Origin of the sequence: Bifidobacterium callitrichos DSM 23973 (genome assembly GCF_000741175.1) — a bacterium.
GTDB classification, from domain to species: domain Bacteria; phylum Actinomycetota; class Actinomycetes; order Actinomycetales; family Bifidobacteriaceae; genus Bifidobacterium; species Bifidobacterium callitrichos.
Window position 1 is genome coordinate 1 of record NZ_JGYS01000018.1, and the last position, 57,671, is coordinate 57,671.

The following is a 57,671-nucleotide window of genomic DNA, read 5'->3' on the forward strand; positions in this document are numbered from 1 at the left end:
GCGGGCGTCGTGCCCTCGGCCCCGGCCGCGGCCTTCGCCGCCTCAGCCTCGGCCTTCTCGTACGCGGACGCGGTCGGACGCGGCGGTACGAGTCCCGTCTTCTCACTCATCGACTTCGCGTAGCGTTCCAGCTCGACGGCCGCGATCGCGCCGTCGGCCGTCGCGGTGACGACCTGACGCAGGTTCTTGACGCGCAGATCGCCCGCCGCGTACACGCCCGGCACGGACGTCTCGAGATAGTCGTGCGTGATGACGTACCCCTGCGGATCGAGATCGACGACACCGCGCACGAGCGAGGTCGCGGGCACGTATCCGGCGAACACGAACACGCCGAACGTGCCGCCGTCGGCCGGCTTCCACGTCTCGGTCTCGCCGGACGCGCGATCGAGAATCGTCGCCTCGCGCAGCCCGCCCTGACCGGCGGTGACGCCCTTCAACTCGACGCCGTATCGCACCTCGATCTTCGGGTTGTTCTTGGCTTCCGCGGCGACGGATGCGTCGCAGGTGAAGTCGTCCTCGCGCACGAGCACGGTGACCTTGCTCGCGTACTTGGTCAGGAACACGCTCTCCTCGGCCGCCGCGAATCCGCCGCCGATGACGAGCACCTCCTTGCCGGTGAAGAACTCGCCGTCGCAGGTGGCGCAGTAGGCGACGCCGCGGCCGGCGTACTCGGCCTCGCCTTCGAAGCCGAGCTTGCGCGGGGAGGCGCCGGTGGCGATGAGGATGCCGAACGTCTTCAGGTCGCCGCGCGAGGTGTGCACGGTCTTGACGTCGCCGTCGACGTCAAGACCGGTGGCCTCGGCGGAGAGGAATTCGGCGCCGAAGTCACGCGCCTGTTCGCGCATGGTCTGCGTGAGGGCACGACCGGTGGTGCGGCCGACGCCGGGGTAGTTGACGACTTCGTTGGTGATGGTGATCTGTCCGCCGAAATCGTCCTTTTCGAGCACGAGCACGCGATAGCGGGCGCGGGCGAGGTACAGGCCGGCGGTGAGTCCCGCGGGGCCGCCGCCGATGACGACGACGTCGTACAGATCGCTGTTGTTCTCAGTCATGCAAACTCCTTCAAGTAGTAAATAGGCCTCTAACAAGTAGACCCCCTCTGACGAGACGTCGCCTACAAACAGCCCTGCTGTTCGCTTAACGGCAATGTCTCATCAGAGGGGGCCAATGGATGCGACTGTTTGCGTCAGAGCAGGCCGACGAGGTCGAGGCTCGGCTCGATGGTGTCCTCGCCCGGCTGCCACTTGGCGGGGCAGACCTGATCGCCGTGCTCGTAGACGAACTGGGAGGCCTGGACGCGGCGCAGCAGCTCGTCGGCGTTGCGGCCGACGTTGGAGGAGATGACCTCGTAGGCCACGACCTTGCCCTCCGGGTTCACGATGAAGTCGCCACGCTCGGCCATGCCGTCGACCTCGTTGTAGGTGTCGAGGTCACGGGCGAGCAGGGCGGTCGGATCGGCCAGCATCGGGTACTGGATCTTCGCGATCTTCTCGTTGGCGTCGTGCCACGCCTTGTGCACGAAGTGGGTGTCGGTGGACACGGAGTAGATCTCGCAGCCGATCTTCTTGAAGTCCTCGTACTTGGCGGCGAGGTCCTCGAGCTCGGTCGGGCAGACGAAGGTGAAATCGGCCGGGTAGAAGAAGAACACGGACCAGTGACCGAGCACGTCGGCCTTGGTCACCTCGTGGAAGTCGTTGTTCTGGAAGGCCTGAACCTTGAAGTCGGTGAGTTCGTGCTGCAGAAGAGTCATCATTGTTCCTTTCCGTGAGAGTCTTCGTGGGGAATCGGCCGCTGTCATCAGACTGTCATCAGACCGATTCCGCCCGGCCGACAGCCGGGTCGTTTCCCCATGCCCTCCCATCCTATCCCGAGCGAACCGCCGGCGGAACGGGCGGCGCGCGAAAGGCCGTATGAGGAACATCACAGGCGCAAATCGGACGATGTAAATCGGACGACAATGGACACGAATCAGGGAAAACCAATCGCCGAAACGGGTGCGCAGATGGGGCACGATCCCGCCCATTCCCCGAACAGCGCCCGGGATGATCCGGGGGAGGACGGGCGATACAACGTGGATGATCTACTATGGGCCATAGCAATCATCCACAATCATCCGGCGACGATACGCCGGAACAGCGGGATGCGGCCGACAAGGAGACGATGATGACGACTGACGAGCAGTTCGAGCAGATGCAGGGTCCCACCGATCCCGAGCAGTCCACGGCGAACGCGACGTGGAGCCGCATGCTGGCGGGTAATCGGCGGTTCGCCGAGGGCAAGCCGGAGCATCCGTGGCAGGATACGCAGACGCGAGAATCGTTGATCGACCGCCAGAACCCGGACGCGGCCGTGCTCTCCTGCTCGGATTCGCGCGTGCCCCCGGAGATCGTCTTCGATCAGGGATTGGGCGATCTGTTCACCGTGCGCACCGCCGGTCAGGTGGTCGACGACGGCGTGCTCGCCTCGCTCGAATACGCGGTGAGCGAACTGAACGTGAGCCTGCTGGTAGTGCTCGGCCATCAGGGTTGCGGCGCGGTGCACATGGCGATGGACGGATTGGACGCGATGCTGCACGAGGCCACGGCCGACGCCGACGATTCACTGGCCGCCGCCGAGCTCATGGACTCGCTCGACGAGCGCATCGCCGAATCCGAGTCGATCATCATGCGCTTGGTCGGCATGTCCGTCTGGCAGGCGCGCGAGGCCGAACTCGAGGCGCAGGACGACATCGAGCGCGTGCATGTGGCGAGCACGATCGAGAATCTGGTCTCCCGTAGCGAGGTCATCCAGACCGCGCTGGCCGAGGACCGTCTGATGCTCGTCGGCGCCCGCTACCAGCTCGACACCGGCCTCGTTGAGGTGCTGAGCTTCTGACACATCCGCACTGGACGTGCCGCTTGACGTGCCGCTCCCCTAGAGTGGAGACATGTCACTTGGCTTAAACATCCTGCTGATCTTCGTATTCCTGCTGCTCGGCTCCGTCTTCGCCGGCACCGAACTTGCACTGGTGAGCCTGAGAGGCTCGCAGATCGACCAGATGGAACAGGAGGATGCCCGCGGCGCCCGCGTGGCCAAAATCGCCCGCGATCCGAACACCTTCCTGTCGACCGTGCAGATCGGCGTGACCCTGTGCGGCTTCCTGTCCGCGTCGTTCGGTGAATCGTCGATCTCGCCGTTCATCGTGCCGTGGGTCGTGGCGCTCGGCGTCCCGCAGCACATCGCCGCGCCGCTGACGACGATCGTGTTGACGCTCGTCATCTCCTACTGCTCGATCGTGATCTCCGAGATGGTGCCGAAGCGCATCGCGATGCAGAAGACCGAGCAGATCGCGCGCGCGGTCGTCCCGGCGATCGACGTGTTCGCGAAGATCTGCCGTCCGATCATCTGGCTGATCGGCAAGAACACGAACGGCATCGTCCGACTGCTCGGCTTCGACCCGAACGAGACCGAATCCGAGGTGTCCGACGACGAGCTGCGCGTGCTCGTCAACACGAACACGAACCTGAGCAAGGACGAGCGCACGATCCTCGACGACGTGTTCGACGCCTCCGAGACGATCGTCGCCGAGGTGATGCGCCCGCGCGCCGACGTCGTGTTCCTCGACGGATCGATGACGATCCCCGACGCGGCCAAGTACGTGCGCGAGATGCCGTACTCCCGCTACCCCGTCACAGGCAAGGACTTCGACGACGTGCTCGGCTTCGTGCACGTGCGCGACCTGCTCGACGTGCGCGATCCGAACGCGAAGACCGTCGCCGACATCACGCGCGAGGGCATCTCGCTGCCGGGCACGTCGAAGCTGTTGCCGAGCCTTGAGCTATTGCGCAAGCGCGGCATCCATCTGGCCGTCGTCATCGACGAATACGGCGGCACCGACGGCATCGTCACGCTGGAGGACATGACCGAGGAGCTGGTTGGCGACATCCACGACGAATACGACCTGCCCGAGGAGAAGGGCGGTCCGCGCAACCGTCGCAGCGTGTTCGTCAACGGCGTCGCCACGATCGAGGGCGGCACCACATTGGAGGATTTCGAGGACCTGACCGGCATCGAACTGGAGGACGGCCCGTACGAGACGGTCGCCGGATACTTCCTCGCACACACCGGCAAGATGGGCGAGGTCGGCGACGTGCTCCACTCCGACGACGGCTACGACATGATCGTCAAGCAGGTCGACGGACGCCGTATTGAGACCATCGAGGTGAAGAGGGCCGGCGCGCCGGACCACTACGAGCCGACTAGTGGGGCCACCGGGGCCACCAACTGACACCAACTGACACCGACGTACGCCGGCACGTCGCCTCGGCCCTGATTGAAGCCGAAACCTCTAGACTGGTAATACAATGTTCCTTACGGGAGACTCCCACAAGGAAGGAAAGGAACAATCATGGCACTCGCATTCATCGTCCCCGGCCTCGACGAGGCCGTCTCCGAGAAGGCCATCGCGATTCTGCAGAACCGCCTGAGCCAGGAGCAGGAGGCCGCTCTGGTCCTCAAGCACGCGCACTGGAACGTGACCGGCCCGAACTTCATCGCCGTGCACGAGATGCTTGACCCGCAGGTCGAGGTCGTCCTCGCCCAGGCCGATGAGACCGCCGAGCGCATCGCCACATTGGGCGGCACGCCGGACGGCCGCGCCGACGCGATCACCCGCAACCGCACGTGGAAGGCATTCGATGTGGAAGGCCGCGCGGGCACCGAGGAGTACCTCAAGGCGCTCATCGAGTACTACGACGCGTTCATCGCCGACGACCGCAAGGCCATCGCCGAGCTCGACGACCTCGACGTGATCAGCTCCAACATCATCCAGGACCACGTCCAGGAGCTCGAGAAGTTCCAGTGGTTCATGCGCTCTCACCTCGCGTGAGTAGGCGTTTTCTCTATTGACTGACACTGACTTATGAGGAATGTGGTTCTCCTTGTCTCAGGGGAACCGCATTTCTCATTGTCGCGCGAAACACGTGTCATGACACGTTATACATGGTCAGATGGAGACGTGGTATCCGGCGCTATGTGGGGTTGGGGGACGTATCGGATCCCGTAGGATCCGATACGTCCGATCGGGGCGGATCAGGGATGGATGCGTGATGAGTCTGCCACTCAGCGCATGTCAATCGTTTGATGTTCGTTGAGTGGCAGAAAACCGTGCCGTTCAATGCGATTTCGGTGCTTTTTCACGTTGAGCGGCAGACGAATCGGCGGCAAGGACAGCCCTCGGGATACCGGCTATTGCAGAATCGTTGGAAAATAGCCATTTTGACAACATGTCAAAAAGGTGATGGGGCGACAATGACGTATCGCCGTGCCGCTCAATGCGATTTCGGTGCTTTTTCACGTTGAGCGGCACAGCTGGGAGGCGCGCAGACGGCATAGCTAAGCAAGAACCGGTCCCGGCCACCATCCGGGCCCACACCGCAACACGACGCCGGATCACGGCGCTACAACACAATGCGGCGGTTGAGTTCGCGGCGCAGATCGCGCCAACGCGGCAGATAGGCGTCCATGCGCGCGCGGAACCGCTCGCCGTGACCGCGCTCCCACAGGTGGGTGAGCTCGTGGACGAGCACATATTCGAGGAACTCGGGCTCCATGAGCCCCAGTTGCAGGTTGAGTCTGATGCGCCCGGTCTTCGGCGTGCACGACCCCCATCGTGAGGTCATCAGACGCAGGGTGATGTGCGTGGGCGATTTGCCGACGATCGGCGTCCACTTGTCGAGGAGACCAGGCAAAGCCGCATTGATCGCGGCTTCGGCATGCTTGCGGCGATCGTCAGTCCACACATGGGTGCGATCGAAATCGGCATCGCCGCCGTCGTTCGAGGCGGGGGAGTCCGACGAAGGAGACGCCAGAGGGACAGGATCAACGGAACGCGTATCGCCATCGAACGGATCCAGTCCGCTGGCGGAGAACAGGTCGTCGCCGGCTTCCTCGACACCACCGACACCACCGACACTCGACGGATCGAACTCGCCCTCGTCGAATCCCGCCATCGCCTCGTGACGCGCCTTGGCCATGCGTTCGCGCTGCCGATCGATCCACTCACGTCGGCCGCGCACGAAATCGACGATCATACGTTCGGACATCCGCGCCGGCGCCGACACCACGACTTCCCCGGACGGCGGCTTGATGCGCAGATACATGTTTCTGATGCGTTTGCGCGTCACCTCGACCGGCATCCCGTCGACGTCGATCACACGCGTGGAGATGACGGCGGGAAAGGGACTGACGCGGGAGGGACGACGACGATATGGCATATCCGCCATTGTGTCTGCCGAGAGGACATCGCGATTTCTTCATCCTGTGACTACCCGGTGTACACCATGAAATCGCCACTCACCCTTACTCCCATAAGGCGACACGCCGTAACGCACGTATTCTTTGACAAACATCGAATGACCTGTATTATAACTGCTTGTGCTTTGAAGTGCACGGACGGGCCCGTAGCTCAGGTGGTTAGAGCGCATCCCTGATAAGGATGAGGTCGGAGGTTCAAGTCCTCCCGGGCCCACAGGAAAAAACAGCGGCCGTTTGAGCCGCTATTTTTTTCTATCTGCAACTGAAGAGGCGCCTTTCGAACTAGGGACACTGGGGCATTGGCGCAGCTGGTAGCGCATCTGCTTTGCAAGCAGAGGGTCGCCGGTTCGAACCCGGCATGCTCCACTAGTGGCGACACTTCAGGGACAGGATGAGGGCCGTGGGATCAACCGATTCCACGGCCCTCATCTCGTTTGCAGGCCCTAGCAGCGTTCCAGCGTTCTCGGGTTCCCAGGGTTCCCATCACGCCCTCTCGCGCCCCATTACGCGACGACATCCCCATGAAGTGGTGTTGCGCCCATCACGCGGTGATGCAAAACGGCGGTATTCCGCCAAATCGGAAAATCGTCTCACCGCGCGATGGAAATATCACAACGCGATGGGATCCGACACCGCTCGATGAAGCCGATCAATCATCCACTGACAGAGCGTGGACAGACCCTTGCCGGATCGAACGGCACGTGCATACAATCGGAAACGTCTATTGATAGCCCAAACCCAAGGGGGAGTCCATATGCTCACGGACGAGTACGTCAAGCGCGTCTACGCGCAGGTCGAGAAGCGCGACGGCGATCAGCCGGAGTTCCTGCAGGCCGTGCAGGAGGTCTTCGAGAGCCTGCAGCCGGTCGTCGAGAAGCACCCGGAATACGAGAAGGCGGGCGTGCTCGAGCGCCTCGTCGAGCCCGAGCGCGTGATCAAGTTCCGCGTTGCGTGGACCGACGATGAGGGCAAGGTTCAGGTCAACCGCGGCTACCGCATCCAGTTCAACTCCGCGATCGGCCCGTACAAGGGCGGCCTGCGCTTCCACCCGACCGTCACCGAGAGCGTCATCAAGTTCCTCGGCTTCGAGCAGATCCTCAAGAACAGCCTGACCACGCTGCCGATGGGCGGCGCCAAGGGCGGCTCCGACTTCAACCCGAAGGGCAAGTCGGACGCCGAGGTCATGCGCTTCTGCCAGGCCTTCATGACCGAGCTGTCCCGTCACATCGGCCAGTTCACCGACGTTCCGGCCGGTGACATCAACGTCGGCGGCCGCGAGATCGGCTACCTGTTCGGCCAGTACAAGCGCATCCGCGACGAGTACTCCGGCGTTCTGACCGGCAAGGGTCTCGAGTTCGGCGGATCACTGGCCCGCACCGAGGCCACCGGCTACGGCCTGTGCTACTACACCGCCGAAGCGCTTCGCGTCCTGCGCAACGACTCCTTCGAAGGCAAGACCGTGATCATCTCCGGTTCCGGCAACGTGGCCACCTACGCCGCGCAGAAGGCCGAGCAGCTGGGTGCGAAGGTCGTCACCGTGTCCGATTCCAACGGCTACATCTACGATCCGAACGGCATCAACGTCGACGTGGTCAAGCAGATCAAGGAGGTCGAGCGCGGCCGCATCAAGGAGTACGCCGAGCGTGTGCCGGGCTCCGAGTACCACGAGGGCAGCAAGGGCGTGTGGAGCGTCAAGGGCGACATCGCCCTGCCGTGCGCGACCCAGAACGAGATCGACGGCGAGTCCGCGCAGCAGCTCGTCGACAACGGCGTGACCGTCGTGTGCGAGGGCGCGAACATGCCGTCCACTCCGGAGGCGATCGCCGTCTACCAGAAGAACGGCGTGCTCTACGGCCCGGCCAAGGCCGCGAACGCGGGTGGCGTGGCCGTCTCCGGTCTGGAGATGAGCCAGAACTCCTACCGTCTCTCCTGGACCTTCGAGGAGACCGACGCCAAGCTCAAGTCGATCATGGAGACCATCGTCGCCAACTCGCTGGCCGCTGCCAAGGAGTACGGCCACGAGGGTGATCTGATGCTCGGCGCGAACGCCGCCGGCTTCGTCAAGGTCGCCAACGCGATGGTCGCCCAGGGCGTGCTGTGAGCATATAGAACCTGTGGGTGAACACACGGCATTGGGAATTCACCCACATTGACCGTCCCCTCGTCGTCAGGGGAGTCATGATTCAGTCGTCCGGCGCGTGGAACGAATCCTCTCTGTTCCATGCGCCGGATTTTTTGTCAGATCTATCGATTCGCCGGGTTATTCGCCGGATTCGCAGTATTCCCCGCAATGAGATCCCACGGCGCGCGGCGGGCGAGCAGTTCGAAGACGAACACGATCAGGAAGCCGAGAATCGCATACTCGAGCAGCGAGCGGGACGATCCGTAGCCTGCGCCGATGAACCCGATGATCGCCATTTCGGTGAACAGGCCCAGCACCAGCGTGCGCACGGCGTAGAACGCCACTCGGCTCCATCCGCGTCGCGAGACCGTCTCGATCGTCATGTGCGTGAACATGCCGCCCAGGGTCTGTCCGCGATGCGTCGCCGGAATCGCCAGCTCAAACACGAGGAACGCGAGCGCCGCGGCCGATGGCGCGACGCCGTTTAACCAGCCGTTGCCAAGCGTGATCAACCCTCCGAACAGCGTGTAGTCGCCGTTCGGCAGCGGGGTCGACAGCCAGTGGAACGCGAAGACCATCGCCAGCGTCACGGGGAAGTAGACGAGCACGACGAAGATCATGTCGATCACGTAGGCGACCACACGATGCACGGCACCCGGACGCATGTTCACGTCATCTCGCCCGGGCAGGGCCGATTGCGGCACCCAGCGGGTGAATAGTTTCGCGATGACGAATCCGACGAGTGCGCCAAGCGTGTTCGTCATCAGATCGTTGACGTCGAACTGGCGGTAGGCGCACGGGTAGAGTCCCCAGAATCCGGTGAGCTGCGACGTCTCGATGAACAGCGATGCGACAAGGCCGGAGGACAGCACCGCCCACCATGTCCAGCGCAGCCAGCGGGTGAATACGAAACCGAGGGGGATGAAGAACACGACGTTCATCAGCAGTTGCAACAGCCCGTACAGACCTCCCGTCTGGATGTCCTCGAGGAATCGCAGAGGATTGAGCTGCGGGGTGTAGTCGCCGGCGTGCACCGTGCAGAACCGGTCCGGGTCGTCGGGCATCGGGTAAAGCGTCAGTGCGATGAGTCCGGTGAAGTACAGCGTGCTCAGGTAGGAGGCGAGCACGGACATCGCGCGTAGCCGGTGATGCCGGTGATACAGTCCCGCGAGGATCGGTAGGGTGAGCACGGCCGAGACGACCGGCCACAGGATCATCGCGATGATGAACGATGTGGAGAAGTAACTCAGGTATCCCAACATTGGCACCACTATACGACCCGTACCTCATACGTCCCTATACGATCACATACGTCCTCATACATTACGGCCCCATACGACCCCGTGCAGTTCTTCCGTACGTTCCCGGGGACTATCACAGGGCGATTCCCGATCACCGTACGCTGAGTCGGCCGCAGTGTACGTCGTCCGGGGCTTGAACGACGAAATCCCCCGATTTCGTATGCTGCGGACTGGTCAGCGTACGAATGCGGGGGATTGCGGAGTGATACTCCCACGGAACGTACGCTGGCGATTGCTCAGCGTACGGTCCGTGGGGTCGAGCGACGGTTACCCCCGTTGGGAGGACGGAGGATGTCCGAAGTGGCCGAGGTCAGACATCCGAGGCAACCGGGATGTGGTTAACCGGGGGGTATCCGGGGGGGCGACCGGAATGTCCGGGGACGTATCCGGATGTATCCGGATGACTCAGATGAGCTGGAGGGTCACGTCGAGGGTCAGCGGCTTGTCGGCGGGCAGCTGGAACTCGTCGTGGACCGGGGCGCCCCACGTGTCGTCGCCGCCGACGCCCATCTGGGCGGCGAGCAGGCGCAGGAACGTGTGACGGACCGGCGGCAGTTCGTTCTGGTGGGTGGCCTCCTCGAGCATCAGCGAGCTGTACGGCAGCAGGCTCACGGCGAACGGCGAAGCGCCCGGAGCCGCAGCGACGCGCATGCCGTGGCCGTCCACGTCGGTGATCTCGGCCCAGCGCACGCCCTCATGGTTGCCGGTCTCCTGGGGCATCAGGTACGGCGCGCAGTCCTCGGCGGCGGTACGCGAGTAGATGCCCAGCTTCGCGCCGTGCAGGCGGTCGGCGTACGTCTCCTCGGGGCCGAGTCCGTAGAACTTCAGGTGATCGTACTGCGCCGGCAGCGTCCATTCGAGGCCAAACGCCGGCAGGGTCGGCGCGTCCTCCTCACCCGCGTACTTGACGGTCAGGTGCACGTGCAGGGCCGCGTCGACCTCGTAGCGCACGGTGACCGGCGTGCGCTTGGCGTCGGCGAGCTCGTAGTCGTAGCGTGCGACGAGTCCGGTGCCGTCGGCGGTCTTCTCGATCGACGTGCCGGTGACGCGGGCGTAGCGTCCGGCGGCGAACCACTGGGCGCGATCGAAGCCGGATCCGTTGCCGCGATCGTTGTCGACGAGAGCGCGGAATGTCGTCAGGTTCGGGCGACGGATGACCTTCTCGCGGTCGCCGTAGCGGAACGACACCATGCCGCCGGCCGTCTTGGACAGGAGGACTTCGGCGACATCGTTGTGGATGCCGGAGTTGAAGCCGTCCTCGGCGATGACCGCCTTGGATGCAGCGGACTGAGCGGAATCGCCCTCGCCGTCGCCATCGAACGACACGATCGCCGTGTGCTGACCGAACGTCAGTTCGTAGCCGGCGGGCGCCCAGTCGGTCGCCTCGGCGAGACGCTGGTCGACCTCGTACGTGACCTCGGCGCGGCCGGACAGCGGCACCAGATCGGTGACGTGCGGGAATGCGATCGGCTCGCGGACCTTCGCGCCGGCGGGCACGTCGAAACGGTAGTCGGCGTGCCAGCGCTCGACGCCGTCGACGAGGACGCGCGCGGTGAACACGTAGTCGGCCGTCGACACGAACAGGTTGTCGTTCGTGATCGTGACGCCGGACTCGTCCGGAACCAGCTTCACGTTGGCGTACAGCTGCTTGACCTCCTGCGCCTTGGGGGAGACGGTGCGGTCGGCGAAGACGATGCCGTCGCCGGCGAACTCGTAGTCGTTCGGGCGATCGTCGAAGTCGCCGCCGTAGGCGAGGCGCTCGGTGCCGTCGCCGAGGCGCTGGAACAGGGCCTGATCGACGTAGTCCCAGATGAAGCCGCCCTGGTACTTCGGGTACTTCTCGAGTTCGGTGTACAGGTGCAGGCCGCCGGAGGAGTTGCCCATCGAGTGGCAGTATTCGCAGGAGATGTACGGCTTGACGGCGTCGGGTCCGACGTATTTCTCCTCGATTTCGGCCGGCTTGGCGTACATGCGGCTCATGATGTCCGTGGCGGCGGAGAACTCGGGGTCGTTGACCACGCCCTCGTAGTGGACAGGGCGGAACGGATCGTTGGCGTGGAAGAAGTCGCGCATCGAGTAGAACACGTCGCCGCCGAACGACTCGTTGCCGAGCGACCAGATCACGACGCTCGCATGGTTGTAGTCGCGGCGCAGCATGCTCTCCGCGCGGTCGACGCACGCGGCGCGCCACTCGTCCTTGCTGCCCGGGATGGCGCGCGCGGGCTGGAACACGTCGCCCGGATCGGTCCAGCTGCCGTGGGTCTCGAGGTTGGTCTCGTCGAGCACGTAGATGCCGTACTCGTCGCACAGCTCGTACCAGCGAATCTGGTTCGGGTAGTGGCAGGTGCGCACGGCGTTGATGTTGAATCGCTTGAACTCGCGGATGTCCTGGACCATGACTTCCTCGGACACCGCGCGGCCCTCGCGCGCATCGAACTCATGGCGATTGACGCCCTTGAAGATCACGCGCTTGCCGTTGATCTTCATGATGCCGTCCTCGATGGCGAAATGACGGAAGCCGATGCGCTGCGTCGCGACCTCGATCACGTGACGGTCGGCGGCGAGCGCGGTGACGGCGAGCGTGTACAGGTTCGGCTCCTCGGCGCTCCACGGGGCGACCTTGGCAAGCTTCGTGCGCCATTCCATCGTCGTCGCGTCGGCGGAGTCCTTGACCTCCTGCCAGACGACCGCTCCGTCGGCGTCGAGCAGCGCGGCCTCGATCGATGCGGCCTTGCCGGAGGCGACGCCCGCGACCGTCGCCGCGACGTCGAGCGTGCCCGCGCCGGTCGTGTGGTCGTAGTCGGCGTCGACCTTGAGGTTGCCGACGTGGACGGCCGGATGCGCGGCGAGCTCGACCGAGCGGAAGATGCCATGCATGCGCCAGAAGTCCTGATCCTCGAGCCAGCTGGCGGAGGAGTACTCGAAGACGGCCACGTCGAGCCTGTTCGCGCCCTCGCGCAGGGCGGGGGTCACGTCGAATTCGCTCGGGGTGAAGGAGTCCTCGGAGTAGCCGATGAACGCGCCGTTGAGCCACACGGCGATCGCGGTCGAGGCGCCGTGGAAGGTCAGGGTGACGGTCTGTCCGGCGGCGAGCGCGGCGGCGACCTTCGGGGAGGCGGTGAACTCGCGGCGGTAGAGGGCCACGTGGTTGTGCTCGGGGATGGCAGGCGCGGGAGGCGCCTCGTGGCCGGACCACGGGTACTGCTGGTTGACGTACTTGTGGTTCAGGAATCCGCGGGTCTCCAGGGTGGAGGGCACGTCGATCGGCTGGAAGCCGGCGTCGACGAACGCGGCGAGCGGATCGGCGCCGAATGCGTCCTTGCCGTAGTCGGCGAGATCAACGACCTTGACGCTCCACGCGCCGTCGAGGCTCTGCCTGAGGTCCGAGGTTTCGCCCGCGCCGGGAATGTGGTCGTAGTAGCGATGGCTGGAGTGCGCGTCGAGGCGATTGACCTCGAATGTGCGCGGGTCGTCGAGCCATGCCGGATCAAAGCGATCGGCGTGATTGTCTGGCTGAGTACTGGTCATAGTATGCGTGCCCTTTCTGTCCGTTATTGCGTACTGCTCCGTCAGCGCAACTCTGGAGTAAATCTTTTACTAAAAATAGTCTTCACGCGCCTGCAGTGCAAGTTCATCGACATGGCACTCGATGTCACTAGCCCCCCTCTGACGAAGGGGCTGTCAGCGAAACTGACTGGGGGAAAGACAGGGCTATATCTGCCACGGGTTCCAATCATCACACAAGCACACCACCACATCTCGCCATACCTCATCGATACGTATTATTTAGATAAGCATTTACCAAAATGAAGGTAGGGAGCTGTCCTCCCATTCAGTATGGTCCGGCCATCACCACCGACTCGCACGAGCGCGGCATCCACACCAGCCTCGATACACCGCTCGGCAACATCGACTATAACGCCCTAGCATCGTCGTGATGATCTTCTCCTCTTTCATCTCCGGCGTGTCAGATAGAACCAGTCCGGCTGACACACAGCGAATCGACACCGCGAGCGCACCCATGCGCTAGGATGGACGTTAGTAAACGCATTACCAGTCAGCTTGAGGGCGGCATCAAACGCACGAGCCGCCCTGCGAAGGAGCAGCAACAGCATATGGTCACAATCAAGGAAATCGCGAAACAGGCGGGATTCTCACCGGCGACCGTCTCGCGCCTGCTCAACGGCGACCCGACCTTCTCGGTCAAGGAGGAGACGCGCCGCAAGATCCTCGAAGTCAGCGAGCGCCTCGGCTACGAACCGCAGGATCGCCAGTTCGTCGCGATGCGCGATGTGGCGGTGCTCGACGGCATCACCGATGACGAGGAACTCAACAACGCGTACTACCGCGAACTACGCTCGACCCTGCTCGACACCGCGCAGCAGCTGCATGTGACGTTGTCGTTCCACACCGAAATCGCCCATCTAATCGACAACGCGAACCAGTTCGACGGGTTCATCGCGATCGGCTCGCAGCTGTATCCGTACCCCGAGCTGAAGCGCCTGCACGACGCCCTGCCGCACGGCGTCTTCATCGACGTCAATCCCGCGCCGAACCTGTTCGACTCGGTCCAGCCGGACCTGCCGCAGACAATCCTTGACGCGCTCGACTTCGCGATGGCGCGCGGCATGCGCCGCATCGGCCTGATCGGCGGCACCGGGCGCATGATGGGCGGACACGAATACCCGGAGGACATCCGCACGATGGCCTGGCGCAACTGGTGCGAGCGGCTCGGACTGCCGACCGAAGGGCTTCTGTTCGTAGGCGGCCCGGTGAGCGTCGACAACGGGCGCGAGCTAGGGGAGAGGGTTGTCGAGGCGTTCACCGGCGACGCGGCCGATAACACGGCCGAAGGCTCGCACAATGGCGCGCACGGCAGCCTGCCGGACTGCTTCATCGTGACCACCGACTCGCTGGCCGTGGGCGTGCTGCAGTCGTTCACCAAGGCGGGCATCGTCGTACCGCGCGATGTGGAACTGATCAGCATCAACAACCAGTCGATCGCACAGTACACCTCGCCGACGCTCACCACGTTCGACATCGACCAGCAGGCGCTGGCCCGCACCGCGCTGCACACGCTGTCCGACTCGCTGAGCTACGACACCGACATCAAACAGCACACGCTCCTGTCCACGAAGCTGGTGGTGCGTGACAGCTTCACGCCGGCCGCGCAATAGGAAAAGCCGGGGTCCGCGTGAAGCGGAACCCCGGCCGGATGAGAGGAGATTCATGCGAAGTATGAGAGGGATTCGGGGAAGGTGATCGGCCTTCCCCGGATTAGCCACGACCCTCCCGAGCCCCCTCTGACGAGGGGCTGTCAGCACAGCTGACTGGGGGAGAGCAGAGGCTCAGGATCAGCCTTCCTTGACGGTGAAGCCCTGATCGTTGCCGTACTTGACCAGCGCGTCCTGGAAGGCGGACAGGCCCTTCATGAGCGTGGTGGACTTGTCGGTGTAGGCCTTGCCGACGTAATCGCCGTAGATGGTGTTGGCCTGGCCGGCGTAGGGCAGGAACTGGAAGGAGGAGGTGACCTGGTTGGCGGCCTCGGCGAGGACCTGGTTGTAGTCCTGATCACCGAAGTAGGCACGAACCTCGTCGGAGCCCTTGAGGAAGTCGGCGTCCTTCAGGGTGTCCTTGTCGGCCGGGAACGCACCGCCGTCGGTACGAATCTTGATGCCTTCCTTGCTGTGGTTCGCGAACTCGATGAATTTGTAGGCGGCGTCCTGGTTCTTGGAGGCGGCGGTCACGGCCAGCGCGGAACCACCGTTCTCACCGTTGGACGGCTTGCTGGCGTCCCAGTTCGGCTGCAGGGCGACGCGCATGTTGCCCTTCGCGGCGGCGGAGTTGGAGACCAGGTTGGCCGGCATCCAAGCGCCCTCGAAGATGGAGGCGATGGTGCCGTCGCCGATGCCGCGGTTCCACTCGTCGGCCCAGGTGGCGACCTTCGTGTTGATGAGGTCCTCATCGATCAGCTTCTGCCAGTACTCGGCGACGGTCTTGACCTCGGGGTCGGACTTGAAGTTGATGGTAACGTTCTCGCCCTTGGACTCGTACGGCTTGGCGCCGGCCTGCCACAGGAACGCGGTCATCACCTTGATGTCGCCGGTGTCGGCGGTGATGTAGTAGTTCGGGCCGAGGGCATGGATCTTCTTGGCGGCCTCGTAGTACTCGTCCCAGGTCTTCGGAACCTCAGTGATGCCGGCCTTGTCAAAGGTGGCTTTGTTGTAGAACATGGCCTGCGGGCCGGAATCCATCGGCAGCGCGTACACGCCGTCGTTGATGTTCACGGAGTTCCACGTTCCCGGGGTGTAGAAGCTGTCAAAGCCGGAGGTCTTGTCCTTGATGTTGGCCAGCTGGCTCTGCTCGCCGATGACGAACTGCGGGATGGTCATGTACTCGAGCTGGACGACGTCCGGGATGCCGCTGCCGGCCTGGATCGCGTTGTTCAGTGAGGTGACGGTGGTGTCGGCCTTACCGGTGTTGTTGAAGTCGATCTTGATGTTCGGGTACTTCTTCTGGAACGCTTCGATGACCGGCTTGAGGGTGGGCTCCCATGCCCACAGGTTCAGCGTGACGTCGCCGCTGGCGTCGCCGGCGCTGCCCTGGCTGGAGGACGACGATGATTCGCCGCACGCGGCAACGGAAACCAGCATGGCTGCGGCGCCAATCAGTGCCACCGACTTCTTCATCGAGAAGCTCATGTTACTTGCCTTTCTCTTCCTTGAGGCTTTGTTCTCCCGGCCTCACAACACTCCGTGTGACCGGTTACAGCAATGAGTATACACTGGTATGTAACCGGTCACAATCCGCGTGTCGCTTCGACGAAGAACAAGGAGCGTGATGACGCCTGCTTGCAGTGGCACACGGCAACGAAGCACGGCATCAGACAGAGAGCAGAGAGGTGAATACGATGACGTATATGAAAACGACAAGGAAGAAGGTTACGATACGTGACGTGGCGCAGCATGCGGGTGTCTCCTACGGCACCGTATCCCGATACCTGAACGGCAACGACCACGTCTCCAAGGATGCAGCGGAACGCGTCGCGGCGGCTATCAAGGAACTTGAGTACACACCGAACAGAGCGGCGCAGTCGCTGGCGCAGCAGCGCACGTTCACCATCGCACTGATCATTCAGGTCGAATCGAACGAGACGATCGTGCAGACCAGCGTCAGCGAGGCGATGACCGGCGCGAATCAGACGCTCGGCGACGCCGGCTACCAGATGGTCACGCTCATCGCCAATTCGGACGAGTCGACCGAGCGCATCGCCAAGCTGGTGCGCAGCGACTTCGCCGACGGCTACCTGCTGTTCTCGCTGAGCAACGACAACTCACTTGCCAACACGTTCCTCAACATCAGCCGTCCGGTGGTGCGTTCGGAGGCCGGGGACCGAGGTGACCTGCCGTATCCGGCAGTCGACTTCACGAACCGGGACGGACAGTTCAACATCACCCGGTATCTTCTCGACAAGGGACGCACGAATCTTGCGTATGTGTGCGGACCGGGCTATTCGCCATCCGCGGTGAACCGCCTCGAGGGGTTCAAGCGGGCGATGGGAGAGCGGTTCGACGAACGCCAGGTCTACTACGCCGACGACTGGGAGATCACCAGCGGCGAGATGGCCGCGGTCGAGTTCCAGCCGATGCTCGACCACATCAACGGGTTCGTGTGCGCAAACGATAATATCGCGGTCGGCGTGATCAACCAGCTCACGCGCTTCGGATACCATGTGCCGGACGACATCGCCGTGACCGGTTTCGACGATTCCCCGATGGCGATCCTCGCCAATCCGAAACTCACCACGGTCCGACAGGACTCGATCCTGCACGGCCAGACGATGGCCGAACTGTTGCTGAAGATGATGCGCGGCGAGCAGGTGGAGGATCACTACATCAAGCTCCTACCCACCTCGATCATCGAGCGCCAGTCGGCGTGAAACATCGAGGAGCCCTGTGAGCGTTTCACGTGAAACACCCATCACCGCTGAACCAGCCCGTCCAAACCGATGTGCATACGTCCATGTTGCATCTCTCTTCTCTGATTTATAGAATCGTGATTTAGTAAATTACGATTCTATAAATCGGAGAAGGGGCCGGGACTATGTTCATAGGCAGACATCGCGAACTCGCCACCCTGCAACGCCGCTGGAGTACCAACGCCTTTGAATGCGTCGTCGTGTACGGCAGAAGACGCGTCGGCAAAACCACGCTGATCAATGAGTTCCTCAACGGCAGACCGACCATTTTCTTCTCCGCCATCGAGTCCAGCGAGTCACGGAATCTCGAAGCACTCAGCCGCAGTATCGCCCTGTTCGAGAAGGGTGATGCCGCGATGGAATCGGCACCCATATTCCGTAATTTCGAGGAGGCTTTGCATGCCGTCTTCGAACTTGCACGCACGCAACGTATCGCATTCGTCATCGACGAGTATCCATATCTCGCCAAAGCCGATCGGTCGGCCAATTCGGTGCTGCAGCACGCAATCGACCGCCATAAAGACGACAGCCGACTCATGCTTATCCTGTGCGGTTCATCCATGTCGTTCATGGAACGTCAGGTGCTCGGCTATGAAAGCCCGCTGTATGGCCGTCGTACTGCACAGATCAAGGTGGAACCATTCGGATACACGGATGTCCGACGGTTCCTGCCACGGTTCAGCGCGGAGGATGCGGCGATTGCCTATGGGCTGACGGACGGCATCCCGCAGTACCTGAATCAGATCGATGACTCCATGACCATTCGCGATAACATACGTTGGAACATCATCGACCCCGATTGCTATCTATTCGAGGAACCGGATAACCTGCTCAAGCAGGAGCTTCGCAATCCAGCTGAATACAACGCCATCATCCAGGCGATCGCCTCGGGCGCCTCACGCTCGAACACCATAGCAACGGCCTGCCATATGGAAACGTCCAACTGTTCCACATACTTGCGCAATCTGATCGATTTGGGCATCGTGCGCAAGGAGACACCGTTCCAGCAGGATTCGCCGCGCAAAACCATCTACAGGATCGAAGACTCGTTCTTCCGGTTCTGGTATCGCTTCGTACCGATGAATATGTCACTGATTCAATCAGGTCGATCCGATCTTGCGGCCGACCGTATCATGCGTTCGATCACCGATTTCATGGGCCAGGTGTTCGAGGACATCTGTACGCAATGGCTGTGGATGAGGAACGGGACCGACGACCTCCCGTTCCTGCTGTTGCAAACCGGTCGATGGTGGGGAGCCGATCCCCGCACCCGTAGTCAGGAGGAGATCGATATCGTAGGAGCGGGGGACGATCCGAAACGGATGCTGTTCTGTGAATGCAAGTGGCGTAGCATCCCCAGCGGTATGAGAGAGCTTGAGACGTTGCAGCACCGCGCTGACTTGTTGCACGCCGACGACAGCCACTACATGCTCTTCTCCAAGTCCGGCTTCGATGAACCGGTATGCAACGCTGCCCGCAACGACACCGCCGTCACGCTCGTCTCCTTCGACGACATGTGACAACCGGCTCCGCACTGCATGGACCCGTACCAACGCATCGCCTTGTCCCATCTAGCCAACCTGCACACGCAACCATGCATACGCAACGGAACAGCGAAACGAGGGGCGTGGGCGGATGCGTCGTGTCCGACCGTAAAGACTTGGCCAGAGCGGCCCGGAGCGTGTCGAACATGACGCATCCGCCCACGCCCCGGCCACCGGAACACCGGAACAATGAAAACGTCGGCCGGGCATGAGGACAATCCCCGTGCCCGGCCGACGTGATACCTAATGAAGCCGAGGCGAACTGATCATTCCTTGACTGCGCCGGCGGCGAGGCCGGACTGCCAGTACTTCTGCAAAGCGAGGAACGCGATCACCAAGGGGATGATCGTGATCAGCGAGCCCGTGATCACCAGATTCTGGATCGCCTGACCACCAGCCGTGGACGCCTGGTCCTTCCACTGGTTCAGACCGATCGTCAACGGATACCAGTCAGCATCCTTCAACATGATCAACGGCAGGAAGTAGTTGTTCCACGTCGCCACGATCGTGAACAACGACGTCGTCACGATACCCGGCGCCAACAAGGGCAGACTGATCTGCCAGAACGTACGAAACTCCGACGCACCATCCACACGCGCAGCCTCCAGCAGCTCCGTCGGCACCGCCTGATCCGAGAAGATCCACATCAGGTACAGGCCGAACGGGCTGATCAGGCTCGGGATGATCATGGCCCACGGCGTGTTCGTCAACCCCAATTTCGCGAACAGGAGGAACTGCGGGACCGCCAGCGCGATACCCGGCACCGAAATACTGCCGATGATGACCGCGAACACGGCCTTCCTGCCCGGGAAACGGAACTTCGCGAGGGCGTAGCCGCCCATGATCGCCAGCAGGGTCGCGCCGCCCGCACCCACCACGACATACAGGAGGGTGTTGATCAGCCAGCGGCCGAAGATCCCATCCTGGTAGGTGAACACCGTGACGATGTTGTCCCACAGGGCGAAGCTCTTGCCGAACCCGAGGCCGAACGTGCTCGTGAAGTCCGCCTGCGTCTTCGTCGCGTTGATCAGCAGGTACACGAACGGGAACAGGCAGTACACCGCGAAGATCGCGCACACCACCGTCATCCACACACTACGACGCGGATTGTTCACATTCGCGAAACCGCTCTTCTGCGCACGCTTGCGCTCCGCGGCCTCATCCCTCGCGACACGCCTCTGACGCTCGCGCTCCGCCTGCCTGGCGGCCTTCTCCTGGGCCTTGAACTCGGCCGCGCTCATACGACCGGGGGTAGCCGACACCGCACTCATCACGCACGCTCCTTCACCATCACCACGGACACCATCATCGAAACCATGCCACGCATCACTTCATCTGCTCCTTCATGCTGTTGAGCTGCACCGCGTACGCGATCGCCATCGTGATCACCGCCATCGTGATCGCCAACGCCGCCGCATAATTCGACTGGTTACCGCTGAAGCTCAGGTTGTACGCGTACATGTTCGGCGTGTAATACGTCGTGATCGCATTACCCGGCACCATGTTCTGCAAAATCGAAGGCTCGTTGAACAACTGGAACGAACCAATGATCGAGAAGATCACCGTGATCGCCAGACTGCCCTTCAACTCCGGCAGCTTGATGCTCTTGACGATCTGCCACTCCGACGCGCCGTCAATCGACGCCGCCTCATACAGGGAATGAGGGATCGTCGACAGCGAGCTGTAGAAGATCAGCATGTTATAGCCCGTGAACTCCCACGTCACGATGTTGCCGATCGACGCCAGCAACACGCTCGGCGCGAACATATCCAGATTCGTGCCCAGCACATCGTTCAGGGAACCCACCAGACCGTACTTCGCGCCATACACGAAACCCCAGATCAGGGTCGACACCACCGCGGGCACCGCATACGGCAGGAACGTCGAGATACGGAAGAACTTCGTGCCATGCAGCTTCATCGAATCCAACGCCAACGCCATCAACGCCGACAGGAACAGCATGATCGGCACCTGCACACACGTGAACAGGGCCACACGACCAACCGAACTCCAGAACTGCGCGTCACCGAACAGGCGCAGGTAGTTCTCCACACCAACGAACTTCGTGCCGCCGATCATCTGCTTCTTGAAGAAACTGATATAGATCGCGTACACGATCGGAATGATGAACACGAACACGAACACCACCGCAAACGGCGCCATGAACTTCCAACCACGCCAATCCGGCTTATGCCTATTCTCCCGCGCCACGGACGACCCAGTGGGCACCGCAGCGGCCAAAGCCTGTGCTGAAGCCATTATCGACTCCTCTCCTTTGAAAGAGCTGTTCCTCGACATCGAACAACCGGCACTGCAACCGGTCACACGATTAACTATAGCACTCTTGTGACCGGTTACACACCGCATTCATATCATTTTGGTAACGAATTTACTTTATCAATTTACTGGTTGGGGATGGTGATTTACCAATCATCGTCCCCAGAAGTGTGGATGCACAGCTTGCGATACGAATCGCAGGTGCGCATGCGACGCCCTGTTCTGCGTGACCGACACCACCCGACGGGGAGTTCAAGCCCGATCCCATTGGAAGTACACTGACGACGGATCAACGTACGTCCAACGGGAGCTTTTCATCCCCTACCCGCAAAAACGTACGTCTACCACGACTCAGCATACGTCCGGCGGGGTTTTCTCGGAGTCCATCCGGCAGAACGTACTCTTACCGAGAGTGAGCGTACGTTCTGCCGGATGGCACGAATAATGACCCGAACAAACGTACGCTGACGATGGGGGAACGTACGTTCTCGGTGACACCGAGGGTTATGCCCACGGGGAACGTACACGGCACCCCACCACCGGCACCGTAGGCACCCACAGGGAACGTACGACACCGGCCGCCATAGGTACTCCAGAGGAAACCTACATCAGGGGACCAGGGTGTATCCCACGGGGAAACTACACAGACAACCACACCACCGGCCCGCCAGCACCACATCACCGGTCACCACCATGGGTATTCCGGGGAATAATACATACACCGGCACCGGTCACCACGAGTCATCCACAAGCCACCCCGGATACGAAAAAGGCTCCCGTGGGGGAGCCTTTCGAAGGATGATGGGGATGGGCCCGGACCGGAAACCAGCCACCTAGACCACCGCCAGTACTACCGGACGGTCAGCAAACGGAAACCAACCGGAAACCGTCCGCCCAAACCACTGCCAGTACCACCGACCGGCCAGCAGCCCGGGCCACCGTCCGGGTACCGGTCAGTATCAACTGGCCAGTACCATCAACTGGCCCGTACTGGCCCGGGATCAGTCGTCGCCGAGGGTGACGTGGATGCCGCCGACCAGGGAGCTGACCACGTTGTAGATCGCGGCGAGGATCGTGCACAGCAGGGTCCACAGGACGATGCCGACGATCGCGAGGATCGTCACCACCGACAGCACGGTGGGCAGCGAGAACACGCTGGTCAGGTCGACACCGCCGGTGTCGAGACCGGTGGAGGCCACGATGTTGGTGATCTGGCCGAACACGCCGACCGCGCTCAGCAGCAGCCACACGAGCGTGGCGGCCACGATCTGGATGATCGCCCCGGCAACGCCCATCATGAACGACACCTTGGCCACGCTCCACACGTTGAGGCGCGTGAGCGACAGGTTCATGCGACGGGCACGTGGGGTGCCGCGGCGAACGCCCGGACGTACCGGCGCACCGGAGGCCGACTCGGCACCGCGACCGGCCTCGCCGATCACCGGCTTGTTGGACGCGGAACGCGCCACGCGCGGCGAATGCTCCTCGACGGGCACGGACGCGGGCTGCTCAGCCGACGCCTCGGTGAACGACGCGGGCTGCTCGGCCGGCTGTTCGCCGGTCGGGATCGCGGTCGTCGCTCCGGACTCGGGACGCTCCGGCAGCGCCACTTCGGGCACGGCGCCCTCCCGCTGCTCTTCTCGGTTGTCGCTCATATTGCTCCTTCACGATTCCGCTGGTCTGTAGGCGTGAGATGAAATCTGTAGCCGAGACTAGCAACGTTTACAGACGATTACTCGCCATCCGTAAGGTTGTTCACATTCTCCGTCGTCTGGACATCCGACTGGACATCCGACTGGACGCCGGTCTCAGCCGACGGGACCTCAGCCGGCTGATTCACGGCCTCGTCATCGCCCGAGGCGGCATCGTCGTCCTTCTCCGCGTTCAGCGCGATCGAGATGATCTCGTCGCCCTTGTCGGGCTTGGCGAGCGTGACGCCCTGGGTGTTGCGGCCGGTGCGCTTGACCTCGGCCACGTCGGAGCGGATCACCTTGCCGGACTTCATGATGGCCATCACCTGATCGTCCTCGGACACGACGAGCGCGCCGACGAGCGATCCACGGCCCTCAGCCAGCTGCACGGCCTTGATGCCGAGGCCGTTGCGCCCCTGGAGACGGTACTCGCTGATCGCGGAGCGCTTGGCGAAGCCCTCGTTCGTGACGACGAGGAGGTCCTTGTCGGTGTCGCCCCACACGACGTCCATCGCGAGCAGCTCGTCGCCCTCGCGGAACTTCATGCCCTGCACGCCGGCGGTCTGGCGGCCCATAGGACGCAGCTGGTCGTCGTTCGCCTCGAACTTCAGGCTCATGCCCTGCCTAGAGACGAGGATGATGTCGTCCTCGGCGTTGCACAGCGCGGCTCCGATGACCTCGTCGGCGTTCTCGCCGTTCTCGTCGGCCATCAGTCGGATGGCGATGAGTCCGCCCTGACGCGGCGAATCGTACTCGGAGAGCGCGGTCTTCTTGACCTTGCCGGAGCGGGTGGCGAGCACCAGGTACTTGGTCACCTCGTAGTTCGGAATGGACAGCACGGCCTGGATGGTCTCGTCCGGACCGAACTGCAGCAGGTTCGCCACGTGCTGGCCCTTGGAGTCGCGCGATCCCTCGGGCAGCTCGTACGCCTTGATGCGGTACACGCGGCCCTTGTTGGTGAAGAACAGCAGCCAGTTGTGCGTCGAGGTGAGGAAGAAGTGGTCGACCACGTCGTCCTCGCGCAGCTTGGCGCCCTTGATGCCCTTGCCGCCGCGGTGCTGCGCGCGGTATTCGTCGGCCTTGGTGCGCTTGATGAAGCCGGAGTGCGTGACCGTGACAACCACGTTCTCCTCGGGGATCAGGTCCTCGTCGGTCATCTCTCCGGAGAACGGCAGGATGCGCGTGCGACGGTCGTCGCCGTACTTGGCGACGATCTCGTCGAGCTCCTCGCCGACGATCGTGCGCTGGCGTTCCGGCTTGGCGAGGATGTCGGCGTAGTCGGCGATACGACGCTGCAGCTCGTTGTGCTCGTCGATGATCTTCTGCGCCTCCATGTTGGCCAGTCGCACCAGCTGCATGGACAGGATCGCGTCGGCCTGCACCTGATCGATGTCGAGGAACTCCATGAGCTTGGGGCGGGCGTCCTCGCGTCCCTGGCTGGAACGGATGAGGCGGATGACCTCCTCGATGGCGTCGAGCGCCTTGAGCAGGCCCTGCAGGATGTGGTCGCGCTCCTCGGCCTCGCGCTTCAAGTACGCGGTGCGGCGGGCGATCACGTCGAGCTGGTGGGACACCCAGTGGCGCACGAACGCGTCGAGCGAGAGGGTGCGCGGCACGCCGTCGACGAGGGCGAGCATGTTCGCGCCGAACGTCTGCTGGAGCTGCGAGTGCTTGTACAGGTTGTTGAGCACGACCTTCGGCACGGCGTCGCGCTTGAGGACGAGCACGAGGCGCTGGCCGGTGCGGCCGGAGGTCTCGTCGCGCATGTCGGCGATGCCTTGGATCTTGCCATCGCGCACGGCCTCGCGAATCGAGACGACGAGACGGTCCGGGTTGACCTGGTACGGCAGCTCGGTGACCACGAGGCACATGCGCCCCTTGATCTCCTCGGTGTTGACCACGGCGCGCATCGTGATCAGTCCGCGGCCGGTGCGGTACGCCTGCTCGATGCCCTTGTGGCCGAGGATCGTGGCTCCGGTGGGGAAGTCCGGGCCTTTGATGCGGGCGATCAGGGCCTCGAGCAGCTCCTCGCGGCTCGCCTCGGGGTGCTCGAGCGCCCAGTGGACGCCGTCGGCGACCTCGCGCAGGTTGTGCGGCGGGATGTTGGTGGCCATGCCGACGGCGATGCCGGACGAGCCGTTGACCAGCAGGTTCGGGAAGCGCGAGGGGAGCACGGTCGGCTCCTCGGTCTTGCCGTCGTAGTTGGGCACGAAGTCGACGGTGTCCTTGTCGATGTCGCGCACCATCTCCATCGACAGCGGCGCCATGCGGCACTCGGTGTAACGCATGGCGGCGGCCGGATCGTCGCCGGGGGAGCCGAAGTTGCCCTGTCCGTCGACGAGCATGTAGCGCATCGACCACGACTGGGCCATGCGCACGAGGGTGTCGTAGATCGCGAAGTCGCCGTGCGGGTGGTACTTGCCCATCACGTCGCCGACGACGCGGGAGCACTTGTTGTAGCCGCGGTCGGGACGGTAGCCGCCGTCGTACATCGCGTAGATCACGCGGCGATGCACGGGCTTCAGGCCGTCTCGCACGTCCGGCAGGGCGCGGTCGACGATGACGCTCATCGCGTAGGCGAGGTAGGACTCGCGCATCTCGGCGCGCAGATCCTTGCGCTGGATACGTTCGCCGGTCATCAGGCCGTAGTCGGTGTTGTCGGCCTCCTGCGGGCTCAACGGCTCCATCGAGCCCTCGCCCGGATTCAGCTCCGGGTTCCCGGCGTTGTCGTCCGGGTTGATCGTGTTATTGGTTTCGTCTGCCACTTCTTAACATTCCTTTGTGACTGTGACTTCGAGCTTCGACTTCGCTGGATTCGTCAGATGTCTGACGGATCAGGCGTCGATCCAGGCGGCGTTGCGCGCGTTGCGCTGGATGAACAGACGACGCGGCTCGACCTCGTCGCCCATGAGCATCGAGAACGTCTCGTCGGCCGCAGCCGCGTCCTCGATCTGCACCTGCTTCAACACGCGATGCTCCGGATCCATGGTCGTCTCCCACAGCTCCTGATAGCTCATCTCACCCAGACCCTTGTAGCGCTGGATGCCTTCGCCCTTGGGCAGCTGGCGGCCCTTCTGCCTGCCTTCGGCGAGCACGCGGTCGCGCTCGGAGTCGGTGTACACGAAGTCGTGCGCGCCCTTGGTCCACTTGATGCGGTACAGCGGCGGCATGGCCACGTACACGTATCCGGCGGTGATCATCGGGCGCATGTAGCGGAAGAACAGCGTCAGGTTCAGCGTGGCGATATGCGCGCCGTCGACATCGGCATCGGCCATGATGATGACCTTGTGGTAGCGCACCTTCGACAGGTCGAAGTCCTCGCCGTAGCCGCCGCCGACCGCGGTGATCAGCGATTCGATGGTGTCGGACTTCATCATGCGGTCGAGGCTGGCGCGCTCGGTGTTGAGGATCTTGCCTCGAAGCGGCAGGATCGCCTGCGTGATCGGGTTGCGGCCCTGGATGGCGGAGCCGCCTGCCGAATCGCCCTCGACGATGAACAGCTCGCACTCCTCCGGATTGCTGGACTGGCAGTCCTTGAGCTTGTCCGGCATGCCGGCCGACTCGAAGATCGACTTGCGGCGCGTGTTCTCGCGCGCCTTCTTCGCGGCGATGCGCGCGCGGGACGCCTCGATCGCCTTCTGGATGATGTTCTTCGCCTCGCTCGGGTGGGCGTCGAGCCAGTCGCCGAGCTTGTCGGTCATCACACGCTGCACGAAGGTCTTCGCCTCGGAGTTGCCGAGCTTGGTCTTCGTCTGGCCTTCGAACTGCGGGTTGGTGAGCTTGACGGACACCACGGCCGTCAGGCCCTCGCGCACGTCGTCGCCAGAGAGGTTCTCGTCCTTGTCCTTGAGGATGCTCTTCTCACGCGCGTAGCGGTTGACGAGACCCGTCAGCGCCGCGCGGAAGCCCTCCTCGTGGGTGCCGCCCTCGGTGGTGGAGATCGTGTTGGCGAACGTGTGCACCGACTCGGAGTAGGCGGTGGTCCACTGCATCGCGATCTCGGCGGAGATGCCGAGCTTCAGATCCTCGGCGTCGAAGTTGATGACCTCGTCCTCGACCGGCGTCGACTTGCGCGACCTGACGAGGTAGGCGACGTAGTCCTGGATGCCGTTCGCGTACTGGTAGGTGACGGTCTCGTGGCGCACGCCGTCGGACTCGCCGTCACCGTCCTCGCCGGTGATCTCGTCGCCGGCCTGATCGGGCTGACGCAGATCCGTCAGGGTGATCCTGAGTCCCTTGTTGAGGAACGCCATCTGCTGGAAGCGGGCGCGCAGGGTCTCGAAGTCGTAGACCGTGGTCTCGAAGATCGCCGGATCCGCCCAGAACGTGACGGACGTGCCGGTCGACTCGTCCTCGCCCATCGGCTCGCCCTTGGCCAGGCGCGCGGTCGGGTGCTGGTTGATGTAGGTCTGCGTCCAGTGGAATCCCTGGCGACGCACCTCGATGTCGACGCGCGTGGACAGGGCGTTGACCACGGAGATGCCGACGCCGTGCAGACCGCCGGAGACCGCGTATCCGCCGCCGCCGAACTTGCCGCCGGCGTGCAGCTTGGTCATGACCGTCTCGACGCCGGAGATGCCTTCGCCGGGCACCTCGTCGACCGGGATGCCTCGACCGTCGTCGACGACGCGGATGCCGTTGTCCGGCAGGATCGACACCTCGATGTGGCTGGCGTAGCCGGCGAGCGCCTCGTCGACGGAGTTGTCGACGATCTCGTAGACGAGGTGGTGCAGGCCGCGCGGACCCGTAGAACCGATGTACATGCCCGGGCGGATGCGTACCGCCTCGAGGCCTTCGAGCACCTTGAGATCGGAGGCGTCGTAGTGCTCGGGGGTCATCGACTCGTCAAGCTCGCCTTCCTGCAATTCGGTGTTGTTGATATGTTCGTCCGCGGCCTTGAGCTGTTCTTCCTTGCTCTCGGCTTTGTCCAACGAATCCGCCACAGGGCTTCCTCCTGCAATTTCACTTCACGCGAAGGGTTGTTTCGCGGGTCCTTGCCCCAAAATCGCATTCTAAGGGGTCTTGGAGCGTTTTGACCATACTGCATGTGATTCTACTCGTCTTTACCGACGAACGCCATATATGAGGCATATGGACTTCGCACGCAGCGAGGGCGACCACCGCTACTTCCGGTTGCGCACCCAGCGCCGGTTGTATCCGGCGGTCGGCCCGACCACGCGGATGTCGCGGATGTCGAGTCCCTCGAGGCTGCCGCGGATCTTCTCGTTGAGCTGCGGGATGAGGTAGGTCAGCTGCGTGGCCCATACGGGCGATTCGGTGCCGATGGTGAGCACGCCGTCCCTGAACGCGACGACGTGCGAATGCTGCGCAACGAGCGGGCCGACGACCTGGTCCCAGTGGTTGTTGAGCTGGGAGATCTTGAGGTGGGGGATCCACTTGCCGTCTCTGGCGATCAGGTTCGCGACGCCGCCGAGCCTCGCCGGGTCGCGTCCGGGCTTGCCGAAGCTCTCCCAGGCCTTTTCGGCCTCCTCGGCCCAGTGCCGGCGCGCGTCCTCGCGTGACGCGTAGCCTTCGAAGACCTTTGCGGGCAGTTCGCGCGGGTCGAGTTTGAGGGTCAGGGCGATCGGCGGCTTCATCGCGCGTCCTTCCGCGCCAGCAGGGCGGCGACGTCGATGATGTTCGCCTTCGCGCCGTCGCCGTCGATGCCGCCGGGGATGTCGCCCGCCGCGGCCGCGGTGATGAGCACCTGGTCCTGTTGGGACGCGAAGTCGAGGATCTGCGTCCTGCGTGACTCGTCCAGCTGCGCGAACACATCGTCGAGGATGACGATCGGTCTGACGCCGCGATCGGCGGTGACGGCCTCGAACAGCGCCATCCTCAGGGCCAGCGCCATCGTCCACATCTCGCCGTTGGAGGCGAAGTCGCGCGCGGGCATGCCGTCGAGCGTGATGGCGAGGTCGTCGCGCTGCGGTCCGATCAGGTTGATGCCGCGGGCGATCTCCCCGGCGTACAGGCGCTGGAAGTGCGTCGAGATCGCGGGTCTCGGATCGCCCTGACCGGCGTCGGCCACCTCCGTGAACGACGGCGCGTAGGCGAGTCCCGCCGCGCCTCTGCCGGACGCCAGTCGCGCGTAGATCGAGGCGAACGGCGCGGCGAGACGCTCCATGATCCGCATGCGCACGCGGGTCAGGGCGACGCCGGCCTCGATGAACTGGCCGGTCCACACCTCCAGCCCGCTCAGTGCCGCGTCGGGCGAACCCGCGTGGGCGCCGAGCTGCTTCAGCAGGGCGGCGCGCTGGCGGGCGATGCGCGTGAACTGCTGGATCATGTCGGCGTAGCGGGGCACGAGCAGCGCGCCGGCCTGGTCGAGGAACGTGCGGCGGGTTGCGGGCTCGCCCGAGACGAGCCGCTGGTCGTCCGGGGTGAACGAGACCGAGGGGACGAGTCCGACGATGTCGCGCAGGTAGCGCGAGGCGCCGGAGTTGATGCGGGCGCGGTTCGCGCCGCGGGTCGCGATCGTCGCCTCATACGTGGTGACGCGCGGTTCGGGCCGATCGTCGCCGGTGACACCCGGATCCGCGTCACCGGCATTCTCGACGACGTTGGCGCGGATCGTGGCCTTGGATTCGCCGCGTTCGACGAGCGGCAGGGAGGAGGAGGTGCGGTGGCTGGAGCCGGTGGAGAGCACCTCGATGGCCTCGACGATGTTGGTCTTGCCGAGGCCGTTCTCGCCGTGCAGCACGTTCACGCCGGGTTCGAGATCGACTACGAGCGACTCCCAGGAGCGGTAGTGGTCGAGTGCGAGGCGGGAGATGTACACGGGAAAATCCTTGGTTCCTTGGTTAAAAAGTTTTCCCCGACTTTCGCATTTTGCGAAAATCTGCGAAATAAGTGCGAAAGTCAGGCGTCGGATGCAGTTTCAGCTGTTGAAGCGCATCGGCACGAGCAGGTAGCGGTAGTCCATCGACTCGTCGGAGTCCGACTCCTGCTGGCCGTTGAACTCGACCGGCTTGACCGGGGTCGTCATCTTCATGCGCACGAACGGCTCGGTGATCGCGGACAGGCCCTCGATCAGGTAGCTCGGGTTGAACGCGACGGTGATCTCATCGCCATCCATATCGATGTCAAGCGTTTCGATGGCCTGCGCCTCGTCGACCGCGCCGGCGGACAGCGTCAGCTCCTGGCCGGAGAAGGCCATGCGGATCGGCGCGTTGCGCTCGGCGACCAGTGCGACTCGCTTGATCGCATCGATCAGCAACGTCCTGTTGATGATCGCCTGGATCGGGTACTCGTCGGCGAACAGGCGATCGACCGCCGGGAACTCGCCGTCGATCAGCTGCGAGGTCGAAGTGCGGCCGGCGTTTTCAAAACCAAGCAACGACGGGCTTTCCGTGTCGAAATCGAGGACCACGTTCTGGTGTTCGTCGAGGGAGCGGGCCACATCGCGCAGCAGGGAGCCGCGCACCAGAGTCGTGGTGTTCACGTTCTCGTCCTGCGGGGTCCAGGTGAAGCTGGCACGCGACAGGCGGAAGCGGTCGGTCGAGGTCATGATCACCTTGTCGCCGTCGAACTGCATGCGCACGCCGGTGAGAACCGGGCGATTCTCCTCGCGGGAGACCGCGACGCACGCCTGGGCGACCGCCTGCACGAAGGTCGGCGCGTCGACCTGGCCCAGTTTCGGCGGAATTCCGGGCAGATCGGGGTATTCGGCGGCCGGCATCAGCTGCAGGGTGAACGTCGACTTGCCCGACGTGATCGTCATCGTCGACTCGTTCGTCGCGAGGTAGGTCTTCTCCGCGGGCAGCGATTTGGTGATGTCGGCGAGCAGCTTGCCCAGAACGAGCACCGCACCGGACTCGTCGACGCCGGCCTCGATGTGGTGACGGGCCGAGATCTCGTAGTTGAACGCCGAGAGCTGCAGCGTTCCGTCGATCGCTTCGAGCTTGATGCCTGCCAGAATCGGATTGGAGGGACGCGTGTCGATGACGCGAGTGGTCCAGGCCACTGCGTCCGCAAGCGCGGCGGAGTTGATTTCTACCTTCATGGGTGCCTCTTTCGTCTGATGCTTGGGTTGCTGTACGCATGCGTACCGTCGCGTGCGCATCGGTTTGTCAACTGCGATTCATTCTAGCCGCGGGTTTCGTGCCCCACTTTCGGGCGCTCGCTTCGCTCGCTCAAAAGTGGGGCAGAGGATTACGATCAGAAAAAGAGAACGTAAGTAATCGTCGTAATAAGGGCTGTGGATAGTGTGGAAAAGTGGGGCGACGCGTTCCGGCGCTTGGTGTCCCACTATGGCGCCGATTGTGGATAACTGGTGCCAGGTGCTGTGGATAACTTATCGACTTATCCACAGCCACCGGCTCGAGAGTGGGTCATCCACATTCGAGGCCTTGTTTCCCACAGGTTATCCACATCGAAATGAGGACTAATCCACGGGTTCTCCACCGATGTTACCCACATTTGTGAATAACTATGTGGATAACTTTTCTTCGATTCTACGCGATCATCGGAGTGTTGCGACGCATTTTCGACTGGGAGAATCGTTCCTGACGATCATTTTTCGCGTTTTTCGCAGGTTTCGACGTTGAAGCGCGAAAAACGTTCGCCACAAACGCTTCAGATGGACGAGGCGCGAACCGGCCGGACCGTCCCGAAGCACGATTTCGGCATACGATCCCCCGATTTGTGGGGACTCCGGCGACTGGGGGGAGAGGGAATACAGAGCCCCCACTGCCGCGCAGGCTAGGCTGGCCCCCTCTGACGAGGGGGCTGTCGGCGAAGCCGACTGGGGGAGAGACCACCCGCGAAGGCGGGCTATCCCCTTACTGTCGCAGGTCGGAATTGCCCTGCTTGAGGCGCACGGTCAGCTGCATCACGTAGTTGTAGACCTCCTGACGCTCCTGCATCTCGTTGCTGATGCGGTCGCAGGCGTGCATCACCGTGGTATGGTCCTTGCCGCCGAACACCTTGCCGATGTCGACGAGGCTCAGACTGGTCATCTCGCGCGTCAGGTACATCGCCACCTGGCGTGCGATCGCGATGTTCTTCATGCGCGACTTGCCGGTGATGTCCTCGAACGTCAGATGGAAGTAGCGCGCCACCTGACTGATGATGTCGGTGGGCTTGACCTCCACGTCGGTGGTGAAGAAGTCCTGCAGCGTCTGCTCGGCCATCGCGCGCGTGACCGGCTGATTGCTCAGCGCGGCGACCGCGGTGACTCGGGTCAGCGCGCCCTCAAGCTCGCGGATGTTCTCGGTGAATCGCTCGGCGATCAGATCGAGCACATCGTTGGGGATGTTGCTGTGGTTCGTCGAGGCCATCATGCGCAGGATCGCGATGCGGGTCTCCAAGTCCGGCGGCTTGACGTCGACGGTGAGACCGGAGTCGAAGCGCGAGATCAGACGAGCCTCGAAGCCCTTCAGGTTCTTCGGCGCGACATCGGAGGCGATGACGATGCGCTTGTTCGCCTGATGCAGCGCGTTGAACGTGTGGAAGAACTGCTCTAGGGTGGCCTCCTTGCCGCCGAGGAACTGGATGTCGTCGATGAGCAGGACGTCGACCTCGCGGTAGCGCCGGTTGAACTCGGCGATCTGACCCTGCGACTGGTTCGGATTCTGCAGCGCCTCGATGAACTCGTTGGTGAACTCCTCCGAGTTGACGTAGCGGACCTTCAGGGTTGGGTCCTTGACGAGCGCGTAGTTGCCGATCGCGTTGAGCAGGTGGGTCTTGCCCAGACCGGATCCGCCGTAGATACACAGCGGGTTGAAGTCGCGGCCGGATCCCTCGGCCACGGCGAGGGCCACCGTACGGGCGAAACGGTTGGAATCGCCGGGCACGAACGTATCGAACGTCGCGTTCTTGTTGAGATGCGTCTGCGGATCCTGCGCCACGCGGTTGCTGCTGATCGGATACTCGGGACGGGTCGGGGCCGTGTTCTGCGTGGCGATCGGTCCGGGCATGTTCGCCGGCATGTCGGCGGGCACGTGGGGGACCGGACCTCCCGCGCCGAACGGTTCGTGCGACAGTTCCGACACGGTCTGCGGTCGCTGCGGGATCGTCGCGGTGGCGGATCGGCCGGATCGCGCGGTCTTCGCGATCTTGACGGTCGAACCGTGCGATTTCGCGGACTTGCGCTTGACGATCTTGAACGCCGGCGTCATCTCCTCGCCGGTGACCATGTGCAGCGCGTCGAGCAGCGGCTGGTTGAGCTCGTTCTCCAACGCCTGGCGCGTGCCGGTGTTCTCCACGCACAGCACGATCGTCGTGCCGAAGATCGCCTCCGGGTACACGCCCTCGAACCAGCCTCGGTCGCGGGCGGACAGCGTCTTGTTGTGCTTGAGCAGCGACAGCGTGTCGGACCAGATGCGATTGGCGTGTGCGACGGGGTCGTTCGACTGCGCGGCCATACCTGTTCCTCCTGTCCCGCTCGAAACGAATAAAGTGCGGACCCTATTGTTACTCATATGCCGGGAGTTATCCACAGGCTTGCGTGTTGCAATCACTGGATTGTGAATAACATCCGTGTAATTTGTGGATAACTTTTCTCCGTCGATCGGCGTCATTGCAACGTTTCGCCATGAATGAACGGCGGAAGGCCGCCGGACGAATTGTGAATGAAATGCCTCCGTGTTGACGTTGGGGGAGGGGTGAGGGTAGTTTGGTATAGCTTGACTCACGTGAGAGCCGCGCGTCAGCGCGGCCGAAAGACCTAGGAGCAATTATGAAGAGGACCTTCCAGCCTAACAACCGTCGTCGTCACATGAAGCACGGCTTCCGTACGCGCATGCGCACCCGTTCCGGCCGCGCTCTGATCAACCGTCGCCGCGCCAAGGGCCGCAAGACCCTGTCCGCCTGATTTCCGATTCGACGGCAGTAACGCAAGTGGAACGGCTGAAAAGCCACAGCGAATTCGTCGCGGTGCTCAAACGCCGCCACAAGGTATCCCGTAACGACATCGTCGTGCACTATCTGGTGCGCGACGATTCGTATACGAAGGGGGTTGTGGCTCCGGAGGACCGCAGGCTGGGGCTTGCCGTATCCAAATCGGTCGGACACGCCGTCACCCGTAATACGGTCAAACGTCGTTTCCGAGTGTTGGCCGCGAAATACGAGGATCGCCTCCCCGTTGGGGTCGATGTCGTGGTTCGCGCGAAACCATCGGCCGCGCAGGCGTCGTTCCAGTCGTTGGACGGACAGATGGCGGCATGCTTCGCGTCGATCGCGAATCGAATCGACGGAGCCGGTGGGGCTGACCGCGCCGGACAGGGGCGATGAGCCGGTGATGTGCCGGTGATGGCCGTCGGTGAGTTGATGGTGCGCGCGGTGCGCTGGTACCAGCGTCATTTCTCCGCGCATCGTGCCGTGCCATGTTGTCGGTACTATCCGAGTTGCTCGAACTATGCCATTGAGGCGATCGAGCGATTCGGTGCATGCCGTGGGGGACTCCTCGCCGTGCTGCGCCTGTTGCGCTGCCGGCCGTGGAGCAGGGGTGGCATCGACGACGTACCGCAACGGTTTTCCGTGTTCTATCGGTTCTCGTGGTCGAAGGCCCACGAGGAACCGCGGTTGACGCCGCTGCCGGATGACGAAGTTAAGGATTCCGTACGATGATTAATCAAGATCAATTCCTTCTGGACTCGGGCTTCTGGGGTTGGATGTATAAGATTCTGACTCCGATCGAGTGGCTCATGACGCAGATCATGAACATCTTCCACGAGTTCCTGTCGCTGTTCATGCCGCGTATCGGCGTGTCATGGGTGCTGTCGATCATCTTCCTGGTGCTTGTCGTGCATGCGTGCATCTTCCCCATCTACTACAAGCAGATGAAGTCGATGCGCAAGATGCAGGCGATCCAGCCGAAGATGATGCGCATCCAGAACAAGTACAAGGGCAAGACGGATCAGGCCAGCAAGGAGGCCATGAGCCGTGAGATGATGAAGCTCTACCAGGACAACGACGCGAACCCCGCCGGTTCGTGCCTGCCGTTGCTGGTGCAGGGCCCCGTGTTCATGTGCATGTTCTATACGCTGTCCGCCATTCCGTTCATCGCCCGTGGCAAGCGCGCCGCGCTGGGTGCATTCGACGTGGCCACCGCCAAGGAGTTCGCGCAGTCCAAGGTGTTCGGTCTGGTGAGCGTCACCGACGTCTTCGGCACAGCCGACATCACCGGCAAGGTGATCATCGGCGTCTTCGTCGTGCTGATGATCGCCTGCATGGTCTTCATGCAGTGGATCAACATGAAGAAGAACATGAACCCGGCTACGATGACCGGCCAGGCTGCCACCATGCAGAAGACGATGCTGTGGATCTTCCCGCTCATGTACGTCTTCTCCGGTGCGACCATGCCGTTCGCCGTGCTGGTCTACTGGCTGACGAACAACGTCTGCAACCTGCTGCGCACGTTCTGGCAGATGTACGCGTTCCCGACTCCAGGCTCGCCCGCCGCGGACGCCAAGGAGATCCGTGACCACAAGCGTGAGAACGAGCGTCGCGCCAAGGCCGGGCAGATGTCCCTCGAGGAGGAGGAGCTGCAGAAGGCCAAGGAGGATGCCGAGCGCAAGGTGAACGAGGGATACCAGCGTCAGCAGCCGCAGCGCAAGCGCAAGAAGAAGTAGCGGTACGCCGAAGCGGTGTGCTTGCATAACTGAATAACTGAGTAAGTGAGGCCCGGTGGTTCGCGTGGAACACTGGCATGATGCATGGCATATGCATGCGTTGTGTTTCACGTGAAACGCCATACGGTGTTCGGATCGGTTTCACGTGAAACCATCGGGCCGCACGAGCGCCGTTTCACAACGTAGGAAATGGTGCCGTGGGATTAGACTTGAAACCAATACCCCTGTAAGAAGGAGAACACTATGGCCTTGGATGACGATAAGACGGTGGACCAGCTCAACGATGAGGCCGACATCGCCGCCGATTACCTTGAAGGTCTGCTGGACATCGCCGACTATGAAGGCGATATCGAGATGGGCGTGCGCAACGGTCGGCCGATGGTGCAGATCGTCGCTGACGATGACACCGACATCAAGCACCTCATCGGGCGCAATGGTGAAGTGGTCGATGCGCTGCAGCAGCTCACTCGTCTCGCCGTGCAGCAGAAGACCGGCGAGCGTTCGCGTCTGATCGTGGACGTCGACGGATTCCTCAAGCGCAAGCGTCAGCGTCTGCACGACATCGCCCTCGACGCGATCGACGAGGTGAAGGAGACCGGCGAGCCGGTCGATCTGAAGCCGATGAACTCCTTCGAACGCAAGGTCATCCACGATGTGGTTCGGGAGGAGGGACTGCGTTCCCGTTCGCATGGCGAGGAGCCGCGCCGTTACGTCACCGTCTATCTGCGCGCCAACGCAAGTGCGGATGATGTCGATGACGACGATGTCGAGGAGACGGGCGAGGAGTGACGCGGCGAGGACTTGGCTATGAGTAGAGGAGCATGATGGCTGATCAACTTGACGGTTCGCCGATCCTTGAGGAGGTGCTCGGCGACGCCTTGGAGCCTCTCAAGGTGTTTCACGTGAAACTTGCCGAGGAGGGGGAGCCGCGCGGTCTGATCGGTCCGCGCGATGTCGACATCATCTGGGAGCGGCACATCCTCAACTCCGCGGCCATCGTGCCGTATGTGCGTGAAGCGACGGAGGGTATGCGATTCAAGAGCGTGGCCGACGTCGGCAGTGGCGGTGGATTCCCCGGTCTGGTCGCCGCCGCATGCCTTCCCGATCACGAGTTCACGCTGATCGAGCCGATGGAACGTCGTGTGGCCTGGCTTGCCGAATGCGTCGACGAGATGAAGCTTGAGAACGTGCGGATCGAGCGTGCGCGTTCTGAGGAGGTCATCGCCGCAATGCGCAAGCGCCGCGACATGCGTCCGTTCGCCGTGGTCACCTGCCGTGCAGTCGCTCCGATGACCAAACTATCCGGATGGACGTTGCCGCTGCTCAAGACGCAGGGGCGGTTGGTGGCGTTGAAGGGCCGCTCCGCTCAGGCCGAAATCGACAAGGCGGCGAAGGAGATCGCGAAGCGTCATGGTGTGAATCCGCGGGTGGTCGAGGCTCAGGTCGGCCCCGGTTTGGAGCCTACGCACGTGGTGCTGGTGGATAAGCGCTGAAGGACACTTATCCACAATTTGAGAGAGTCGGAAAAGTTATCCACAAATCCGTGTTTGAAGACGGACAAGCGGAAAGCATTGTGATTATTGGGATCACGAAGATGATTCCGTTGTCGGTCGTCGAGTAGCGGTCAAGTTATCCACACTTATCCACATTTTTGTGGATAAGTGTGGAAAGCCGGTTTCCATGTCCATGCGGATAGGGAGACTGGAGCGAGTTTTATGTTGTCAAGGAGGAGTCATGGCTGAGGAACGGAATCCGATGGAGTCCGCCGAACAGACATTGCAGCGCATCTTCGGAGAGGGGAGTTCCCCGGTCGGAGCGGAAATCGCTCAGCTGTCCAGTCGCTATGCGCGCCTGCAGAAGATCACATACCCCAAGCCGGCAAAGACGCGACTGATCGCCGTGGCCAATCAGAAGGGCGGGGTCGGCAAGACCACGTCCACGGTGAACGTCGCCGCAGCTCTGGCGAAGAGCGGCGCCCAGGTGCTGGTCATCGACATGGATCCTCAGGGCAACGCCTCCACCGCGTTGGGTGTGCGTCACACCTCCGGTGAACCCTCCGTCTACGATGTGATCGAAGGACGACTGAAGCTCGCTGAAGTCAAGCAGCCGTGCCCCGACTTTGAGACGCTCGATGTCGTGCCGGCCTCCATCGACCTGTCCGGTGCGGAGCTCGAGGTCGCTGATCTGCCGAACCGCAACACCCTGCTCAAGGACGCCGTGGATGAGTATCTCGCTGCCTCCGAAGTGCATTACGATTACGTGTTCGTCGACTGCCCGCCGAGCCTGGGCCTGCTGGTCATCAACGCGATGTGCGCCGTGCACGAGATGCTCATTCCGATTCAGGCCGAGTACTACGCGCTCGAAGGTCTTGGCCAGCTCATCAACACCATCGGCCTCGTGCAGAACCACTTCAACCCCAGCCTCACCGTATCGACGATGCTGGTGACGATGTTCGATCGTCGTACGCTGCTCAGCCGTGAGGTCTTCAACGAGGTCAAAAGCCACTACCCGTCCATCGTGCTCGACACGACGATCCCGCGCACCGTGAAGATCTCTGAGGCGCCGAGCTTCGGCAAGAGCGTCATCGCCTATGACCCGCATGGCATGGGCGCGATCTCCTATTCGGAGGCCGCGCTGGAGATCGCCCGACGTTCCTCGAATGTGTTGGACGCCATCGAAGCCCGAATGAAGGAGGCCTGATATGGCATCGAAATCGCGTCTTGGTAAGGGGCTTGGCGCGCTGTTCCCTGATCTGCCGGGCGAGGATCCGTCGATTGTTTCACGTGAAACTAAGCGTGTGATCAATGAGGCTGTACAGCGGCAGGAGACGGGAAAGTCGCTCGAGCCGAAGTCGAAGGCTGAAGTGGCGCCTTCGCGTCCCCGGGTCTCCGTGCCGTCGATCGTGACTCCGGCGCCTTCGTCGCAGGAGTCTCCGCTGGAGGCGGCGCATTCGGCGAAGAAGTCCGGTGGCAAGGCGAAGCGTGCCGCGATGCCTGCTCTGGGCGACATCGCCCATCCGAGCGATATGTTCTTCAACGACACCGCCAGCGCGGATGCTTCCGTCGTTGAGGCGACCCCTGCCGATCGTCAGGGGAGTGATGCCGCAAAGCAGAACGCTGCCGTTGTTTCACGTGAAACAGAGAACAAGGACAAGAAGGACGCCGAATCCGAAGAGCCGCAGCTCAAGCCGGTCGAAGGCGGATATCTTGCCGAGCTGAAGCTCTCCGACATCGGTCCGAACGCGCATCAGCCGCGCACGGTGTTCGATGAGGACGATCTCAACGAGCTGTCCGCCTCCATCAAGGAGGTCGGCATTCTCCAGCCGATCGTCGTACGGAAACGTCCGGCCGCGCAGATCGAGGAGGCCCGCAGGAAGCAGGCGGATCACAAGCCGCTCAACCAGTTCGATGGTCGACTCGACAGCATGTACGAGCTCATCATGGGAGAGCGCCGTTGGCGTGCCGCCCAGCTGGCAGGTCTGGAGACCATCCCCGCGATCGTCAAGACGACCGCCGACGATGACATGCTCCGCGATGCACTGCTCGAAAACCTGCATCGCGTCGCCCTCAATCCGCTCGAAGAGGCCGCTGCCTACCAGCAGATGATCGATGAATTCGGTCTGACGCAGGCGCAGCTGTCCAAGTCGGTTTCGAAGTCGCGTCCGCAGATCGCCAACACGTTGCGACTGCTGAACCTGCCGAGCACTGTGCAGAAGAAGGTCGCCGCCGGCATCCTCACCGCCGGTCACGCCCGTGCGCTGCTTGGTCTTGGTGACGCCGAGGCGATGGACAAGCTCGCGAATCGCATCGTCGCCGAAGGGCTGTCGGTGCGTTCCACCGAGGAGATCGTCGCGATGGCGAACCTCGAGAACAAGGACGCGAAGAAGCCGAAGACCAACAAGAACAATCCCTGGGCCGGATCGCCGATCCAGACGAATCTTGAGAATCACTTCGACACCAAGGTCTCCATCAAGGGCACCCCGAAGCACGGTCGCATCGAGATCGTCTTCTCGTCCCCCGAAGACATGGACCGCATCCTCTCCCTCCTCATGCCCTCCAGTGAATCCGACGCCGCAACCCCCGACGGAGCCTCCGCTACAGACGGCAAGTGGGTGTGACCACTGTATTACCGCAGGTGACAGCCTTGGCCCCTCTGACGAGGGGCTTTCGGCGGAGTCGATCTTATGACCACCTTGGCCCCCTCTGACGAGGGGGCTGTCGGCGAAGCCGACTGGGGGAGAGAAGAAAAGCGGCCCGAACGGGCCGCAAAAAAACACAGCATCGGCCGAAGGCCGATTCCAAAATCAAAACGCGGTTCTCTCTAACCGATGCGCTGACGTGCCACTCGGTCTATTTGCTCGCACACCTCGCAAAACATGCGATCCACCTCGAGATTCGAGAATCGTATGACCATCAGTCCCTCATGTTCCAGCTCTTTCGTGCGTTGCAGGTCAGCGGCCCGTGCATCCTCGCTGTAGTGTCCTCCGCCATCGAGCTCGATCACGAGCCTTGCCTTGGCGCAGTAGAAGTCGACGATGAACCTGCCGATCGGCTTCTGCCGTTGCCAGCGTACGGGATAGGTCTTCAAGTATCCGTGCCAGAGCTTGCGCTCCCATGGAGTCATAGTGCGTCTGAGACTCCGCGCCCTTGCGGTGTTAGATCGATCGTAGTCTTTCATATGACGAAGGATACGGGGCGGCTAGGGGGAGCGGAATCAGCCTTACGGCTGATGCTGTGCTTTCCGCGGCCTGCTAGGCCGCTCATCATTCTCTCCCCCAGTCAGCCTTCGGCTGACGGCCCGTCCTGTAATTATGGACGCACTGCGTGCGCAGTTGGCTGGCTCGCCTGTCGACTCGCACGTTGCCTGCAAACAGCTCTGCTGTTTGCTTTTACGGCAACGTCCCGTCAGAGGGGGCCGTATTACTGTTTGCTTTTACGTCCCGTCAGATGGGGGTATTTGCTGGGGGCATATGGGTATAGGAAATGTGTATTGCGCTGTGGGTGAGCGGGGACGATGGGTTTGCTAGGGTGGGGTGCATGACTTTGCATAATGTGGTGATTGTTGGTTCGGGTCCTGCCGGATACACGTCGGCGATCTATCTGTCTCGTGCAGGCTTGAAGCCGCTGATGGTGACCGGTGCGCTGACGCCGGGTGGTCAGCTCGTCAATACGACCGAGGTGGAGAACTTCCCCGGTTTCCCGGATGGTGTGATGGGTCCGGATCTGATGGATGCGATGAAGGCGCAGGCTGAGAAGTTCGGCACCGAATTCGAGCATGCCGATGTCGAATCGATCGTCGAAGTGCCGGCCGAAGGCGACGACGTCAAGCCGACCTATCATCTGACGCTCGATACGGGGGATGAGCTCGACGCCCGCGCGGTGATCGTCACCACGGGTTCGACGTACCGCAAGCTCGGCGTGCCCGGAGAGGTCGAATACTCCGGTCACGGCGTCTCGTACTGCGCGACCTGCGACGGCTTCTTCTTCCGCAACAAGCCGATCGTCGTGGTCGGCGGTGGTGATTCCGCATTCGAGGAGGCGCTGTATCTGACGCGCTTCGGCTCGTCGGTCACGCTGATCCACCGTCGCAATGAGTTCCGCGCCTCGGCGATCATGGTCGAACGTGCGCGTGCCAACGAGAAACTCACGCTGCTCACCGATACGGTCGTCACCGCGATTCACGGCGAGGCTCCCGCCGCCGCGCCAGCAGCCGCTGCGATCAAGCCGGCAGGGCAGGGGATCCAGCTCAATCTCGGCAAGCCGACGAACGGCATCTCGTTGGGCAATGCGGGCGGACTGTCTCTTGCAGCTCCCGCGGTTGGCAATGTGTCGAGCATCGATATCCGCAATACCGTGACCGGCGAGACCGGCACGCTGGATACCAAGGCCGTGTTCGTGGCGATCGGACACACGCCCGCCACCGGCTTCCTCGGCGACATCGTCGACAAGGATGAGGACGGGTACGTGCTGGTTGACGGAGCCAGCACGCGTACGTCGCGTCAGGGCGTGTTTGCCGCGGGTGACTGCGTCGATCGCGTGTATCGTCAGGCGATCAGCGCGGCGGGCATGGGATGCCGTGCCGCGCTTGATGCGCAGGCGTATTTGGCGTGATCAGCGGAAGTAGGCGCTGGTGACGTTGATGGTGATGATGTCGGAGGCGTCGGCTCCGTTGGCGGCGGTGCCGGACTGACCGGACTGGCTGCTCTGGCCGGAGTTTGAACTGCTCTGGCCGGACTGTCCGCTCTGATCGTTGCTGCTGTCTCCGAAGGGGACGTCGTTGAGGTTGTCCTCGGACGGCCACTCGTTCTGCTGCACCTTCGGATCCTGCGGGTTCGAGCTGCTGCGATTGAACAGGTATACGGCACCAACCAGCAGTGCGATCAACACGAGTGCGGCCACGACCAGCAGCACAGTGGCGGTGGTCATGTTGCCCAGCAGACGATGATCGGACAGATCCTCGTGCGCATCATCGGCCGGATCGCGATCAAGCATCGACTTCGGCTTGAAGCTCGGCGGATGGTTCATATCGAAATCGCTCTCAACCGGGCGCGGAGGCAGCGCCGGGCTGACCGGGATGGCCGGCGGCATCGAGCCACCGGCGACACCGGCGGCATCCGAAGCACCGTGACCATGATGCGAGGCGTCATGCGCGGTGTGCGGACCTGCATGCGGGGCAGTCACACCGCCATGGGCACCGTCCGCCGCACCCTGAGCACCTTGAGTGCCCTGAGCATGATCAGTGAGATCATGTGCGGCACCCGCCTGCGCAGAGCCATGACCAGCTGCGGTACCGGCATGCTGTGAGACGGAAGCATTGCCGCTAATGCCGCCATTGCCGGAATGTCCGTTCGGCGCGGCAGTCGCGGCGCCGTTACGTCCGCCGTGTCCGCGGCGATCACCGTCCGACGCATGGTCGATGCGTGCGCCATCCGCCTCATGCGGGTTGACGAAGTCCTCGAAGCCTTCGATGGACATGTTCTCCGGATCGCGCATATCGATGGCGACGGTCGGCATGTTCGATTCGTTGATGATCGGAATTCGCGACGTCTCCTCGCCGGTGTTCAGATCATCCGGCAGCGAGACGGGGGCGGGGTAGACCTGGAACGAGAAATCGTTGACCAGATCCTCGGTGCGATGCTGCACGTCATGACCGGCGGCATTCGCCTGACCGGCACGATTCCCGGCAGTCCCGGCGGCATTCGCCCCAGTGCCCCCGGCACCGTTCGAAGCCGGCGTGACATACGAACGTGCGGCGATGCGGGCGCGCTCCTCCGGCGACACGTTGCGACCCATCGCGAAGAAATCATGCGGGGAGTACTCCTTGAACGATTCCTCCATGTCAGCGAAGCTCTCCGCGTTCTGCGCGGCGACGATCGCATCGGCGTGACGAGCGGCCTCCTGCTCGCTCGGCGCGCGATGGATCTTCAGCTCCGGCAGGCGCTCGTTGCTGACGTCCTCGGCGGGCAGCTCGGCCAGCTTCGCCTTGGACAGGTCGCGTACGGCCACCGTCGAGATCGAGCCTTCACCGGCATCGGACGGCAGGGCGATATCGCGGTCGGAGAGCTGTGCCAGCGGCGTCCATTCGCCGAGCAACGCGGTCAGTTCGCCAAGTGTGAGCATCGGCTCGCCGCGCTTGCCGGTGTTCGCGTTGGGCAGTTCCAGACCACGGGACAGAATCACATGGAATTCGGTGGGCATGTCCGAATCCAGCGAGGACAGATCGTATTCGGTGTCGAGTGTGACCGGCCTGCGCTTGAGCATGCCGTACATCACGGCGGCGAGCTGACGGATCGCCAGCTGCTCGGTGGGCATGCCATCGGGGGCGCCGGTCGGTTCGGACAGCAGCGCCGTCAGCGGGACATCGGCGATCTCCAGACCGTCGACGGACACGCGGATCGTATCGGTCGACAGACGTGGCACCTCAAGGCCGGAGACGATGGTCGCGGCGTCGCCGATCACGGATCGGATCGCCTCATAGCTGAGCGTGCCGCGGGCCTTGCCGCGCAGATACTCGGTCAGTGACAGACCCTTCTCCAGCTTGGTGACGAGCACGGCCACATCACCCGCCCTGCGGAACTGGAGCACCGGCGTCAGGCCGTCCTTGAGGCCGGCCGTCGAGGCGAGGGAGGAGATGTCGTCGAGCGTCTCCGGAGCGGTGAGAATGAACAGTTGGCAGTCCTGCGCCAGCACGCGGTCGTTCGCCTTCCAGGCCTGAACGCCGGGCTCGTCGCGCAGCAGGGCGACCAGCGTGTATCGGTTGAAAAGCGTGTCACCCAACTGAGGCTTCATTGTTCGTTTGACTCCATACTGCCCGATTGTGGAAAGGTGTTGCGGTCGACCCTGGGGGCCTGCCGCGCTGTTGTCATTCTAACCATGGGGATAGGCATATCGCCCTCGTTCCACAGGCTGATTGTGGAGTGATTTCGTGCCGGTTTCCGGGCGGAGTGCCATGGGCTTCTTTCAATATTGTTATGACTATAATAGTTATGACTATAAAAGTTGTACCCATATATTATGTGATTCCGCGATTCTGAGATTCCACGATGGAGGTACGTGATGTTCATCGGACGTGACGACGATCTGTCCCTGCTCCGCGACTGCTATAACGATGCCAAGGCGCAATTGGTCATCGTGTACGGGCGCAGGCGCATCGGGAAAACGGAGACATTGTCCCATTTCGCGCAAGATCGGCCGACGCTGTTTTTCTCCGCGCAAATGGGCACCAGAGAGGAACAGTTATCCGAGTTCTCCCGTCGCATGTTCGAGGAGGGGGCGCCGGCGGGAAGATACCTTGATCGATACCCCGATTGGCATGCGGCGTTGAGTGATTTGGCGGAATTGCCCGAACCCGAGGATGGACGTCGCCGTCTGATCGTCTTCGACGAGTTCCCGTATCTGGTCAAAAGCGATCCGTCCCTGCCGTCCATCCTGCAGAATCTCTGGGATCATACCTTGCGTCGTAGGAATCTCATGATCGTGCTGTGCGGTAGCGCGATGAGCTTCATCGAGAAGGAGATCCTCTCCGAGAAGGCGCCGTTGTACGGTCGTGCCACCGGGGTGCTCAAGATGCTGCCGATGCCGTACTGGGATGCCGTGAAATTCTTCCCTCGATATTCGGATGAAGACAAGGCCCTGACGTATGCGATTCTGGGTGGCGTGCCGCAATACCTGTCCACGTTCGATCCCGATCGGACACTGGAATGGAATATCAAACGCTATATCCTACGCCGGGGAACGGCGTTGTACTCGGAGCCGGACGTGCTTATGCGCGAGGAATTCCGTGAGACCGGCAAGTACAGCACGATCATCCGTGCCATCGCGTTGGGCGACACCAAGCTCAACGACATCGCCACGCACACGTTGATTCCGCCGGGGACTCTGGGATTTTACCTGTCCTCGCTGATCGAGGTCGGCATCGTGCAACGTGAGTTTCCGGTCACGGCGCGGGTCACGGAGCAGACCAAGGGCATGCGCGGACTGTACCGTCTCTCAGACGACTTCTTCGGATTCTGGTATTCGTTCGTCTATCCGAATCGTTCCGAATTGGATAGCGGCGACATCGACGGCGTTTACGAGGAAAACGTTCGGCCAGCGCTTCACGATTTCGCGTCGCACGCCTTTGAACGCATGTGCGCTGCATGGCTGATGCGGGAAAGCGTGCGTGGTGATTTGCCGTTCCGCCTGAATCGCGTGGGGCGTTGGTGGGACCGCACCGATGAGATCGATGTGGCTGCACTGGATCGATCCGATAACAGGGCGATCGTCGGCGAATGCAAGTTCCGCACCACGCCGATGGATCCGTCGATGCTCGATCTGCTGCGCACCCGCGCCGTCAAACTGGGCATGCAGGAGCGACACTACGTGCTGTTCTCGCTGTCCGGCTTCACGCAGTCCCTGATCGATCTGGCCGCCGTTGACGAGTCCGTGCGACTTGTCGGACTGCCGGAGCTGCTCGGGTGAATGTCCGTTCTCCGTCGGATGGGCCAGACAGAGGGAGGGGAAGAGGATAGCTATCCGCGCATGTGACGGGGCGGGCGCGGGGTTCGCAGGAATCCTGGGAGGTGATCGCCGAGACGGCCGCCCAGACGACGGTTCAGAGCGCCCAGCAGACCAGTGAATTCGTCGCAGCGCAGCACGACGAGCATCATCGCGTAGATGACGGCAGTGATCACCGTGCCGATCACGCAGAAGACGACCGCCTGCAGCCAGCTCAGCCGCCCGCGTGACAGGTCGGCGCCCAGCAGACCCATCAGCGGATCGGTGAGCAGCCACACGGCGATGCCCGCCAGCACGGCCGCGACCAGCGCCTTGAGGAACGTCGCGGTGATGCGGCGGCCGTCCAGATAGCCGTCGAACCGCCGACGCAGCATGAACACCAGCAGCGGGAAGCTCAGCACGTAGCTCAGCGTGATCGCCAATCCGATGCCTGCCGTCCAGTAGCGCGCCGGCGCGAACATCGCGATGCCCACCTCGATGACGATCTGGATCACGCTGGCCAGCAGCTGGAACAGGAACGGATGCTTGCCGTCCTCGAACGAGTAGAACGTGCGCTGGATGAGCAGGTACGCGCTGGTGAGCGGCAGGCCGAACGACAGGGCGATCATCGGTCCGGCGATCAGCTGCGCCTCGGGCACGCTGACGCTCGGCAGCAGGGCGATCGTGATCGGTACCGGCATCACGATGATCGCCATCGCGAAGTACATCATCATCACGCCGACGTTGCGCAGCGCCCCGCTCAGATCGGCTCGCGCCTCGTCGATGTTGTGATCGGCCACCGCGCGCGAGATCTTCGGGAAGATCGCGGTCGCCACCGACACGGCGATCAGCGAATACGGCAGGATGTACAGCGTGAACGCGTTCTGGTACGAGCCGTTGCCTGCGATGCCGTACAGGTCGTTGCCGGCGAACGGCGCACCGTTGGAGATGCGCGCGTTGATGATGTTCGTCAGCTCCTGCAGGCCCATCACGCCCATGCTCCATGCGGCCACCGGTCCCATCGCCTTCAGTCCGATGCCGGAGACGCCCCATTGCGGGCGATAGCGGATGCCGGTGCGCATCAGCGGCACGAACAGGATCAGCGCCTGGAACGCGACGCCCAGCGTCCACGTGCCGGCGGTCAGGAAGATTTTGTCCTCGCTCCAGAACTCCAGCGGCTGGCGGCTGGCCGGTCCGAACAGCACGAGGAACGCGGTGAAGCCGGCGCAGCTGATGACGTTCGCGCCCACCGAGCTCCACGCGTAGGTGGCGAACTTGTCCTTCGCGGCCAGGATCTGGCCGATCACCGTGTACAGGCCATAGAAGAAGATCTGCGGCATGCACCACAGCGTGAACGCGTTGACGAGCGCGCGCTGCGCCTCGTTCCAACTGGAGTTGAGGTACAGCATCGTCAGCAGCGGGGTGGCGGCCATCATCAGCAGCGTCATCGCCGTGAGGATCACGATGGCGAGCGTGATGAGCTTGTTGAGGCGATCCTGTGCGTCATGCTCCTTGAACGTGCGCACGATCTGCGGCACGAGCACCGCGTTGAAGATACCGCCGGAGATCACGGTGAACAGCACCTGCGGGATCATCGCGCCGGTCTGGTAGGCGTTCGCGGCGATGCCGGTGGTGCCGAGGCAGGCGGCGAGCAGAATCGTGCGGATCTGTCCGGTAAGACGGGAGGCCATGGTCCCCGATGCCATGATCAGGGAGTTGCGGCCGACGTTGGAACTCATTCGTCGGGGTCCTTCTTGCGGTTGAATTGGCGCCACAGGCCAAGCACGCCGAGCAGCACGGCGAGGCCGATGATGACGAAACCGGTTTTGTCGCTGATCTTGAGCACGCAGTTGATCGGGGTGTCCTGCGAGAGGCCGAACGCCTGATCGGTGCGGTCAAGCAGCGTCACATGCGCGATCGTCGAGCCGGATGTGGCCGCGCGCAGCGTGAACGTGACCTGCGATTCGGACTTCGGCGCGATCGTCACCGTCGTCGTGCGCGAGGTGACGATCTCCGGCGAATCGGTGATCGACGACAGGCGGATCGTCACCGGATAGGCGGTGGTGTTGCTGATCGTGACCGGCATCGACGCGGTTTCCGACACCATCGTGACGGCTTCGGACGGCGTCAGATGCACGCCGCCGAGCAGATCGTCGGCGAGCCTTCGTGCGCCCGCGGACACGGTTCGGGAGGCGTCGGCCACCTCGGAGCTGCCGCCGTCCGTCGACAGGGCGTGCAGCGCGAGCTCGTTGTGCGCGGCGAGCAGCGTGCTGATCCACTGCGAGGGACCTCCGTCGGGCTGGGTCTGGGAGGCATTACGCGGGCTGGCGTTGGCATCGCTGTCGAGGATCGCGTCGCGGAAGCGAAGGATGTCACCGTGGCTGTCGGACAGCGCGGTGAGCGTGTTGTTGAGATCGGTGATGGCCGAGTCGGAGAGCTTCGCCTCCTTGGGCGTCTCCTCCTTCGCGCTCTCGCCGCTCGCATGCGGCGTCGCCTTGGCGAGCGTGTCCAGATCGGTCAGCTGCAGCCAGGTCGACTGTTCGATCGCGGTCATGAACGCGTCCACGGTGGCGGGGGTCTCGCCTTCGTCGAAGCAGACCAGCAGATTGCGGTCGTTGTACGGCTGTTCCATCTGATAGAACGCGCTCTGTGCGACGAAGCGCGCGATGCGCCCCGCCTCGCTTGCCTCGGCCGTTGCCCTGCGACTGGTGGCCGTGCCCTTGACGAGGTTGCTCAGCTCGCGCTGTTCGACGAGTACGGTCACATCGCCGGCCTCCGTCGGCACGATGGTGGTGCCGGTGTGCACGGTGCTGGCATCCGCCGATTCGAAGTCATGCGTGGCGATGACCGTGCCATACCCCTGCTGTCTGGCCGCGGTCAGGGCCTGCAGCGTCCATTTGGCCTTGCCCTGCCAGGCGATGGTGCCGGTCGACGCCTGCGGGTCGTTGACGGCGGTGCGGTAATGCGCGATCGCCGCGCTGGCGTTCCACGCCTTCGTGCTCACGCCCGCCGCGGCATAGGCCTGATCGTCGGCGCGTGCGGCGTAGGTGGTGATGTCGAAGTCGGCCGGCTGCATGACCGCGCTCACCCGCGGCGGCGTGGCCAGCGCGTCGAGATACGTGGGGTCGGCGACGGTTTCGAGCCCGCTGTGCTTGGTCAGCACTTGGGCGAGCATGCGGTCGAATCGGGTGTGATCCTGCTCGAGCGTGACGGCGTCGGAGGAGGTGCCGTTCGCGTTGCTGGTGGCGGAGACATCGTTGCCGCCGTTGCTGTTGGCGCCGACGGTGGTGTCGCCCGTGACCAGTCCGTTCAGCTTCTCGTCGTTGGTCGTCCAATGCGAGCTGGTCAGCGGCATGGTGACGGTGAGCTTCATCGCCGGAGTCGCGGTGCCCAGGCCACTCGACGAACGCGTGAGGAACGTGCGCAGCTGCGCGCCGTCCGCCGTCGATCCGTCGCCGGGCGTGTAGTCGACGAGCAGCGGCTTCGGACCCCAGTTGGTGATGCGCTTCAACGCGTCGGCGTCGGCCGGCACGTCGACCGTCATCGTGACGGACTTTCCGGGATCGATCGCCGGCACGTCGACCGACCCGAGCAGGGACGGCGTGGGGATGCGGTTTTCCGCCTGCGCCCACTCCTGCATGTCGGTGCGCGAAACGAACGTGTACATCGGATTGACGGACAATGTCAGCGATCCGGCCGCCCACGTGCCGTCGCCGGTGTTCGTGATCGTGGCGGTCAGATGGTAGCCGGACGTCGCCGTGACGACCGCGGTGGCGGATACCAGTGTGATCGTGTGCCGCTGCTGCGCCGCGGAGGTCGTGGATCCGGAGGTTCCGTCCGTGTCCGCCGTGCCGTCCGCCGTGGTGCCCGCGGCCTGTGCGACGGCCGTCGGTCCGGCCACGCCGGCCACGCCGATCATGCCGGCCAGAACCGCGACGACGAGCAGCAGTCCGCCCAGAACACGCCCCCAACGCGCGTGGAGGGTGCGAAGGGCGTAGAGGGTATCGTGATTCACTCGTCTGCCTGCCTGTTCAGTTTCCTCGCATACAACCATGCGATCTTGCGCTCATTAGGATAACTGAGCACGTCGTCCAGATCCTTGAAATCAACCCAGATGGCGTCCTCGGCCTCATGGTCCGGGTCCCCCTCGACCGTCAACGTGCCGCCGATCTGCCGCAATGCGAAATGATGCACCAGCTTGTGCACGCGCTGCGTTGTTCCGGTGAACCAGTAGTCGATCGTCGCGATCGAATCGACCACCTCGCCCAGGATGCCGGTTTCCTCGTGCACCTCGCGCACGGCCGTCTGCTGGGGCGATTCGCCCTTTTCGATATGCCCCTTCGGCAGACACCATTCGAGATGTCCGCTGCGCGAATGGCGGGCGATGATCGCCACGCGCCCGCGCTCGTCGAACACCAGTCCGCCGGCCGAATACTCGCGCACGACCGGCAGCTCCTGCGCGTCGAGCGAGGCGAACTTCGTCGGGCCGTCGGAGTTGCGGCGACGCGGCATCATCGCCGGGGTCGGACCGGACGGCTTCGCCGGCTTCATCGGTTTGCGATGATGCGCGAGCGTCGCCGGCGAGACCGCCTCCGAGACGCGCAGACGCGCGAACACCGTCGCCGGCGTCGGCATCGACGACGGGGCCGTGGCCTCGACCTCGTTGCGGGAGACGGTCTGCGTGGCGGTGATGGTCAGCGTCACGTCGGTCACGTCGGTCATGCCGGTCTCGGCCATGACGGCGGCGTCATCGGCCATGCTTGCTACGTCGTCGACGACACGGGGCATCGCAGCCGCCGCAGCGGCGTCCGCAGCGTCGTCGGGATCGTCCACGTCCTTGACGGAACCCTTGGAATCATTGGATTCCCGCCGCTTCGGAGAGGATTCGGACGTGTACATCAGCACGTCCTGCTCATACCCGTTTTGGGCATGGTTGACCGCGGCAGGGGCGGCATGACGAAGCATGCGCGCAAGGTCCGCGGGCGTAATCATGCCTTCCACCTTACTCAAGTCCGTGTGCAATTGGAGTAACGGTATGCTGGTAGGCGATAAGAAAGCCAGAAAACGTGCGAAAGGGATGTCGTGAATTTCGAAGTATGGCCGGAGGCCATTGAACTTGGCCGCATGTTCGCCGCAGAGGGATACGAACTGGCGTTGGTCGGTGGGCCGGTGCGTGATCTGCTGCTGCACCGGCACAGTCACGATCTCGATTTCTGCACGTCCGCGAGGCCCGAGCAGTTCGAGCCGATCCTGCGCCGCTTCGGACATGATGGCTTCTGGGATATGGGCCGCAAGTTCGGCACGCTCGGTGCGATGCGCCGCCGTCCGGACGGCACCGAGGTGCAGGTGGAGGTCACCACCTACCGTTCCGACACGTACGACCCCGATTCGCGCAAGCCGGAGGTGGCCTACGGCGACAGTCTCGAAGGCGACCTGTCACGTCGTGACTTCACCGTCAACGCGATGGCCCTGCGCGTGCCCGATCTGGAGTTCGTCGACCCGTTCGGCGGTGCGAACGACCTCGCCAAAGGTGTGCTGCGTACGCCGGTCGACCCGCGTCAGTCGTTTGACGATGATCCGCTGCGCATGATGCGCGCGGTGCGATTCGTCGCCCAGCTCGGCTTCTCGATCGAACCGGAGACCGCCGAGGCGATCAGCGCGATGACCGATCGCATCTCCATCGTCTCCGCCGAACGCGTGCGCGACGAACTGACCAAGCTGATCCTCTCCGACCGTCCGCGCGCCGGCATCGAGGCGCTGGTCGACTCCGGTCTGGCCGCGATCGTGTTCCCGGAGATCCCCGCGCTGGAACTGCAGATCGACGAGCATCACCGCCACAAGGACGTGTTCGAGCACACGATGATCGTGCTCGATCGTGCGGTCGCGCTGGAGACGGACGACGACGGTCCGGTGCCGAGGCCGGATCTGACGCTGCGACTGGCGGCGCTCATGCACGACATCGGCAAGCCGAAGACCCGCAAGTTCGAATCCGGTGGCAAGGTGAGCTTCCACCATCACGACGCGGTCGGGGCGAAGCTGACGCGCAAGCGCCTCAAGGCACTGCGCTTCGACCATCACATCGTCGAGGACGTCAGCGAGCTGGTGAATCTGCACCTGCGCTTCCACGGGTACGTGGACGAGCCGTGGACCGACTCCGCGGTGCGTCGATACGTCAAGGACGCCGGACATCTCTACGAGCGGCTCAACCGCCTGACGCGCGCCGACGCGACGACGCAGAACCGCCGCAAGGCGCATATCTTCGCCACGGCGATGGATGAGATGGAGGCGCGCGTCCGCGAGCTCAAGGAGAAGGAGGACTTCGACGCGATCCGCCCGGATCTCGACGGCAACGAGATCATGTCGATTCTGGGTCTCGAACCCGGTCCGATGGTCGGCCGCGCCTACAAGCACATGCTCGACTATCGCCTCGATAACGGTCCGGTCGAGCATGATGTGGCCGTGGCCGAGCTCAGGCGCTGGGCCGCGGAAAACAACTGAGCCTGAGCATTTGGGCTCAGGCTCAGGCGTTCAGACGGACGTGATCAGTTGACCTGCGTGTGGGTGAAGGTCTTGGGCAGGCCGGCCTTCTGCATCTCCTCGGTGGTTTTGCAGCCTTCGAAGTCGACGATAGTGCTGCCCTGCTTCTTGACCTCCGACTCGCTGCGCAGGTTGTTGAAGGAGCCGCCGACGACCACGTTGACGGTGCGGTCCTGACGATCGTCCATCTTCATGACGGCGTCGGTGAAGTACTGGTTGAGCGTGTAGGCGGGGTTGATGGCGTTCACGCCGAAGTAGATCGTCGTGCGCTCCACCTTCTTGGACTTGTAGTTGCCGACTTTCACCACATTGAACTGACGGTTCTTGAGCGCCTCGCCCACCGCACCGGCGAGCCCCCTGAACTTGGTGCCGTTGAGCACTTCGACGGGCACGGTGGAGTTGTCGGACCACTTCATCGCCGAACCGTCCTCGTTCTTCGCCGCGCATGGCACGGCCACGCCGTAGTTCGGCTTGACGGAGTCCTGGGACTCCTTGTCGATCCTGATCACGCCGAAATAGAGCAGGAACGAGGCGATCAGCGCCACCACGAGGACAGCGCCGACGATGGAGAACACCGTCCTCTGGCGCCGGCGTACATATGCCTTGCGTGCCTCGCGCTCATCATACTGTTCGGCCATTGCTTCCCTTTCGTTCGCTGTGCTGAGAAGTTACCTTAGCGTGCAACCGTGACGCTGATATGGGGGTGGATATGGGGCCTGGCGGGGGCCTCCGCCGCGATGATCCGGTCCACCGCGCCCGAACGCTCCCAGGCCGCGAGCACCTGACGACGCACCGCGGGAGTAGGCGTGAACGCCACCACGGACGGCCCCGAACCGGAGACGAAGGCGTGCCTTGCGCCGGCCTTGAGGGCCGCGTCGACCGCCTGACCGCTGCGCGGATGCAGTTTGATCGCGGCCTTCTGCAGATGGTTGCGATCGCCCGATCCGGCGCCGATCGCATCGAACAGGCGATACACGTCGGGCGTGCTCAGCTGCGTGCGGTATGCGCCGACGAGCAACGCGCCCGCGTAGCCGTCGGCACGCAGCGCGCGTTCGGTTTCGGAGCCTTCGTCGATCGACTCGATGACCTCGCCGTACCCGGTGCCGCGCGCGTAGCCGCCGGCCACGCAGAACGGCATATCCGCGCCGAGCGTCGCCGCGACCTCGCGCAGCCGTTCGATCGGCCAGTGGAGACCCCACAGCTCGTCGAGCGCAAGGATCGTGGCCGCGGCGTCGGCCGAACCGCCGGCGAGCCCCGCACCCACCGGAATGCGCTTGTCGATCGACAGGGCGATGTCCGGTTCGCGTCCGGCCGCCTCGGCCATAGCGAACAGAGCCATCACCGCGTGGTTGCGGCGCATGTCCGCGGACGATGACGCCAGATCGCCCAGATGCTTGCCGGAAAGATCGAGCGAGAAGCCGGTTCCTGCCGGTTTGATGGCCGCGCTGACGGTGTCGGTCAGGCTGACCGCGCAGTAGATCGTGTCGAGTTCGTGACGTCCGCCCCATTCGGCGCGGGAGGCGCCGACCTCGAGCGTGAGATTCGTCTTGGCCGGGCAGTCGACGCTCACCATCGCCGGCGTATCGGGACGATGGTCTGGTGCGGGTGCGGTCACGGGTGAGCCCGTGGACAGGGTGGTCGCGGCGCTCATGCCTGCGCCTCGGTCTGGGTCTGGGGCTGGGACTGGGACTGTGTCCCGGCGTCGGCCGAGGATTCCAAGGCGATCACCGCGTTCGCGAGGGCGACGAACTCGTCGATCGTCAGCGTCTCGCCGCGGCGGGTCGGGTCGATGCCGGCGGCCTCGAATGCGCCGGCCGGAACGGTCTTCTTCAACGCCGCGTGCAGCGTCTTGCGACGCTGGCCGAACGCCGCGTCGATGAGACGGAACGTGGCCTCACGCAACTGCTCCGAGCCGCGTTCGGGTCCACGATGGAACGAGACGAGCGCCGAGTCGACGTTCGGCGCGGGCCAGAACACGTTGCGCCCGATGACGCCGGCTCGTCCGGCCTCGCCGTACCAGGCGAGCTTGACGCTCGGAGTGCCGTAGATCTTGTTGCCCGGCTCCGCGGACAGACGATCGGCGACCTCCTTCTGCACCATCACGAGGAAGGAGTCGAGGTTGCCGAAGCGTTCCAGCAGCGTGAGGATGATCGGCGTGGCCACGTTGTACGGCAGGTTCGCGACCAGCGTGAACGGCTTGGACGCGTCCGCGAACTGCGGCAGAACCTCGGGGCCGACGGTCAGGGCGTCGCGGTTGACGACGGTGAGTCTGCCGGACGCCTCGGGCATGAATTCGGCGATCGTGTCGGGCAGGCGCTCGGCCAGCGGCGGGTCGATCTCGACGGCGGTCATCGTCGCCCCCGTTTCGAGGATCGCCAGCGTGAGCGAACCCAGACCCGGGCCGACCTCCAGCACGTGCGTATCGGCGTCGACGTGCGCCTCGCGCACGATACGGCGCACGGTGCCCGGGTCGATGACGAAGTTCTGGCCGAACTTCTTGGTCGGGCTCACGCCGGCGTCGGCGGCGATGCGGCGGATGTCGGCCGCGCCGAGCAGATGGCCGGTTCCGGCTGCCGCTTCCGGCGTTGCGACCGGCTCGACCGGAACCGTCTTCGGCTCGCCCGTGTTCTCCTGTGCTGTGTCGTTCATGTCACCGTCCGTGTTGCGTTGTGTGCGTGTTGAGTGCGCGCTTTAGTACCAGTTGTTCTTCAGCCAGAATTCCTTGGCCTTGGTGGGGGAGCCGTAGCGGCCCGAGATGTAGCTCAGACCCCAGTCGATCTGCACCGCACCGTCGTCCTGCCATCCGGTGCCCATCTTCGATCCGGGCAGGGCCTGCGGGATGCCGTAGGCGTCGGAGGACGGGTTGTCGGCGTTCCACCGCCAGCCCGATTCATGCTCCCAGATCCACACGAGGGCGTCCCACTCGGCACCGGTCCAGCCGCGCTGTGCGGCCGCGGCCGCGGCGTAGGTCTTGGCCTGCGAGATGCTCGGATGCCACAGGCGTCCGCTCGCCGAGCTGCCGCCGGAGTTATTCGAGTTGCTGCCGGAGTTGCCGGAGTTGTTCGAGCCACCGGTGTTCGTGTTCGGCTTGCTGGTCGAGCCGGAATTGTTGGAGTTGCCCGAGTTGCTGGACGAGTCGTCCGCGCCGGGCTTGTTCGTCGAGCCGGAGTCGTTCGGCTTGCTCGTATCGGTGTTCGGCTTCGACGTGTTGTTGTTCGAGTTGCCGTTGTTCGTGTCCGGTTTGCTCGTGGATCCCGAGTTGTTGGAGTTGCTCGAGTTGTTGGAGTTGCTGCCGGAACCAGTGTTCGGCTTGGCATCGCCCTTATCGGACGTACCGCCGTCGTTCGACGAGCCGTTCGACGAATCCGTCGAACCCGATCCGGAATCGCCCTTCCCGGACGTCGTTCCGGAATCCGACGAATCGCCCGAATTCGTCGAATTGCCGGTGGTGTCCTGTTTCGCTGGACCCACCGCGATGATCTGGTCGAGCGCCACCTGCGTCGTCGTCTCACTGTTGAGCGTCTCGCTCTCCTTGACGCCGTCGACGTACGTGACGTCGTAGATCTGCGTGATCGAACCGTTGACGCCCTGCTGACGGACCACGGTCTGACCGGGCTGGAGCGAGTCGTCGACGACCGTCCGAGTCGTGAACGGCACGGTCTTGACGCGCGTCTCCTGACCGTGCGTGACGCGCTGGACGCGCAGGATCGTCGTGCCGCCGTCCTTCGTGACGGTGACGCGATCCTCCTTGCCGACGTTGATGCCCTTCGAATCGAGGATTGACGCGGCAGGCAGCTTGCCGTTCGGTGCGACGGACGTCTTGCCGTCGGCGATGACCGTGACCGGACCCTCGCTGTTGATGACGAGCCCGCCGGTCAGCTGGTTGTACACGTTGCCGATGTTGACGGTGATCTTCGAGGCCTGCTTCTCGTTCGCCCTGAAGAAGCCGATGAGCTGGTCGGCGCTGTCGGCGACCGTCCAGAACGGGATCTCCTCGCCGTCGACGTTGACGGTCGTCTGGAAGGCGCTGCGCACGGTGACGACCGCATGATCGGCGAGTCGCTCGCCCGACGACGATTCGACCAGATCATGGCTCTTCACGTCGATGCCCTGCTCCTGCAGGAGACGATCCACGCTCATCGCGTACGTCTGCACGGTGGTCGTCTTGCCATTGACGTTCAATGCGACGGCCTTGCGCGTGGACAGGCCGAACGTGACCGCCATTGACGCCACGACGGCCGTTACGCACACGGCCACACGGATACGGCGCAACATCACAAACCGTTGCGGGGTCCATCGCCGTGCCATAACTGCAAACCTCATTTCCCGCCCGATGATCGTCCGCAACACCACTTCGCGACGACGGGCGCACTCGGAGCCCATCGTAGCGCACCATGTGCGAAGAAAAAGAAAAAAGGGGGCGGGAGAGAAGGGGAAGTTCCCGCCCCCTGAAACCGGACTGAAGCAGGTTGGGGGACGCTCCAGTCCTACCTAGGAACCGTAATCGGGGGGAAGGCTCCCAGGCGACTTACCCGTGTTAAGTATTGAATGTGCACCCCCTGTGCGCACATACAGTGTACACCTTTTCGGAGCGCGACGAGCCTCTTGTCGGGATCGAACCGACGACCTGCCGCTTACAAGGCGGCCGCTCTGGCCATCTGAGCTAAAGAGGCGTGGCATGCGTGTCATGCGTGCACCGTGGTGATGGTGCCGCACCCCGCGCATGCGCGAGCTACCAGCATAGCAGACCGGATGGAATCACTTGCCGGTGATCAGGGCGATCAGTGAGCAGGTCAGTGATCAGACGAGGGAGACGGGCTTGCCGTCCGCGCCGATCGACGGCAGCTGTCCGGCCTGGCCGACCTGGCTGTCCTCGAGGCCCAGCGCCTGGACCAGACCCGCGTCCACCGTCAGGTCGGCGGTGGTCAGCTGGTTCATATCCCAGAAGTTGCCGTTGATCGTGACTGTCGGCGTGGTCATCTGCCCCTTGAGCTGGCCGGACACGTTCAGCAGATCGGTGCGCTTGGGCAGATAGGTGTTGATCGCGTCGAGCCAATCGGTGTACTTGCCCGTGACGGACGCGTCGGCCACCTTCTGCGAGACGCCGGCCTTGACCGCCTGCTCCTTCATCTGGTCGTCGGAGGTCTTCTTGCCGGAGTTCTCGGCCGGCTGGAAGTCCTCGGCGTACATGTTCTGGATGAAGCCGAGGATGTGGCTGGCATCCTTGTCCTGCTCGGTGAGCGCCAGCAGCATGTTCGCGGCGCGCGTCGAATACTCGTCGCTGCTCCACTGGTCGCCGAACGACATCGGATGCAGCTCGAGGTTGATCTGGCCGGCCTCAACCAGCTTGGTGAGGGTCTCGCCCGCGGTTCGTTCGA

General features: G+C 63.1%; 43 protein-coding genes and 3 tRNA genes (1 of these 46 running past the window's edge). 20 read left to right on the forward strand and 26 right to left on the reverse strand.

Going from position 1 to position 57,671, the window contains the following annotated elements; translation table 11 throughout:
* Positions 1 to 1,052 (reverse strand): FAD-dependent oxidoreductase (locus BCAL_RS09295; protein WP_043260090.1); only part of this gene is annotated, 1,052 nt, incomplete at its 3' end.
* A gap of 134 nt (positions 1,053 to 1,186) precedes the next feature.
* The gene (gene ahpC / locus BCAL_RS09300; protein ID WP_043166665.1) at positions 1,187 to 1,750 is read right to left on the reverse strand and encodes an alkyl hydroperoxide reductase subunit C; all 564 of its coding nucleotides are present in this window, start codon (positions 1,748 to 1,750) and stop codon (positions 1,187 to 1,189) included.
* Between the two features lie 440 nt (positions 1,751 to 2,190).
* Here ahpC and BCAL_RS09305 point away from each other — a divergent pair, with 440 nt between their 5' ends.
* The 3 genes from BCAL_RS09305 to BCAL_RS09315 all read left to right on the forward strand — a co-directional run bounded on the left by BCAL_RS09305 (position 2,191) and on the right by BCAL_RS09315 (position 4,867).
* On the forward strand, positions 2,191 to 2,874 hold the full coding sequence (locus BCAL_RS09305) for a carbonic anhydrase (protein ID WP_043166711.1): 684 nt from the start codon (positions 2,191 to 2,193) through the stop codon (positions 2,872 to 2,874).
* Positions 2,875 to 2,926: 52 nt separating this feature from the next.
* On the forward strand, positions 2,927 to 4,267 hold the full coding sequence (locus BCAL_RS09310; RefSeq protein WP_043166667.1) for a hemolysin family protein: 1,341 nt from the start codon (positions 2,927 to 2,929) through the stop codon (positions 4,265 to 4,267).
* Between the two features lie 120 nt (positions 4,268 to 4,387).
* Complete coding sequence (locus BCAL_RS09315) at positions 4,388 to 4,867, forward strand: Dps family protein (protein WP_043166669.1); 480 nt, start codon at positions 4,388 to 4,390, stop codon at positions 4,865 to 4,867.
* A 571-nt stretch (positions 4,868 to 5,438) separates the two neighbouring features.
* Here the strand turns inward: BCAL_RS09315 and BCAL_RS09320 are convergent.
* Positions 5,439 to 6,176, reverse strand: a complete 738-nt coding sequence (locus tag BCAL_RS09320) for a M48 family metallopeptidase (protein WP_152600392.1) — start codon at positions 6,174 to 6,176, stop codon at positions 5,439 to 5,441.
* 258 nt (positions 6,177 to 6,434) lie between these two features.
* Here BCAL_RS09320 and BCAL_RS09325 point away from each other — a divergent pair.
* The 3 genes from BCAL_RS09325 (at position 6,435) to gdhA (ending at position 8,395) form a co-directional block, all read left to right on the forward strand.
* Positions 6,435 to 6,508: transfer RNA gene (locus BCAL_RS09325), tRNA-Ile, on the forward strand.
* 79 nt (positions 6,509 to 6,587) lie between these two features.
* A tRNA-Ala gene (locus BCAL_RS09330) sits at positions 6,588 to 6,660 on the forward strand.
* A gap of 388 nt (positions 6,661 to 7,048) precedes the next feature.
* On the forward strand, positions 7,049 to 8,395 hold the full coding sequence (gene gdhA, locus BCAL_RS09335) for an NADP-specific glutamate dehydrogenase (RefSeq protein WP_043166671.1): 1,347 nt from the start codon (positions 7,049 to 7,051) through the stop codon (positions 8,393 to 8,395).
* A 143-nt stretch (positions 8,396 to 8,538) separates the two neighbouring features.
* Here the strand turns inward: gdhA and BCAL_RS09340 are convergent, their stop codons facing one another.
* Both BCAL_RS09340 and lacZ read right to left on the reverse strand, forming a co-directional pair.
* Positions 8,539 to 9,678, reverse strand: coding sequence for a VanZ family protein (locus BCAL_RS09340; protein ID WP_052119238.1), 1,140 nt, complete (start codon positions 9,676 to 9,678; stop codon positions 8,539 to 8,541).
* 444 nt (positions 9,679 to 10,122) lie between these two features.
* Complete coding sequence (lacZ, locus tag BCAL_RS09345) at positions 10,123 to 13,245, reverse strand: beta-galactosidase, LacZ type (RefSeq protein ID WP_043166673.1); 3,123 nt, start codon at positions 13,243 to 13,245, stop codon at positions 10,123 to 10,125.
* Positions 13,246 to 13,832: 587 nt separating this feature from the next.
* Here lacZ and BCAL_RS09350 point away from each other — a divergent pair.
* Entirely contained in the window at positions 13,833 to 14,894 is a 1,062-nt protein-coding gene (locus BCAL_RS09350; protein WP_043166675.1) for a LacI family DNA-binding transcriptional regulator, read from the forward strand.
* A 177-nt stretch (positions 14,895 to 15,071) separates the two neighbouring features.
* On the opposite strand, the gene BCAL_RS09355 is transcribed toward BCAL_RS09350, so the two are convergent.
* Entirely contained in the window at positions 15,072 to 16,418 is a 1,347-nt protein-coding gene (locus BCAL_RS09355) for an ABC transporter substrate-binding protein (RefSeq protein ID WP_043166677.1), read from the reverse strand.
* A gap of 218 nt (positions 16,419 to 16,636) precedes the next feature.
* Here BCAL_RS09355 and BCAL_RS09360 point away from each other — a divergent pair, with 218 nt between their 5' ends.
* Together BCAL_RS09360 and BCAL_RS09365 are read left to right on the forward strand one after the other, a co-directional pair.
* Positions 16,637 to 17,656 carry a LacI family DNA-binding transcriptional regulator gene (locus tag BCAL_RS09360; protein WP_152600389.1) on the forward strand — a complete coding sequence of 340 codons (1,020 nt, stop codon included), beginning with the start codon at positions 16,637 to 16,639 and terminating at the stop codon, positions 17,654 to 17,656.
* 164 nt (positions 17,657 to 17,820) lie between these two features.
* Positions 17,821 to 19,215: an ATP-binding protein gene (locus BCAL_RS09365; protein ID WP_043166678.1), complete on the forward strand. Its 1,395-nt coding sequence runs from the start codon at positions 17,821 to 17,823 to the stop codon at positions 19,213 to 19,215.
* Between the two features lie 290 nt (positions 19,216 to 19,505).
* On the opposite strand, the gene BCAL_RS09375 is transcribed toward BCAL_RS09365, so the two are convergent.
* The 9 genes from BCAL_RS09375 to dnaA all read right to left on the reverse strand — a co-directional run bounded on the left by BCAL_RS09375 (position 19,506) and on the right by dnaA (position 33,730).
* Positions 19,506 to 20,510, reverse strand: coding sequence for a carbohydrate ABC transporter permease (locus tag BCAL_RS09375; protein ID WP_043166680.1), 1,005 nt, complete (start codon positions 20,508 to 20,510; stop codon positions 19,506 to 19,508).
* Positions 20,511 to 20,565: 55 nt separating this feature from the next.
* The gene (locus BCAL_RS09380) at positions 20,566 to 21,498 is read right to left on the reverse strand and encodes a carbohydrate ABC transporter permease (protein ID WP_043260093.1); all 933 of its coding nucleotides are present in this window, start codon (positions 21,496 to 21,498) and stop codon (positions 20,566 to 20,568) included.
* Positions 21,499 to 22,517: 1,019 nt separating this feature from the next.
* A complete protein-coding gene (locus BCAL_RS09385; protein ID WP_081887406.1) occupies positions 22,518 to 23,171 on the reverse strand; it encodes a DUF3566 domain-containing protein in 654 nt (217 codons plus the stop codon).
* 77 nt (positions 23,172 to 23,248) lie between these two features.
* Positions 23,249 to 25,972, reverse strand: coding sequence for a DNA gyrase subunit A (gene gyrA, locus BCAL_RS09390; RefSeq protein ID WP_043166259.1), 2,724 nt, complete (start codon positions 25,970 to 25,972; stop codon positions 23,249 to 23,251).
* A gap of 69 nt (positions 25,973 to 26,041) precedes the next feature.
* The gene (gene gyrB, locus BCAL_RS09395; RefSeq protein ID WP_420796828.1) at positions 26,042 to 28,150 is read right to left on the reverse strand and encodes a DNA topoisomerase (ATP-hydrolyzing) subunit B; all 2,109 of its coding nucleotides are present in this window, start codon (positions 28,148 to 28,150) and stop codon (positions 26,042 to 26,044) included.
* Positions 28,151 to 28,330: 180 nt separating this feature from the next.
* Positions 28,331 to 28,804 carry a DciA family protein gene (locus BCAL_RS09400; protein WP_043166255.1) on the reverse strand — a complete coding sequence of 158 codons (474 nt, stop codon included), beginning with the start codon at positions 28,802 to 28,804 and terminating at the stop codon, positions 28,331 to 28,333.
* Entirely contained in the window at positions 28,801 to 29,988 is a 1,188-nt protein-coding gene (recF, locus tag BCAL_RS09405; protein ID WP_043166253.1) for a DNA replication/repair protein RecF, read from the reverse strand. The genes BCAL_RS09400 and recF overlap by 4 nt, the downstream gene beginning before the upstream one ends.
* 99 nt (positions 29,989 to 30,087) lie before the next feature.
* The gene (dnaN, locus tag BCAL_RS09410; protein ID WP_043166251.1) at positions 30,088 to 31,212 is read right to left on the reverse strand and encodes a DNA polymerase III subunit beta; all 1,125 of its coding nucleotides are present in this window, start codon (positions 31,210 to 31,212) and stop codon (positions 30,088 to 30,090) included.
* A gap of 778 nt (positions 31,213 to 31,990) precedes the next feature.
* The gene (gene dnaA / locus BCAL_RS09415) at positions 31,991 to 33,730 is read right to left on the reverse strand and encodes a chromosomal replication initiator protein DnaA (protein ID WP_420796829.1); all 1,740 of its coding nucleotides are present in this window, start codon (positions 33,728 to 33,730) and stop codon (positions 31,991 to 31,993) included.
* Between the two features lie 158 nt (positions 33,731 to 33,888).
* Between dnaA and rpmH the strand changes: the two genes are divergently transcribed.
* From rpmH to BCAL_RS09450, 8 genes are all read left to right on the forward strand, one after another.
* The gene (gene rpmH / locus BCAL_RS09420; RefSeq protein ID WP_043166247.1) at positions 33,889 to 34,023 is read left to right on the forward strand and encodes a 50S ribosomal protein L34; all 135 of its coding nucleotides are present in this window, start codon (positions 33,889 to 33,891) and stop codon (positions 34,021 to 34,023) included.
* A gap of 26 nt (positions 34,024 to 34,049) precedes the next feature.
* Positions 34,050 to 34,442: a ribonuclease P protein component gene (rnpA, locus tag BCAL_RS09425; protein ID WP_043166245.1), complete on the forward strand. Its 393-nt coding sequence runs from the start codon at positions 34,050 to 34,052 to the stop codon at positions 34,440 to 34,442.
* Between the two features lie 36 nt (positions 34,443 to 34,478).
* The gene (gene yidD / locus BCAL_RS12855; RefSeq protein WP_081887411.1) at positions 34,479 to 34,778 is read left to right on the forward strand and encodes a membrane protein insertion efficiency factor YidD; all 300 of its coding nucleotides are present in this window, start codon (positions 34,479 to 34,481) and stop codon (positions 34,776 to 34,778) included.
* Positions 34,775 to 35,782: a membrane protein insertase YidC gene (gene yidC / locus BCAL_RS09430; RefSeq protein WP_043166243.1), complete on the forward strand. Its 1,008-nt coding sequence runs from the start codon at positions 34,775 to 34,777 to the stop codon at positions 35,780 to 35,782. The genes yidD and yidC overlap by 4 nt, the downstream gene beginning before the upstream one ends.
* A gap of 243 nt (positions 35,783 to 36,025) precedes the next feature.
* Positions 36,026 to 36,571, forward strand: a complete 546-nt coding sequence (locus BCAL_RS09435) for a Jag family protein (protein WP_043166241.1) — start codon at positions 36,026 to 36,028, stop codon at positions 36,569 to 36,571.
* A 35-nt stretch (positions 36,572 to 36,606) separates the two neighbouring features.
* Positions 36,607 to 37,275 carry a 16S rRNA (guanine(527)-N(7))-methyltransferase RsmG gene (gene rsmG, locus BCAL_RS09440; RefSeq protein ID WP_043166240.1) on the forward strand — a complete coding sequence of 223 codons (669 nt, stop codon included), beginning with the start codon at positions 36,607 to 36,609 and terminating at the stop codon, positions 37,273 to 37,275.
* A gap of 262 nt (positions 37,276 to 37,537) precedes the next feature.
* Positions 37,538 to 38,482, forward strand: coding sequence for a ParA family protein (locus tag BCAL_RS09445; RefSeq protein WP_052119194.1), 945 nt, complete (start codon positions 37,538 to 37,540; stop codon positions 38,480 to 38,482).
* A gap of 1 nt (position 38,483) precedes the next feature.
* Positions 38,484 to 39,899 (forward strand): ParB/RepB/Spo0J family partition protein, encoded by a 1,416-nt coding sequence (locus BCAL_RS09450; RefSeq protein WP_043166236.1) that lies wholly within the window; start codon positions 38,484 to 38,486, stop codon positions 39,897 to 39,899.
* Positions 39,900 to 40,102: 203 nt separating this feature from the next.
* Here the strand turns inward: BCAL_RS09450 and BCAL_RS09455 are convergent, their stop codons facing one another.
* Positions 40,103 to 40,459, reverse strand: a complete 357-nt coding sequence (locus tag BCAL_RS09455) for an endonuclease domain-containing protein (RefSeq protein WP_043166233.1) — start codon at positions 40,457 to 40,459, stop codon at positions 40,103 to 40,105.
* 359 nt (positions 40,460 to 40,818) lie between these two features.
* Between BCAL_RS09455 and BCAL_RS09460 the strand changes: the two genes are divergently transcribed.
* On the forward strand, positions 40,819 to 41,892 hold the full coding sequence (locus BCAL_RS09460; RefSeq protein WP_043166231.1) for an NAD(P)/FAD-dependent oxidoreductase: 1,074 nt from the start codon (positions 40,819 to 40,821) through the stop codon (positions 41,890 to 41,892).
* Here BCAL_RS09460 and BCAL_RS09465 read toward each other — a convergent pair whose 3' ends face one another.
* Positions 41,893 to 44,058, reverse strand: coding sequence for a protein kinase family protein (locus BCAL_RS09465; RefSeq protein ID WP_152600365.1), 2,166 nt, complete (start codon positions 44,056 to 44,058; stop codon positions 41,893 to 41,895).
* A gap of 279 nt (positions 44,059 to 44,337) precedes the next feature.
* Here BCAL_RS09465 and BCAL_RS09470 point away from each other — a divergent pair, with 279 nt between their 5' ends.
* On the forward strand, positions 44,338 to 45,741 hold the full coding sequence (locus BCAL_RS09470) for an ATP-binding protein (RefSeq protein ID WP_043166227.1): 1,404 nt from the start codon (positions 44,338 to 44,340) through the stop codon (positions 45,739 to 45,741).
* Between the two features lie 50 nt (positions 45,742 to 45,791).
* On the opposite strand, the gene murJ is transcribed toward BCAL_RS09470, so the two are convergent.
* The 3 genes from murJ to BCAL_RS13420 are packed head-to-tail and all read right to left on the reverse strand — an operon-like array spanning position 45,792 to position 50,748.
* Positions 45,792 to 47,495 carry a murein biosynthesis integral membrane protein MurJ gene (gene murJ, locus BCAL_RS09475; RefSeq protein WP_052119187.1) on the reverse strand — a complete coding sequence of 568 codons (1,704 nt, stop codon included), beginning with the start codon at positions 47,493 to 47,495 and terminating at the stop codon, positions 45,792 to 45,794.
* Positions 47,492 to 49,771, reverse strand: a complete 2,280-nt coding sequence (locus BCAL_RS09480; protein WP_052119186.1) for a DUF6049 family protein — start codon at positions 49,769 to 49,771, stop codon at positions 47,492 to 47,494. Before BCAL_RS09480 ends, murJ begins: the two co-directional genes overlap by 4 nt.
* Complete coding sequence (locus tag BCAL_RS13420; RefSeq protein ID WP_043166309.1) at positions 49,768 to 50,748, reverse strand: NUDIX hydrolase; 981 nt, start codon at positions 50,746 to 50,748, stop codon at positions 49,768 to 49,770. Before BCAL_RS13420 ends, BCAL_RS09480 begins: the two co-directional genes overlap by 4 nt.
* Positions 50,749 to 50,838: 90 nt before the next feature.
* Between BCAL_RS13420 and BCAL_RS09490 the strand changes: the two genes are divergently transcribed.
* On the forward strand, positions 50,839 to 52,254 hold the full coding sequence (locus BCAL_RS09490) for a CCA tRNA nucleotidyltransferase (protein WP_043166224.1): 1,416 nt from the start codon (positions 50,839 to 50,841) through the stop codon (positions 52,252 to 52,254).
* A gap of 44 nt (positions 52,255 to 52,298) precedes the next feature.
* On the opposite strand, the gene BCAL_RS09495 is transcribed toward BCAL_RS09490, so the two are convergent.
* The 6 genes from BCAL_RS09495 to BCAL_RS09520 form a co-directional block, all read right to left on the reverse strand.
* On the reverse strand, positions 52,299 to 52,931 hold the full coding sequence (locus BCAL_RS09495) for a LytR C-terminal domain-containing protein (protein WP_043166222.1): 633 nt from the start codon (positions 52,929 to 52,931) through the stop codon (positions 52,299 to 52,301).
* A gap of 35 nt (positions 52,932 to 52,966) precedes the next feature.
* Positions 52,967 to 53,866: a 4-(cytidine 5'-diphospho)-2-C-methyl-D-erythritol kinase gene (locus BCAL_RS09500; RefSeq protein WP_043166307.1), complete on the reverse strand. Its 900-nt coding sequence runs from the start codon at positions 53,864 to 53,866 to the stop codon at positions 52,967 to 52,969.
* A 74-nt stretch (positions 53,867 to 53,940) separates the two neighbouring features.
* Complete coding sequence (gene rsmA, locus BCAL_RS09505; RefSeq protein WP_081887408.1) at positions 53,941 to 54,942, reverse strand: 16S rRNA (adenine(1518)-N(6)/adenine(1519)-N(6))-dimethyltransferase RsmA; 1,002 nt, start codon at positions 54,940 to 54,942, stop codon at positions 53,941 to 53,943.
* Positions 54,943 to 54,984: 42 nt separating this feature from the next.
* Entirely contained in the window at positions 54,985 to 56,601 is a 1,617-nt protein-coding gene (locus BCAL_RS09510; protein WP_043166220.1) for an aggregation-promoting factor C-terminal-like domain-containing protein, read from the reverse strand.
* Positions 56,602 to 56,892: 291 nt separating this feature from the next.
* Positions 56,893 to 56,966 (reverse strand) — tRNA-Thr (locus tag BCAL_RS09515).
* 127 nt (positions 56,967 to 57,093) lie between these two features.
* Positions 57,094 to 57,671, reverse strand: partial view of a DsbA family protein gene (locus BCAL_RS09520; RefSeq protein ID WP_043166218.1) — the 3' portion only. 385 nt of this gene lie beyond the right edge of the window; 578 of the gene's 963 nt are visible here — the last part of the coding sequence; its start codon lies beyond the right edge, outside the window — the gene reads right to left on this strand; the stop codon is at positions 57,094 to 57,096.

Excerpts from the sequence above, each read along its gene's own strand:
- ahpC (WP_043166665.1), bottom strand. The coding sequence starts at position 1,750 with ATGACTCTTCTGCAGCACGAACTCACCGACTTCAAGGTTCAGGCCTTC.
- BCAL_RS09305 (WP_043166711.1), top strand. The coding sequence starts at position 2,191 with ATGCAGGGTCCCACCGATCCCGAGCAGTCCACGGCGAACGCGACGTGG.
- BCAL_RS09310 (WP_043166667.1), top strand. The coding sequence starts at position 2,927 with ATGTCACTTGGCTTAAACATCCTGCTGATCTTCGTATTCCTGCTGCTC.
- BCAL_RS09315 (WP_043166669.1), top strand. The coding sequence starts at position 4,388 with ATGGCACTCGCATTCATCGTCCCCGGCCTCGACGAGGCCGTCTCCGAG.
- BCAL_RS09320 (WP_152600392.1), bottom strand. The coding sequence starts at position 6,176 with ATGCCGGTCGAGGTGACGCGCAAACGCATCAGAAACATGTATCTGCGC.
- gdhA (WP_043166671.1), top strand. The coding sequence starts at position 7,049 with ATGCTCACGGACGAGTACGTCAAGCGCGTCTACGCGCAGGTCGAGAAG.
- BCAL_RS09340 (WP_052119238.1), bottom strand. The coding sequence starts at position 9,678 with ATGTTGGGATACCTGAGTTACTTCTCCACATCGTTCATCATCGCGATG.
- lacZ (WP_043166673.1), bottom strand. The coding sequence starts at position 13,245 with ATGACCAGTACTCAGCCAGACAATCACGCCGATCGCTTTGATCCGGCA.
- BCAL_RS09350 (WP_043166675.1), top strand. The coding sequence starts at position 13,833 with ATGGTCACAATCAAGGAAATCGCGAAACAGGCGGGATTCTCACCGGCG.
- BCAL_RS09355 (WP_043166677.1), bottom strand. The coding sequence starts at position 16,418 with ATGAGCTTCTCGATGAAGAAGTCGGTGGCACTGATTGGCGCCGCAGCC.
- BCAL_RS09360 (WP_152600389.1), top strand. The coding sequence starts at position 16,637 with ATGAAAACGACAAGGAAGAAGGTTACGATACGTGACGTGGCGCAGCAT.
- BCAL_RS09365 (WP_043166678.1), top strand. The coding sequence starts at position 17,821 with ATGTTCATAGGCAGACATCGCGAACTCGCCACCCTGCAACGCCGCTGG.
- BCAL_RS09375 (WP_043166680.1), bottom strand. The coding sequence starts at position 20,510 with ATGAGTGCGGTGTCGGCTACCCCCGGTCGTATGAGCGCGGCCGAGTTC.
- BCAL_RS09380 (WP_043260093.1), bottom strand. The coding sequence starts at position 21,498 with ATGGCTTCAGCACAGGCTTTGGCCGCTGCGGTGCCCACTGGGTCGTCC.
- BCAL_RS09385 (WP_081887406.1), bottom strand. The coding sequence starts at position 23,171 with ATGAGCGACAACCGAGAAGAGCAGCGGGAGGGCGCCGTGCCCGAAGTG.
- BCAL_RS09400 (WP_043166255.1), bottom strand. The coding sequence starts at position 28,804 with ATGAAGCCGCCGATCGCCCTGACCCTCAAACTCGACCCGCGCGAACTG.
- dnaN (WP_043166251.1), bottom strand. The coding sequence starts at position 31,212 with ATGAAGGTAGAAATCAACTCCGCCGCGCTTGCGGACGCAGTGGCCTGG.
- dnaA (WP_420796829.1), bottom strand. The coding sequence starts at position 33,730 with ATGACGCCGATCGACGGAGAAAAGTTATCCACAAATTACACGGATGTT.
- rpmH (WP_043166247.1), top strand. The coding sequence starts at position 33,889 with ATGAAGAGGACCTTCCAGCCTAACAACCGTCGTCGTCACATGAAGCAC.
- yidD (WP_081887411.1), top strand. The coding sequence starts at position 34,479 with ATGGTGCGCGCGGTGCGCTGGTACCAGCGTCATTTCTCCGCGCATCGT.
- yidC (WP_043166243.1), top strand. The coding sequence starts at position 34,775 with ATGATTAATCAAGATCAATTCCTTCTGGACTCGGGCTTCTGGGGTTGG.
- BCAL_RS09435 (WP_043166241.1), top strand. The coding sequence starts at position 36,026 with ATGGCCTTGGATGACGATAAGACGGTGGACCAGCTCAACGATGAGGCC.
- rsmG (WP_043166240.1), top strand. The coding sequence starts at position 36,607 with ATGGCTGATCAACTTGACGGTTCGCCGATCCTTGAGGAGGTGCTCGGC.
- BCAL_RS09445 (WP_052119194.1), top strand. The coding sequence starts at position 37,538 with ATGGAGTCCGCCGAACAGACATTGCAGCGCATCTTCGGAGAGGGGAGT.
- BCAL_RS09450 (WP_043166236.1), top strand. The coding sequence starts at position 38,484 with ATGGCATCGAAATCGCGTCTTGGTAAGGGGCTTGGCGCGCTGTTCCCT.
- BCAL_RS09455 (WP_043166233.1), bottom strand. The coding sequence starts at position 40,459 with ATGAAAGACTACGATCGATCTAACACCGCAAGGGCGCGGAGTCTCAGA.
- BCAL_RS09460 (WP_043166231.1), top strand. The coding sequence starts at position 40,819 with ATGACTTTGCATAATGTGGTGATTGTTGGTTCGGGTCCTGCCGGATAC.
- BCAL_RS09470 (WP_043166227.1), top strand. The coding sequence starts at position 44,338 with ATGTTCATCGGACGTGACGACGATCTGTCCCTGCTCCGCGACTGCTAT.
- murJ (WP_052119187.1), bottom strand. The coding sequence starts at position 47,495 with ATGAGTTCCAACGTCGGCCGCAACTCCCTGATCATGGCATCGGGGACC.
- BCAL_RS13420 (WP_043166309.1), bottom strand. The coding sequence starts at position 50,748 with ATGATTACGCCCGCGGACCTTGCGCGCATGCTTCGTCATGCCGCCCCT.
- BCAL_RS09495 (WP_043166222.1), bottom strand. The coding sequence starts at position 52,931 with ATGGCCGAACAGTATGATGAGCGCGAGGCACGCAAGGCATATGTACGC.
- BCAL_RS09500 (WP_043166307.1), bottom strand. The coding sequence starts at position 53,866 with ATGGTGAGCGTCGACTGCCCGGCCAAGACGAATCTCACGCTCGAGGTC.
- rsmA (WP_081887408.1), bottom strand. The coding sequence starts at position 54,942 with ATGAACGACACAGCACAGGAGAACACGGGCGAGCCGAAGACGGTTCCG.
- BCAL_RS09510 (WP_043166220.1), bottom strand. The coding sequence starts at position 56,601 with ATGGCACGGCGATGGACCCCGCAACGGTTTGTGATGTTGCGCCGTATC.